Source organism: Chromobacterium sp. W521, from assembly GCF_052805975.1.
The window spans coordinates 57,199-113,994 of record NZ_JBRBAF010000013.1; the positions used below are offsets into that span (position 1 = coordinate 57,199).

Below are 56,796 nucleotides of genomic sequence, written 5' to 3' on the forward strand. Positions count from 1 at the left end.
CGAACTCCGGCAAGGTGATCGTGGCCACCCCGATCTGGAATTTGCGCATCAGATTGGGCAAGGCGATATTGGCGGAATAGCAACCCACGGTTTCCGATACCTGGCGATAAAGTATCTGGAAATCCAGGCCGGCGAAAATCTTGGCCATCGGCCCGGCCAGCGCCACGCGCAACGCGTACAGCGTGGGGTCGTTGAACACCATGGACAGGTGCAGCAGGTATTCGTCGGCCTCCTCGTCGGCCGCGGCCGCCTCGCGGGCGGTGATCAACTGCTGGCTGCCCTTGGCCGCCGGCGCTTCCTTGTCTTTCTGGGTTTTCAACACGCCGAAGTCGAAGGCGATGAACCAGGAGTTGTCGGGAGCGAACACCGGCTGCCCTTTGCCGCCCACCGGCACCTCCGGCGGGTTAGGCACTTCCAGGCTGCGCAGCTTGGCGATCACGCCCTGCACCGAGGTCTCCTCCACCAGGCCCGGCACGGTGACGTGCTGCCCCAGCGCCAGCAGGCGCAGGTCCAGATATTTGTTGCCGCCGCCCGGAGGCGCCGGCGTGGTTTCCGGCTTGGAGGGGTCCCAGCTGAGCGCGTCGCCGGACTGCCAGACGAAACTGCCCTGCACGGTGATTTCCACCTTGGCGTCCTTGACCTGCGGATCGTATTTCAACGCCACGCCCTTGAGCGTGAAGAAGCCGAAATCCACCGGACCGATGCCGATATTGAAGCCCACCTGTTTCTTGCTGAAGTTGTACACCAGCTCAAGGCCGCTCAGGCTGAAGGAGTTGAGCACGTTCCAGGGCGCGGCCAGGCCGAACTCGGCGCCGGTGGCCCAAGACACGAAGGTCTCCACCATTTCGCCGATGGACTTGTTGTCCAGTTTGAAGGTGGCGACGGTGTCGCCCTGTTTGTCGGTCGTCACGGTGGCGAGCAGGGTCAGCCAGCGCAAGCTCAATTCCTGTTTGCCGGGAGCGAAGTTATAACTGACCCCCAGCTTGATGTTCCACAGGGTCAGGTCGGCGCCGATCTCGCCATAGGTGCCCGGCACCTGCGGCGGATCGTCGCCCTCGGTGTTCAGCGGAGCCAGCCCCAGCCGCTCGGCGGCCTTCTTGCCCAGATAGCCCAGTTTCAGCCGGCCGGTGACGCTGACGTCGGGCAAGGCGGAAATCGGCACCCAGGCGCTTGCGGTGGCGGCGCTGAATTCAAAGGAAGTGGCTTTCTGCTTGCCCCAGTCCAGTTGCAGCGTCAGCTTGCTCACGTCCGGGAACGACAAAACGGTGCGCCAATCCCGGCCCAGATATTGTTCCAGCAATTCATTAATGCTGAAAACGGTGTCGTCCTGCTGCTGGATGGAAAATGCCCAATCTCCGCCGCCGGCGTAGCTCGCGCCTATGCCCACCACCAAGGGATGGGCCATGTCCGGCAGCAAGGTGGTGTTGGCGGTGATATTGCCCTGGTTTTCCAGCTTGGCGCGGCTGACCGAGAAGCCGACGTTGTCCAGCTTGAACAGCGGCTTGCCGAAAAACTCGAAAGTCCAGGCCGGCTGGAACACAAGGTTCAGCGACACTTGCAGATTGTCGGCGGCCTGGGCGTAGTTGAACACGAAGCTGTCTATCACCGGCAACGACGGCAAGGTCAGGTCAACGCCGGGCAGGAACAGCGACAGCAGGTCCTCCATGCGGATCACGCCGGACTCCAGCGTGCCGCGGAACTGCCAATCCGGATATTGCACGCCCACCGCCACCACGCCGGCCTGCTCGCCGCTGCCAATGATGAAATTGCCGTTGGCGCTGGCCCGTACCTGACGCGTTTTGACCGGGTCGATCAGCGCCACTTGGGCCTCCACGTTGCTCAAGGCCACTTTGCCGACCAGCGGCACCGGCTTGGCGCTGTTGGAGCGGATGATGAAGCCGAGCGCGGAGGCGTCCTCTTCTTTGCTGAGGTAGTACAGGTCCAGCTGGCTGAGGCCGAGGTCCGCCAGCACGTTCAGCGGCGGCGGCAGCACCGCCACCAGGTTGACCGCCGCCGCCATCTGGAAGGCGCGGTCAATGCCGGGATAGGGCGCGTCGAACTTGACGGTGAGCAAGGCCTGCTCGCCGGCCGACGGCGCCAGCAATTGCAGCTCCGCGCCCAGCGGCTGATAGCGGCCGCCCAACGCGGCGGTGACGGGTATTTGGCCATCGGAGCTGGACAGGCGCAGGAAGGGGCCGCTCATCTGTATCCAGGGAACGCCGGGCAGCGACCAAGTGCCCTCGGCGGATAGCTCCAGGTTCATCCGCAACTGCTGTTCCGGCGCATCGAAGATCACCGCGATGCGGTTGCTGATTTGCAGACTGGCGAAGATGCCGGTCATGCCCTCCAAGCGGATGGAGGCGATGTCGTCTTCCTCGCCCTCGTGCTTGAACTGGGACACCTCCAGCCACAGGCTGGCGCTGAAGCCCTGCAACAGGGCCAGCACCGCCTCGTTGATATTGCCGCCAGCCAGGATGCCCGGCACCAAGTCCAGCCGCTTGGGCGGCTGGATCTCGCCGTCCTCGCCCAGCTTTTCCTTAAGCTCCAGATAAAGCGCGTTCAGCGGATTCTCGGCCGGTTCGTCGCCGCCCTCCTCGCCATCGGCGCGACGCGCCCGCCGCGCGGCCGCGGCTTGCAAGGCGTGCTCGGCCTGGAAAACGTTCATCAGATAGGCGACGGCGACATTGAGCTTGTCTGCGCTGGACGTGGCGTAGAACGCCTTCAGCTCGCGGAAATAACGCGGAATCGGATCGTCCGTCGCGGTCTGGGCGCACAGACTTTGGATAAAGGCGCCGAGTTGCCGGCAGGGGTTGCCGCTCTGGTTGCCGGTGGGCCAGCTGTCCAGCGAGAAATTGAGCTGGTTGGCGGCGGCCGCCAGCTCATTGATCGGCGGCGAGGCGCTGAACAGGCCTCGGTTGACGCTGGGGTACAAGGCCGGCTGCACGCCCAGGCCCTTGCGCGGCAAGGCCAGGAACGGACGCCCCATATTGATCGCCGCCATCATGCTGTTGGCGCCCTCGAACAAGGACAGGGTATTGGTCTTGAACAGGGCGTAGTAGAACAAGGGCTGCGGCACCGGCCCCAACTGGATGAACAGAACCTGGTTGGGTTTGCCGACAATCGCGTTGACCGCGGCCTCCACCGCCGCCGTCGAAGTGGGATAGTTGAGCCAGCTGAAACGTTGCACCGCGTTCAGCGAAGCCATATAGCGGCGGCGCGCCTCATGCACCTGCCGCGCAGCCTGCCGCCGGCTGGCGTTTTTCGGGTCCGTGCCGGTCAGCACCACCACCTCGTCGCGGGTCATGTCCCCGCGCAGCAAGCCCGCCACCGCCTGCAACGGCGCCTCGCTCTCCATACTGCCGAAGCGATTGAGGTTCAACACCACCACCGGCGCGGCCAGCCTGTGGTCGCCGTTGTCCTGGTAATCAAGCAGGCCCCCGCACAGAACCGCCGCAGCGGCTTCCGGGCTGCTGTTCACCACGTTTTGAGCGCTGGGCATGATGGCGTAGGACACCACCAGCCGCACTTGCTTGAGCAAGGCGTCGCCGGTCAGATAACGCAGGATCGCCGCGCGCGGATTATCCGCGTAATCCGCCCAGTCCGGCGCCGCATAGCTGGATTCCGGCACATAGGACACCCGGCGGCGGAAACTGGGATTGTTCAGCTCCGGCACTTGCAGCAAATCAATGGCCGGCCGCCTGGCGCCGACGAAATCTATTTTTTCCGCGTAATTGTAGTTATAGGGCTGCAACTGCAGAAAATACTCGACGTTCAGCCCGGTGGCGTAGTTGCCTGCGCTGTCGTCCACCGCTCCGGTGAAACCGAACAGCGCCTTGTCCGCCGGCGGCGCTTGCGGATAAGCCTTCAGCTCCACCGTGGCCTGGTTCAGCTTGCCGCTGGGCTGATGCTCCAGTTCCGGCAGCAACTCGTACAGCTTGGCCAGCGTGTCCTCGCCGCCCTGGTAATAGACTTCGGCCTTGCCGGCGTAGGCGTAAGTCAGCCCCGCCGCGGTCAAGGGATCGGTCAAGCGTCGCAACAGATTGACCGTGGCGGACTGGTTGCCGAAGCTGCCCCCGGTGCCCACCAATAGACGGATCGCGGCCTGCTGTTCCAGCAGGCTCCGGAACGCGGCGATCTGTTCCTTGTTGATCCGGGCGGAAGTATTGCGGCTGGCCGAGTTGGCGTTGTCGAACAGGGAGAAAGGCCACGTCATGATCGCGCCGTCCTTCAAGATTGAGACTGGTGGGTAAGCGCCGTCGGGGCGGCGGCCGGAGGCGGCTGGTCCTGGTTGTAAATCGCGTACCATCCCAGACCGGTGGGCGTCTCCGCACCGGGGTTGCCGAAAAGAAAGAACGAGGTGGCCCCGTTGGGCGGAATGCGCAGCAAACCGAGGAACTTGAGCGCGATCTCGTTGAGCAGCAACAAATAGCCTTTCTGCTCGGCGTTGTACAACAGACGGATCGCGCCGATGGACAGCTTGATCACGGTTTGCAGGCTGAACAGTTCGCCGCCGGGCCCCGCGCCCGGCAAGGCCATCCCGACATGAGCCTGATAGCCGGAGCCGTCGTCCGCCGCGCCGCTGTCGTCGGCCCAGGCCAGCAACAAGGTGGTGTTGAGATTGACCTTGGACGCCAGCGCGCCCAAGGTGCCCAGGTTGACGCGCAGCGACAGGCCGTGCCAGGCGCGGTCGGCCACGCCTTGCAGGCCATAGCTGGTCGCCACCGCCAAAAACCCCTTGGCCGCCGGCGTGCTGTTTGCGGCGCCGGACAAGAGGCCATTTAATTCCAGTTGGAAATCGCGATACAGACCCTGCGCTCGCGAGCGGCTAGCCGCCGGATTGAAGGACAGCTCGTTTTCCAGCATGGAGATCACGGTGGGCCCGCTGTCCGGACCGCTCAGCGGGAAGGCGATGCGCAGGCCCAGGCCGCTGAAACGCAAGCCTTGGCCGGCCACGAGCTCATCACCGTCGGCGCCGAAGGAAAACAGATCGAAAGGCGGCAGTTCCCCCGCCTCGTCCTTGAGCACGGCGAACTGCATGAAACCGGACATGTCCAGCCAGGACACCGCGCTGCCGCCCGCGCCCTCATCGCGCGTGGACAAGGCCGCCGTGGCGATCTCCACGCTGGTGAGCACATTGTTCCGCAGCTTGAACAAGGCCGGCTGGGCGGAAGACAAGGAGTACATCGGCGCGCCGCCGTTGGTCTGGAAACCGCCTTGCAGCAACACGGCGTTGTAGATATTGGCCTGCCCCTGATCCTCGACCATGCTATCCACCCGGCTGCCGAACAATTGATTCAGCACCACCTGGGCCACGCTTTCAAAACGCTGCACCGCGGTGTTCTGGAACAAGGCCTTCAAGGTCAGCAGGCGGAATTCATAGGTGGCGTCGGCGTCCTGCGGCGGAATCGCATGCGCCTGCGGCTCGTCTTCGTAGTCCGGATCCAGGTAGTAGATCAACCCGAACAAGGAGCTGGAGTCGCTCTGGGTCACGGTCTTGCCGTCGATCTGGCTCAGTTCGACGCCGATATGATGTGCGGCGAAGGCCTCCGGCTGAGTCACCCCCGCCAACAAACCCAGCAACTCCGCCGGCACTTTCTCGATATCCACCCGCAGCAGCAAAACGCCCTGCCAGTTAGGATCCCGGATGATGCGGCAGAAGTTCTGGAAATAGGGATTGTCCTGCTGCTTCAGCGCGCTGGCGAAGTATGCGCTCAGCCAATCGGCCAGCGGGGTCAACTGCGACGCGTCCGGCAGTCCATCCGGCCCCAGCGGCGCGGCGAACAGATTCTTCTGCGTCCATTGCGTCGGCCGGGTCACCAATTCAAGCAGGCTGCCGGGCACGCCCTTGACCACCATTACATTGCGATAGTCGCCGTAGCGGTTGCCCTTGCCCACCGCCGCCTTGAAGCGCCAGCGATCGATCTCCAACTGGTTGTAGAAGCGGGACGGGCTGGCCGGCGGATCCTCAGGCATCACGCCACTGGCCTCAACGCCCAACTGGAGGGGATTGGCCACCGGCAGAAACAGGTTGTCGGTCTGGAACGCCGCCTGCAAGGCGCTGGACGGCGCGGTAAAGCCCAGCTGCCATTGCGGCTGCCCGCCCGCCATGATCTGCGCCAGCAGCAGACGGCTCCAGCCCCGCTCCGCGACGCGGGCGATGAAGCCTGCCGGCGTGGCCGCGTTGTAGCCGGCGACGTTGCGCGCCAAGTCCAGGCCCAGGCTGGCGCGCGCCGAGCGCGACGCCTGAGCGGAGGCGGCGTTGATGCGATTGCGCCGAGTGGGGCTGACGATCTGGCTCTCCAGCAACTCCATCTGGCCTGCCTGCAAATCTTGGTCCCCGGCGCCGGAGCGAAACGCCGCGAACGGCAACAGGGGGAAGCTCAGTTCGCCGCTGTTGGGCAAGGCCAAGCCGGGGTCTTTGGGTTCCAGCAGATCGCCGCCATCCGCTTTGGCGGCGTCCGGCAGGCCAAACAGATCCGCGCCCTTGGGCGCGGCCGCGTAGTGAGCGCTGGCGCCTTCGCCCTTGGCCGTCACCGTGCACCAAGAGGTGCGGAAGTCCCGATTCAGCAACAAGGCCAGCGGGTCCAAGGGCGGCCCCACCGGCGAGCTGGGCTCCAGGGGAAAAACCGGCGCATAGGCCGGCTGCCCGCCGCTGGCGCGCAAGTACGCAGCGCCGCTGACGAAGCCGATGTTTTCCGAACCGGACAAACCGGCCAGCAATTGCTGCGGCTGACCGTCCTCCGCTCCCATCACCCGCAGTTCGAAGTCCCCTACCAGCGCAAAGCTGTAACCCAGATACAGCGGCGTCCTGCCGGAGCCGGGATTGACCACCAGGCCCGCCGGCCGTCCCGCCGCCGCGTCCAGCACCGGACGCAGAGTCACTGTCATGCCGTAGACGGTGCGGTAGTAAGACACCAGATCCAGGCTGGCGCCGGCGGCAAACCAAAACACGGTGGGCGTCGCCGGCAAGATATTGTTGGGATTGACAGGGTTGAACTGGGCGGTGAAAGCGAACAGGTCGGTGGGGTTAGGCTCGCCGCCGTTCACCAGCGGCAGATAAGCGCTCAAGTTCTTCACCGGCTGGTCCGAGCCGGCGCTGTCCGCCGCCGTATTGGGCACCAGCAATTGGAAGCCGCAGGCGAAGTTGCGCGCCAAGGCCTGGCGCGCGGTCTTGAAGCCAAAGCGCCAGCTGCCCAGCTCCGTGCCGGCAAAAGCCAAGCTGGCGCTGTAATCATCCTGGTACAAAATGGGCGCCATGCCGCCGCTCAAGGTGGCCGCCGGCGCATTGCGACCGGTCAGCGTCAGCGCGTCGCCGGATTCCGCGACGCTCAGTACCGCGCCGGAGGCGATGGCGACGCCGATGCTGCCGTCGCCGGTCAGGCTCAGATCCAGCCCATTGCTGGTGCGCAAAACGCCGGCAACAGAGGCGAAGGACAAGACCCAACCCTGTTCCAGCGCTTGCTGCGCCCGCTCCGCCTGCCGCAGCCACAGCAGCGCGCGCCCGCCGATGACCGTGGCCAGAATCGCATCCAGCGCCGCGATGAAGACGGCGGCCTTGTCGCCGCTCAGATCCGGCGCGACGGCGCAGTAGACAAAGCTGCCGGCCCAATCCGCATTCTCCAGCGCTTCCGTCAAGGGCACCGGGCCGGCCGGCGCTTGAGCGCCGGCGGCCAGCAGCCAGCCCCACCAGCCGGCCCCCTCCTGGTTTGCCTGATCGATATACAGCCGGCTACCCGCCAGGCGCTCGAATGCGATCATGTTTTTTCTCCTTGATAAGCGCCTATCGTGAACGTCGTCGTCGCGGCCAGCGAGGTACGACCCTGCGGCAGCGCCTGCATGAAATAGCCGACCGCGTAGCTGGTGTTGATGGTCAGTTTCAGACCGTCGATCGCCAGGTAGCCTGAGTCGTCGTCGCGCGGCACTGGCAGGCTGCGGATAGGATCGCCGCTGTAAGGCACGGTGGAGCCCTGCCAGATGCCCACCCAGTTGCCGGCGGCTTTCGGCTGATACGCCGTCAGCACCTTGTACTTGAGCTGCAATACATTGCTGTCCACGTAGACCGTCTGCAGCGACACGCTGTCATAGGCCCAGGCTTGCGGATTGTCCTGCTCGCCGGCGGGCAGGTAGACGCTGGAACACACCGCCTGCGCCGCGCCCGCCACCGCGTAGGCGATGACATAGCCCTTGGGCTCGTAATCGAAATTCAGCACCCGAGTGGACGTGGAACTATCGCTCAGCAAAGCGGCCTGCCCGACCGGCACCTTGTCCCATGGCACCTGATTGGCGCTGCTCTCCCAGGCGTACAAGCGGTTGTCGAATGTTTGCGGCTGATTGGCGGTATTGGTGATGTAGTTGGCCAGCACGCCATCCGGCATCGGCACGCCCACCACAGTGATGAAGACCTGGCGACCGGCATCGTTGCTCAGCAGCAGCAAATTCGACATGAGGCCCTGGATGGTGGTTGACCGGAAAAGTCTTTATCGGCCGGCGCGCCCTGTACTCGACAGGCGCGCCGGCCGCTTCAAGCGCGGGCGGATCAGGCCTTGCCGACGGTGAAAGTGGAGGTGGCGGCCAATGAGGTGCGGCCGGATATCTGGTCCACCATGAAGTAGCCGATCGAATAGGTGGTGTTGATGGTCAGCTTGACGCCGGTGAAGTTCACTGTGCCGCTGTCACCGCCCTGGGTGACGCTGACTTTTTTCAGCGGATCGCCGCTATAAGGCACGGTGGAGCCCTGCCACAAGCCCAGCCAGTTTTTATTGGCCACCGCGTCATAGGACTGCAGCACCTGGTAGCGCGCCTGCACCAGGTTGGTGCCGACATACAGCGTTTTCACCGAGTTGTTGGCGTACTGCCAGGCCTGCGGGTTATCCAGCGAACCTTGCGGCACATAGATGGTGGAGCACACCGCATTGGGCGTGGCGGCCACGGCATATCCCAGGATGTAGCCTTTATCCTCGAAGGGAAAATCGACGGGTTGGGTGCTGGTGGAGCTGTCGGTGTCAATGGCGGTGTAGCCGTCCGGAGACTTGGCCCAAGGCACGATATTGCTGGTGGTCTGCCAAACATAGATGTGGTTGCCATATTTCTTCGGCTGATTGGCGGTATTGGTCACGTAATTGACAATCGCACCGATGGCCGACGGCTCGCCTACGAAATGGATGGTCACGGTGGAGCCATCGTTTGCGGTCAGCAGCAGTTTGGTTTCAGCGTCCTTGAGATCCTTGAGATCGCCCATGTTTTTCAACTCTCTATGGTGCAAGGCAGCCAATGCGGCGCTTGCGATTGATCGGAACCTTAGCTCGCGACCGGACCGCCGCGCGATTGGATCGCGGGCGGTCCGGCCTGCTTCTTTTGATAGCATCCGACTCAATCCGACTCAAAAAATAAATTATTTGTCATTCTTGGTGTTTTTGATCTAGAACTAAGCTGTTCTTGCCTTATCCACTGATGACATTAAATCTAAAAACGCATAAAAATCATTGCCTTAAAAAACAATAAGCAGGCACCTTCGCAACATCGGCCGCCCAAAACAAAACAGCCTCCCGTCAAAAATGACAGGAGGCTGTTTAAGTATCAAACCGCATCAAGAAATCCGGCCGCTCCACGGCGGACCCGCAGCGTCATTGCTGGATCAGCCAGTCCACATAACGGTCCACGCCCTGTTCGACGCTAAACAGTTCGGCGTCGTAGCCGGCGCTGCGCAGCTTGGCGATATCGGCCTGGGTGAAGCTCTGGTATTTGCCTTTGAGCGCATCGGGGAAATCGACGTATTCGACGATGCCCTGAGCCACCATCTCGTCCAGGCTCAGCCCCGGCTGGCCCTCATGGCGGCGGCAGGCGTTGACGGTGGCCACGGCCACGTCGTTGAACGGCTGCGAGCGGCCGGAGCCCAGGTTGAAGATGCCGCTCTTTTCCGGGTGATCCAGGAAATAAAGATTGATCTTGGCCACATCCTCCACCGACACGAAATCGCGGCTTTGCATGCCGTTGCCCCAACCGTCCCAGCCGCCAAACAGCTTGACCTTGCCATGCTCGCGGTACTGATTGAAATGGTGGAAGGCCACCGAGGCCATGCGGCCCTTGTGTTGTTCGCGCGGGCCGTAGACGTTGAAATAACGGAAACCCACCGCCTGCGCGCTCAGTCCTTCCTTCATACGTTGGCGCAGCACTTGGTCGAACAGGAATTTGGAGTAGCCGTAGACATTGAGCGGGCCTTCGTACTGGCGCTCTTCCTTGAACACGGTGCCCTTGCCGTAGGTGGCCGCGCTGGAGGCGTAGAGGAACTGGATTTCCTCGTGCTGGCAGTAGTCGAACAGGGCCAGCGTGTACTGATAGTTGTTGTCCATCATGTACTTGCCGTCGTGATTCATGGTGTCGGAACACGCGCCCTGGTGCAGGATGGCGGACAGTTCGCCTTCGAACTCGCCCTCCAGCAACAGGGCCAGGAAGTCGTGCTTGTCCATGTAATGGGCGATTTCGCAATCCACCAGATTGCGGAATTTGTCGCCGCTGGACAGATTATCCACGGCAATGATGTCGGTGACGCCGCGCTCGTTCAGCGCTTTGACCAGGTTGGAACCGATAAAACCGGCGGCGCCGGTAACGACGATAGTCATGTTTTCCTTTCCGCCGCCGGCCATCGCCCACGGCGCGAGAATAGGGGTGCGCGTTTAAAAACCGGCGCCGGGCTCTGCCAGATAGGTCCGCTCGTCCGGCGTATCCACCCGACCCAGCGCGGCGTTGCGATGCGGGAAGCGCCCGAAGCGGACGATCACGTCCCGGTGACGATGCGCGTAATCAATGAAACGGGCCATGGCGGCATCCTCCGCCATGGTTTCAAACAAACGCACGGCTTCGTCCTGATCCGCCAGCGACTCGCTGTGCTCGAACGGCAGATAAACAAAGGTGCGGGCGACATGGGGCAGTTGCCGGTCAAGGCCCAGCTCCACCATGCGGCGGGCCCAAGCCAGCGCCAAGCCATCGGTGGCGAAGGCCTCGGCGGAGCCGCGGAACAGGTTGCGCGGGAATTGATCGGTCAGAATCAGCCAGGCCAGGCCGCGCCGGGCGTCATGGGCGTCCGGCGGCAGTTCGCCTACGCGCGCCTGCCGCCATGTCTCCAGAAAGCGTTCACGGATGACGCCGTCGAACACGTCGTCCTTCTTGAACCAGGCGCTGCGCGGCACCGACAGGAAGCTGTCGTCGGCGCCGCCGAACCAAAACTCCAGAATCGCGTCGGTGTAATGCTGCATGCGGTCTCCTCAGGATTCAGTTCACACGGCGAAAAGTTCGCGCTGGCTGCACACCGCGGTGCCCAGCTTGCCCACCACCACGCCGGCGGCGGCGTTGGCCAGGCTCATCGCCACCGGCAGCGGCTGGCCGGCGGCCAACCCCAGCCCCAGCGTGCCGATCACGGTGTCGCCGGCGCCGGACACATCGTACACCTCGCGCGCGAAGGTGGGCTGATGCACCACGCCCTCATCGCGGAACAAGGTCATGCCCTCCTCGCTGCGCGTCACCAGCAAGGCGTCCAGCGACAAAGTCGCGCGCAAAGCCTGCGCCTTGGCGGTCAACTCGCTCTCGGAAGCCCAGCGGCCGGCCACTTGGCGGAATTCGCTGCGGTTCGGCGTCAGCAGCGTGGCGCCGGCGTATTTGCTGTAGTCGTCGCCCTTGGGGTCGATCAACACCGGCTTGCCGGCCTGGCGCGCCAGCTCGATCATCTTGCTGACGTGAGTCAGGCCGCCCTTGCCGTAGTCGGACAGAATCACCACATCATGACTGGCCAGGATCTGCTGATACTCTTCCAGCTTGCCCGCCAGAATCTCATGACTGGGCGAGTCCTCGAAATCAAGGCGGATCAGCTGCTGCTGCCTTGCCACTACGCGCAACTTGATGGTGGTGGCGATGCCGGGATCGCGTTTCAGCGAGGTGGCGATGCCGTCCGCCGCCAGCAGGCGCTCCAGCGCCGAGGCGGCTTCATCGTCGCCCACCACCGACAACAGGGTGGCCTGGCCGCCCAAGCCGGCGATATTGCGCGCCACGTTGGCGGCGCCGCCGGCGCGTTCTTCAATGCGCTCGATCTTAGCCACCGGCACCGGCGCTTCCGGCGAAATACGGGTGGCGTCGCCAAACCAGTAACGGTCCAGCATCACATCGCCCACCACCAGAACTCTCGCTTTCGCCAGTTCGGCGGCCAGTTTGGAGCTATCCAGCCCCAGGTCTTGCATCAGGCCCATGGCAATCCTCAGCGGCCGATCGCGAAGTAGTCGAAACCCTGCTCGCGCATCCAGGCCGGGTCGTACATATTGCGGCCGTCAAACACCAGCGGCAGCTTCAGCGCCCGCTTGACCGCGCCCAGGTCCGGCGCGCGGAACATTTTCCATTCGGTGACAATCAACAAGGCGTCCGCCTGCTGCAGCGCCGCCATCATGTCGTCGGCGAAACTCAGGCCGGCGATGTCGCCCATCACCCGCTGCGCTTCATGGGTCGCCACCGGATCGAAAGCCACCACTTCCGCGCCGCGGCGGCTCAGTTCCGCCGCGATCACGCGGCTGGGCGCTTCGCGCATATCGTCGGTATTGGGCTTGAAGGCCAGGCCCCACATCGCGAAACGGCGGCCGCTCAGATCCTGGCCGAAACGCGCCAGCACCTTGTCCACCAAACGCAGCTTCTGCAGATCGTTGGCCTCCTCCACCGCCGTCAGCACCCGCAGTTCATGGCCGTTTTCCTTGGCGGTCTGCACCAGAGCCTTGACGTCCTTGGGGAAGCAGGAGCCGCCGTAGCCCACGCCCGGATACAGGAAGTGGTAGCCGATGCGCGGATCGGAGCCCATGCCCAGGCGCACCTGCTCGATGTCCGCGCCCAGGCTCTCGGCCAGATTGGCCAGCTCGTTCATAAAGGAGATGCGCGTCGCCAGCATGGCGTTGGCCGCGTACTTGGTCAGCTCCGCGGAGCGCACGTCCATCAGCAACACGCGTTCGTGATTGCGCTGAAACGGCGCGTATAGCCGGCGCATCATCGCAGCCGCGCGCTCGTCGTCCACGCCGATCACCACGCGGTCCGGACGCATGAAGTCGTCTATGGCCGCGCCTTCCTTCAGGAACTCCGGGTTGGACACCACGCTGAATTCCAGGGCTTCGCCGCGCTCGGCCAGGGTGTCCGCCACCGCGGCCTTGACCAGGTCCGCGGTGCCCACCGGCACGGTGGACTTGTCGACAATGACTTTGTAGTCCGTCATGTGACGGCCGATATTGCGAGCGGCGGCCAGCACGTATTGCAGATCAGCCGAGCCGTCCTCGTCCGGCGGGGTGCCGACGGCGATGAACTGCACGTCGCCAAAGGCCACAGACTCGGCGATGTCGGTGGTGAAACTGAGCCGGCCGGCGGCCACATTGCGCCGCACCATGTCCTCAAGGCCGGGCTCGAAAATCGGAATGCCGCCCTGCTTCAGGATGGCGATCTTATTGGGATCCACATCTAGGCAGCACACATGATAGCCGGTTTCCGCCAGACAAGTGCCGGTCACCAAACCGACATACCCCGTACCGATAACTGTGATTTTCATATTTTATTGAGCCTGATAGTGCTGAATGTCTTGGTTGATGGCGCGCAACACGGCCAGCGGGTCGGCGGCGCGGGTGATGGGCCGGCCGATCACAAGATAGTCGGAGCCCGCCGCCAACGCGGTCGTCGGGGTCATCACCCGGCGCTGATCGTCGGCTTCGCTATCCGCCAGGCGAATGCCCGGCGTCACCAATTTGAAGTCGCGGCCCAGCGCGGCTTTCAGTTCGCCGGCCTCCTGAGCCGAGCACACCACGCCGTCCAGGCCGCAATCGCGGGTCAGCGCCGCCAGCCGCAGCACATGCTCTTGCGGCGAGACGGCGATGCCGATTTCGGCCAGATCGGCGGCTTCCATGCTGGTCAGCACCGTCACCGCGATCAGCAGCGGCCGTTGGCTGTACGGCGCCAGCGCCTCGCGCGCCGCTTCCATCATCCGGCGGCCGCCGGAGGCGTGCACATTGACCATCCAGACCCCGGCTTCCGCCGCCGCCTTACACGCATGGGCCACGGTGTTGGGAATATCATGGAACTTCAAGTCCAGGAACACCTGAAATCCCCTGGCCACCAGGCTTTCCACCAAACTGCGGCCGGAGGACGTGAACAACTCCTTGCCCACCTTGAGCCGGCACTCGCTTGGGTCCAGACGGCTGGCGAAGCGCAAGGCGCTATCCGCGTCGGCAAAGTCCAAGGCCACGACAACAGGCGAAGTCGGCCGAGCCGCGTCGGCTGCGATCAAAGGGTTCATGCTTGCTCCATTCTTGCCGCCGGAAGCTGCCGGCGGCCTGTATTCAAATCAGCGCAGCCGCTCAGGGCGGCTGCACAACTATCTCGATGTCCAAGCCGGCGACACAACCGCGCGGCGAACCTAAGAACCCGTTGACGATCTGTTGCGCGTCGGCGATACGGCGCTGAAAACACCGTCAAAATGCTCATGCACCACTTGACCATTCCGCTTTTCCGCTCGATTTCGCCTTGTCTCGCCTTAGCTCACGAGATCGTGAACAGGTCATCAGTTCTAACTAAAACAGAAGTTACTGCGATTCCGTGCGGTTAGCGGTGAACCCCTCCCACTCGCCGCAAGCCGGGCAATGCCAGAAGAAGGCGCGCGAGCGGAAATTGCAGCATTTGCAGCGATGCACGCTCAGGCGCTGCGCGTGCTTGAGCACCAGCGCGCGCGCCACTTCCGCGTCCATCCGCCCTTCCGGGCTCAACTCGTCCATCTGCGCCTCGATCAGCCGGTACACGCCGGAGAGGCTGGGACGAGCGTGCACGCCCTCTCGCGCCACTTCCAGCGCCTTCTCCTCGCCCTCGTAGGTGGCGATCTTCTGGTACAGCAGATCGGTCAGCTCCAATTGCGGGAAGGTCTTCTGATAGCCGCGCAGCAAGGCGATGCCTTCCAGCGGCTTGTCCATCCGTTCGTAAGCGTCGAACAAGCGCTCGGCGGCCATCGACAGGTATTCGTAGTTCTGTTTCTCGATGTTCTGCCAAGCCGCGATCGCCGCTTCCACATGGCCTCCGGCAAACTCGATGTCGCCCAGGATCAGGCTGGCGCGCACGCATTTGCGGTTGGCGGCGAACGCCTCCTCCACGTAGCGGCGCGCCTGCTCGCTATTGGATTTATACAGCTCGCCCTGAGCCAGCTCGCAGTAGAACTGCGCCACTTCATGCTGGAAGGAGTGCGCGTCGCTGCGCAACTCCTTGGCGGTGGCGATGGCCTTGTGCCAATCGCGGTCCTGCTGGTAGATATCCAGCAGTTGGCGGCGCGCCGCCAGGCCCATATTGCCGTCCTGCAGCTTGATCAATATTTCTTCCGCCCGGTCCACCAGGCCGGCTTTGCGAAAATCCTGGGCCAGCTCGAAACGCACCGCGTCGCGGTGCTCGGCCGGCAAATCCGGCGCGTCCAGCATGCGCTGATGCAGGCGGATGGCGCGGTCGTTCTCGCCGCGCTTGCGGTACAGTTTGCCCAAGGTGTGCTGCAACTCCAGCGCCGACCCTTGCTGGCGGGCCACTTCGGCCAGGGCCGAGGCCGCGATATCGGTCTTGTCCTCCACCAGCGCGTCCAGGCCGCGGAAAAAGCCGGTCGGCACCGCTTTCGCCTGTTTCAGCACCGTGCGCATGTCCACGCGCGCGGCAAACCAACCCAGGCCGAAAAAGGCCGGAAACAATAGCAACCACCACAAATCCAGTTCCAACAGCAATCCTTTCCGGACAAACAACAACAGCCGCTCCCGGGCGGCATCATCAAGAACGGCGAATGGAATCACAGCGGCGCCTAAACGCGGCGCCGGCTCGCTCCGCCGCTCGCGCCAGGCTTAATCGGCGATCGCGTCGCTGGGGTCGCTGATCACCTTGCTGGCGGGGGGACGGTTGCGTAATTCTTTTTTCAATTGAGACAGCTCTTTTCGGCTACGCAGATAATAGCCGAGCGTGGCGAGCAGCCCCACCAGGGCGCCAACCACGAAAAACAACAGCAGAAACACAATCAGCGGCGCGGACCAGGACTGGCCGAAGAACAATTTGAATTCAACCGCATGGCTGTTTTGCACGGTGACCGCGATCAGGAATACCAACAGGGCCAATTCAACGATACGAAGCAGGTAACGCATGATCTCGCTCGATTTGTTTGCCGGAGTGCAAGTTTAAACGATAGCCCGGCGCAACCCAAGCTGGAATTTCAGCCGCGCAAAGAAAAAGCGCCGCAAAAAGCGGCGCTTTGGATTCGCTAGACAGGGCTCATACGCCTAGGCTTCGCTCTGCTCCAACAGGGACAGGTCGACGCGTTCGCGCAATTCTTTGCCCGCCTTGAAATGCGGCACATATTTCTCAGGAACCGAGACGCTGGTGCCCGACTTGGGGTTGCGGCCAATCCGCGGCGGACGGTAGTTCAAATCGAAACTGCCGAAACCGCGGATTTCAATCCGGTTTCCCTGCGCCAGGTTATTGGCCATCGCATCCAAAATGGTTTTGACGGCCAACTCAGCGTCTTTGTAGACCAACTGAGAATTGCGCTCGGCGAGTCGTTCCGACAGCCTAGCGATCAGCTCAGATTTGGTCATGTCTCAATTACTCGTTGGAGCCGGACAGTTTTGCCTTCAGCAGGGCACCCAGATTGGTGGTGCCAGCGGAAGCGCTGTCAACGGACAGGCTCTTCAGAGCAACGTTGTCTTCCTGAGCGTCTTTAGCCTTGATGGACAGGCTGATATTGCGGGACTTGCGGTCCACGGCAATGATCACGGCTTCCACTTCCTCGCCGTCCTTCAGAACGGAGCGAGCGTCTTCCACGCGGTCGCGGGACAGTTCGGAAGCGCGCAGGTAGCCTTCAACATCGGTGTCCAGAGTCACGACGGCGCCTTTGGCGTCAACGGACTTCACGGTGCCCTTAACCAGAGCGCCCTTGTCGTTCATCGCAACGAAGTTGTTGAACGGATCACCTTCCATCTGCTTGATGCCCAGGGAGATGCGTTCTTTTTCAACGTCGATGGACAGAACAACGGCTTCAACCTCGTCGCCCTTCTTGAACTTGCGCACGGCTTCTTCGCCGGCTTCGTTCCAGGACAGGTCGGACAGGTGAACCAGGCCGTCGATGCCGCCCGGCAGGCCAACGAACACGCCGAAGTCGGTGATGGACTTGATCGCGCCCTTCAGCTTGTCGCCTTTGTGGAAGTTGTCGGCAAACTCGTTCCACGGGTTGGCCAGGCACTGCTTCATGCCCAGGGAGATACGACGACGGTCTTCGTCGATTTCCAGGATCATGACTTCCACTTCGTCGCCAACCTGAACAACCTTGGACGGGTGTACGTTCTTGTTGGTCCAGTCCATTTCGGACACGTGCACCAGGCCTTCGATGCCTTGTTCGATTTCCACGAACGCGCCGTAGTCGGTCAGGTTGGTCACCTTGCCGAACAGACGGGTGCCGGACGGGTAGCGGCGGGACAGGCCCACCCACGGATCTTCGCCCAGTTGCTTCAGACCCAGGGATACGCGGTTCTTCTCTTGGTCGAACTTCAGTACCTTGGCTTCCACTTCGTCGCCCACGGCCAGAACTTCGGACGGGTGCTTCACGCGGCGCCATGCCAGGTCGGTGATGTGCAGCAGGCCATCGATGCCACCCAGGTCAACGAACGCACCGTAGTCGGTGATGTTCTTGACGATACCCTTGATGATGGCGCCCTCTTTCAGGGTTTCCAGCAGAGCTTTGCGCTCTTCGCCCAGGGTTTCTTCCAGCACGGAGCGACGGGACACAACCACGTTGTTGCGCTTGCGATCCAGCTTGATGACCTTGAATTCGATCTGTTTGTTTTCGTACGGGGTGGTGTCTTTCACCGGACGCACGTCAACCAGGGAACCCGGCAGGAAGGCGCGGATGCCGTTGACCATAACGGTCAGGCCACCTTTGACCTTGCCGCTGATCAGACCGGACAGGATCTTGCCGGTTTCCAGAGCCTCTTCCAGCTCCACCCAAGCGGCCAGGCGCTTGGCTTTTTCGCGGGACAGCTTGGTTTCGCCAAAGCCGTTTTCCAGCGCATCAATGGCAACGGTAACGAAGTCGCCGATGGCTACTTCGACCACGCCTTGGTCGTTCTTGAATTCTTCAGCCGGGATCAGGGACTCGGACTTGAGGCCTGCGTTCACGGTTACAAAGTTGGAATCAACTGCCACCACTTCGGCAGTGATCACCTCGCCCACGCGCATGTCGTGAAGGGTCAGGCTTTCCTCAAACAGCTGAGCGAAGTTTTCCATGGAGAGGGTAGTCATCAAGCGTACTCTCGGTGCGCGCCTTGCGGCGTGCGGGTTAGGGTTGCACAACCGGGTTTATTGCCTTGCAGCATTTTCACCCGACAAAAAAATCATAGGCCGGAGACCTGTCTTTCCTCGAACCAACGCAGAACCTGTGCGACCGCCTGGTCGATGGTCAGCTCCGTGGTGTCGAGCAAAAAGGCGTCCGGCTCCTGGCGCAGCGGCGCTACCGGCCGGGCGGCATCGCGCGCGTCCCGATCGATAATGTCCTGCAGAATCCGTGGGAGATTAGCAGAATCTCCCTTGCCGATCAACTGCTTATAGCGGCGATCGGCCCGTTCCTCGGCGCTGGCCGTCAAAAACACCTTCAAGGTGGCGGCGGGAAACACCACCGAACCCATGTCGCGACCGTCCGTCACCAGGCCGGGCAATTGGCAGAAATCGCGCTGGCGCTGCAACAGCGCGGCGCGCACCGCCGGCAGCGCGCCCACCTTGGACGCGCCGATGCCAATTTCCTCGCTGCGGATCGCCGCGCTGGCGTCGTTGCTCTCCAGCCACACCGCCCCGTCTGCGAACTCCACCGGCAGCCCCGCGGCGGCGGCGGCCAGGCCAGGCTCGTCGTCCCAGGCTATGTTGTGGCGCTGCGCGAACAAGGCCAGCAGGCGGTAGAGCGAGCCCGAATCCAGATAATGAAAACCCAGCCGCGCGGCGACCAGGGCGGCGACGGTGCCCTTGCCCGAGGCGGACGGGCCGTCGATGGCGATGACAGGTGCGGTCATGTACAGACAATGTCCTTGCAGAAATTCTCGCAGGCCGCCGCGACGGGCAACCAGCCAAACTGGCGATTTTATCTCAAGCCGCGGGCCGGCACAGCAAGATTCTACGGCTTGCGCGCCGTAGCCGCGCGGCAACGCGGGGTTTGCGCAAAGGCCTTGCTGGCGGTTACATTGTCCGACGGGCGCCGCGGCGCCCTCCGCCAATCCCAAGAACACAAGATCCCGAACCGCCATGGAACAACTGCACCTCGCCCCCGTCCGACGCCTGTCCGGCGCCATCAAGCTGCCCGGCTCCAAAAGCATCTCCAACCGCACCCTACTGCTGGCCGCGCTGGGCAGCGGGAGCACCTTGGTGCGCGACCTGCTGGATTCGGACGATATCCGTCACATGCTGGCGGCGCTGAAACTGCTGGGGGTGGATATCGAGCAAATAGGCGACAGCCGCGATTTCCGCGTGCAGGGCGTGGGCGGCGAGTTTCCGGTCAAAAGCGCGGACCTGTTCCTCGGCAACGCCGGCACCGCTTTCCGCCCCCTGACCGCCGCGCTGGCGCTGATGCAGGGGAATTATCAACTCAGTGGCGTGCCGCGCATGCATGAGCGGCCGATCGGCGACTTGGTGGACGCGCTGCGCGTGGCCGGCGCCCAGATCCAATATCAGGGCCAGCCAGGCTATCCGCCGCTGGCCATCGCTCCGGCGCGGCTGGAAGCCGGCCGCCCGATTCCGGTCAAGGGCAATGTGTCCAGCCAGTTCCTCACCGCCCTGTTGATGGCGCTGCCGCTGACCGGGGAAACCGCGGTCATCGAAGTCAGCGGCGAGCTGATCTCCAAGCCTTATATCGAAATCACCCTCAACCTGATGGCGCGCTTCGGCGTGCGGGTTGAGCGCGACGGCTGGCGGCGCTTCACCATCCCCGGCGGACAGACTTACATCTCCCCAGGCGAAGTTCACGTGGAAGGCGACGCTTCCAGCGCGTCCTACTTCCTCGCCGCCGGCGCGCTGGCGGGCGGCCCGGTACGAGTGGAGGGCGTGGGCGCGGACAGCATTCAGGGCGACGTCAAGTTCGCCGACGCGCTGCGTCTGATGGGTGCAGAAGTCAACATGGGCCCCAACTGGATAGAGGCCAGCGCCAGTCTCCCGCTCAAGGCGATAGACGCCGACTTCAACCACATTCCGGACGCGGCGATGACCTTGGCGGTGGCCGCGCTGGCCGCCGACGGCACCAGCACGCTGCGCAATATCGAGAGCTGGCGCGTCAAGGAAACCGACCGTCTGAGCGCGATGGCCGCCGAGCTGCGCAAAGTGGGCGCCGTGGTGGAGGAAGGCCAGGACTACATCCGCATCACCCCGCCTGCTTCCTTGACGCCGAACGCCGAAATCGACACTTACGACGATCACCGGATGGCGATGTGCTTCTCGCTGATTTCGCTGTTGGGCGCCCCCGTGACCATCAACGACCCCAAGTGCGTGGCCAAGACCTTCCCTGATTATTTTGACGCGCTGGCCGCGTTGCGCGGCCAGGAATAAACGCCGCAGTGCCCTGACCCAGCCCCGCCCCGGCGGGGCTTTGTTTTGTTCGTCGCTTGCGTCACGCCCACCGATAAAACACAATATATAGTTCAAAAACACACAAAGCATCTACATAATGGAAAACTTCTTCGCTCTTCGCCGCCACTTCATGAGCCAGTTCGACATTCCCAGCCCGCAGCGACCGCAATGGCAGCCGCAACAATTGGCAATGTGGGAAACCATGCTGGACGAAGAGCTGGCGGAGTTCCAACAGGCGCTGGCCGATTACAAACGCCAGGACGGCGACGAAGCGGAGCGCGCTCGGCGAATGGCGGAGTTGCTGGCCGAAGGCGTGGACGTGCTCAATGTGCTCAGCGGCCTATTGATGTCGCAAGGCCTGCCGCTGGAGGACATGGCACGGGAAATCCACGCCGCCAATATGCGCAAATGCGTGGACGGCAAGATTGTGCGCCGCGAGGACGGCAAGGTGCTGAAGCCGGACGGCTGGCGGCCGGCCGACAAGGAGGGGGTGATACGCCGGGCGCTGGAGTCCTGAGAACTGGCTCAAAGTCTCGCGAGCAAGAGCGAGACCAGGCGACAACGGCTGAGAAAACGGAATGGCCGAGTGGTACATCAGTATTTCGAAGGGGTTTTCAACGTGGCATCGCCGACGCGCAGCAGACAATGAACAGGTTCTGAGAACCTGCTTACGATCCGCTGCGCCTCAGCGCTACCACGTTCAGCAATCGCGGCGCGCGAACAGCCTGGCGATGCCGTGGTAATGCGGCTGGCCATGACCGACGTCCAGCGCATACTCCTCCTGATAAGCCAACAGGCTCAGCGCGGAAAACTGACGGCGCAGCTCTCCCGATTGGTAGTAATGCTTGACGTAGGAAGCCGTCTCGCTGGCCACCCGGCCCTGGGCGTCACAGCCCGGATCGTCCACCATGAACACCGACACGAACAGATAGCCGCCCGGCTCCAACGCGGCGGTCATCTGGCGCGCCAACGCCTCGCCCTCATCCGCGCTCAGGTGATCCAGCGAGGTATTGGCCACGATCAGCCGGTAACGCCCCGGCTCCAATTCCAGCCCGGCCAGATCCGCCACTCGCCCCCCCACGTTCAGCCTGCGCCCGTCCGCCGCCTCGCCCAGGCTCGCTATAGCTTCCGCGGAACCATCCACCGCCGTCATCGCGAAGCCTCGCTGGGCCAGATACAAGGCGTTGCGGCCCTGACCGCAGCCTAGGTCCAAGCCCTCGCCGCCGCCCGTCACATGATATTTTTCCAGATACTGGACCAAGGACGGAGACGGCTTGTCCCCGTAAAAAGACGTGCTCGAACGATACACGCCGTCGAATCCCGCTGCTGTCATGATGCTGCCCCCGCTCTCGGCTGCCCGCCTGATCAGCCCATCGCGGCCGAATCTGTCGTTCGGACTGCCTGTACGATAGGCCACCTATCCTTTTGGACAGCATAGACAATGTCCGCAGCAAGAACATCACTATCGATTTAGTTATTCATCAGATCATTTGCGGCAGCGCATGCAACGATTGCGCCGGCAGCATTTCCAGCAGCAGCCAGATCGCCGTCACCGCCAGCATCGCCGCCATGCTGCAATTGAAAGCCCGCAAGCGACGGGGCGAAGCCAGGAAGCGGCGGGCAGCCACGCCGGAGCCCGCCCACAAGGCAATGCACGGCAGGCCGATGATGAAAGTCAGAGCCGCAAACAGCAGGCCGGCATGCCAGGCGTTCATCTTGGCCGGCAAAAACACCATCGCGATATTGAAGCCCATCAGCCACACCTTGGGATTCAACCAGTTGAACAGCACCCCACCCCAAAAGCCCATCGGCGCGCCGCCAGCCTCCCCGCTGGCTGGCGCCGAGCGCGCCATGCCCCAAGACAGCCACAACAGGTAGAGACAACCGGCCATCGCCAGGTAAAGCTGCACCGAAGCGATGACGGCGATCAAGCTGCCCAGGAACACCGTCAACAAGCCCACCTGCACCGACAAGCCCAACGACATGCCCAGCAATGCCGGCACCGTGCGGGAAAAGCCATGATTGACCCCGGACGAGGCCAACACCAGATTGTTTGGCCCCGGCGTGATCGACATCACCAACAGATAAGTCACCAACGCAACAAAGTTCATTACGGCTCCAAGCCATAACCAGCAGCCGGACAATCCGGACGCGGTTTGTTTTCAATGGTGGCCATGATAACGCCGGGCCGGCGCGGAATACAGATTCAGAAAAATTGAATTGGAACCATAACAGTTTTACAATTTTAAAACTGTTATGGTCGTTTTTACGGAAAATTGTACCGATGGCGATCTTCACATCTGTCAGCGAGGCCTCTGCATGAGCGACGAACCCCTATATCAGCAGCTAGTCAACGAGTGGATCACCCTGATCCAGACCGGCGTGGTGCAGCCCGGCGAACGGCTGCCCTCGGTACGCAAGGCCTGCGAAATGCACAAGGTCAGCCCGTCCACCATCCTGCTGACTTACCGCACCCTGGAGGACCGAGGTCTGATTGAGGCGCGGCCGCAATCCGGCTTCTACGTCAAATCCGCCGCCACCCTGCCCTTGCCGCGCATGCGCCGGCAAAGCGCCGCCCATCACGCCGGCGAAGTGGTGGATCAAATCGAAGCGGTGATGACGGCGCAAACCCGGGAAGACTTCATCGACCTGTCGCTGGCCAGCCCGCGCGGCAGCGATTTCTACCCCACCACCCGCTTCAAGCACATCATGGGACGGCTGCTGCGTCAGCATCCGGAACTGACCACCGATTACCCCTTCCCGCCCGGCTCGGAACGCTTGCGCCGCCAGATCGCCCAGCGCGCGGTCAGTTGGGGCTGCGTGCTGGCGGCCGAGGACCTGGTGATCACCAATGGCTGCACCGAGGCGCTGCAACTGGCGCTACGCGCCTGCTGCAAGTCGGGCGATACCGTGGGGCTGGAATCGCCCACCTATTTCGCGCTGCTTCCCACGCTGAAAAACCTGGGCTTGAGCGTGATCGAGATTCCCACCCATCCGGCCACCGGCCTGTCGCTGGACGCGCTGGAATTGCTGTTATCGGAGAAACGGCTGAACGCCGTCGTGGCCATGCCCACCGTGCACAACCCGCTGGGCTGCACCATGCCGGCCGAGGCCAAACAAAGGCTGGCGGCGCTGGTCAACGAACATCAGGTGCCCTTGATCGAGGACGTGCCGCACGCCGACCTGCACTACGACGGCGCCACCCCGGACGCGGTCAAGGCCTACGACCGCGACGGCTGGGTGTTGCTGTGCTCCAGCTACAGCAAGACGCTGGCGCCGGGCTTTCGCATCGGCTGGATCGCCCCCGGGCGCTTTTTGCGCGAAGTGACGCGGCTGAAGTTCGCCAGTTCGCTGGCCCAGCCGCGGCTATTGGAGGAAACGCTGGCGGAATACCTGGAAACCGGCGGCTACGACCACCACCTGCGGCTGATCCGTCGCCATTTCATGAGCCAGATGGAGCGGCTGCGCGGCACCGTCGCCAGCTGTTTTCCTGCCCAGACAAGAGCCACCTCACCGTCCGGCGGCTGCCTGCTGTGGGTGGAGTTGCCCAGCGGGGTGGACACCATGGAGCTGTTCCAGACGGCGCTGGCCGAACGCATCACCGTCGCGCCCGGCACGCTGTACTCGGCCAAGGGCCGTTACCGCAACTGCGTGCGCCTGTCCTGCTGCTATCCGTGGAACCCGGCATACGAACGCGCCTTGCGGCGCGTGGGGGAATTGGCGGGAGAGATGGCCGATTAATCAAGCTGGACGGCCGCTCCGCGGCGGCTGGCCCCGCACGGCGGCGCGCGAGGAGGACGGCGCCGAGGACGGAGCGACCGCCGGCGCATGCAGCGGCGCGGACGCCGGCGGCGCGGCCTGCGTCGGCAGCGGGCCGCCCGGCTCGCGGCCGGCCGGTTCACGCGCAAACTGGGTGTCGTCGGTCTTGCCCGGCGATAACCAGCGCACCGCGGTCAAGTCTCCGTCCACCTTGGCCTTGGCCTGATCCTTGCAAGTCAGGCACACCGGCACGCCCTTGCGCGCCTTCAAGGCTTGATCCACCCGCGCGCCGTACACCACCGAGGATTTCTGCTTCTGCCAGGCCAGCAGCGTTTCGGCCAGCATCGGGAAAGAAGGATCGTCCTGCTTGTAGTGGTTGCGGTAAGCGGTCAGCCACAGTTCGCCGGCGGCGTCCTGATTCAGCAATACGGTTTGATAAGCCACCGTGACCGCGTCGCCTCGGGTAACGGTTTTGGACAAGGACAAGGCGTCGTCGTTTTTCATCCGCACGCAGCCATGGCTGCGAAAACCCGGCACCGAACCGGGCGCGTTGGTGCCGTGAAATCCCAGCCCCAGCTTGGCCTCGCCAAAACGGATGAAAACCGGCCCCAGCGGGTTATTGGGCCCCGGCGGCACCACGGTCTGCACTTCCTTGCCGTTGCGGCGCATTTCTTCCTGAATGGAACGCGGCACATGCCAGGCCGGCGCCTTGTAAATGCCGGTAATGTCGAAGCTGCCGGTGGGGGTCTGGGTCAGCATCTTGCCCACCGCCACCGGATAGATTTTGGACAGCCTGCCGTCCTGATACTGGAACAACCTGGCTTGCGGCAAATTGAGCACCAAATGCAGACCGGTGGGGCTGACTTGCACATCAGGCTCGGGAATCACCGCCGCGCCGACACCCGTCGCCGCGCTCAATCCCAACACACCCAACAGCCCAAAACATCGCTTCAACATACCGCACCATATTTGAAATCACTATTGTTCGATTCTAACAGAAAGCGGGGAAAAGCAAGATTCTGACTATTACCAAGCGCCTAGCGCCACCCGGGCCGTCGCTGATATTGCCAACGTTACGCCAGCATAGTCGGCTTTGGCTCAAAGTTCCGGCCAATACGCCAAGATCCAGACCGCCGCGTACAGACCAAAACCAAAACTCGCATGCGCCACAAGACTGCGACGCTCCCCGCCCTAGGCGATGGCCGCCTTGCGAGCTCGCGGCCTGGGAACCTGTTTACGATCTGCTGCGCGCCGGTTGAGGCATTGTGTGGTGGTGCCGTCTTCGACATGCTCATGCCACATGGACATTCCGCTTTCCCAGCCGCTTTCCGCAATGGAAGGCCGCCGGGCTGGAGGTGGAAACCGGCGCGACGGCCGGCGCCGACAAAAAACCCCTGCGCGCGGCCGGATAATTTGAGAAAATCGCCGCTTTCCGTTTGATTTTCCAAGCAACACCATGACGCACAAACAGACTATCGCTCAGGTCGAATCGCTGGACCACGAAGGCCGGGGAGTCGCCCACGTCGACGGCAAGACCATCTTCATCGATGGCGCGCTGCCGTATGAAACCGTGGTCTACAGCGCCTATCGCAAGAAGTCGTCCTACGAAAACGCCAACACCAGCCAAGTGCTGAAGGAAAGCTTCCTGCGCACGCAGCCGCGCTGTCCGCATTACGGCACCTGCGGCGGCTGTTCGATGCAACATGTGGAGTTCTCCGCTCAAGTGGCGGTCAAGCAAAGGGTGCTGGAAGACAATCTGGCCCGCATCGGCCGGGTCAAGCCGCAACAGGTGCTGACGCCCATCGCCGGCCCCGCCTGGCATTACCGCCACCGCGCGCGGATGTCGGCGCGGCTGGTGGAGAAAAAGGGCGGCGTGCTGGTGGGCTTCCACGAGAAGCGCTCCACCTACATCACCGACATGAGCGAATGCCATATTCTGCCGCGTCATATCTCGGACCTGATCGTGCCGCTGCGCGAGATGATCTACAAGCTGTCGATCAACAACCGCATGCCTCAGGTGGAGCTGGCGGTGGGCGACAGGGTGGATATCCTGGTGTTCCGCAATATGGAAGCCATCAACGACGCCGATCACGCCCTGCTGCGCGCCTTCTCCGACACCCACGGCAGCAAGGAGCGTCCGCTGCAGATGTGGCTGCAACCCAAGGGCCCGGATACCTGCTACCCGGTCTACCCGCTGGACGCGCCCAAGCTGACTTACAGCCTGCCGGAATACCGCGTGGAGATGCCCTACTATCCCACCGAGTTCACCCAGGTGAACCCGGATATCAACGCGGTGATGGTGGCGCGCGCGCTGAAATTCCTGGACCCGCAGCCGGACGAACGCATCGCCGACATGTTCTGCGGCATCGGCAACTTCACCCTGCCCATCGCCCGCTCCGGCGCCCAGGTGCACGGCATGGAAGGCAGCCAGGCCCTGGTCAAGCGCGCGGTGGAAAACGCCACCCACAACGGCCTGCAGGACAAGGTCAGCTATGAAATGGCCAATTTGTTCGAAGTCACCGAGGAATCCTTCGCCGCGCTCGGCAAGTTCGACAAGATGCTGGTGGACCCGCCGCGCGACGGCGCGGTGCAGTTGCTGAAAGCCATCACAGAGGACACCGCGCCCAAGCGCATCGTCTACGTGTCCTGTAACCCGGCCACGCTGGCGCGCGACGCCAATGTGCTGGTGCACACCAAGGGCTACACGCTGAAAGCCGCCGGCATCATCAATATGTTCCCGCACACCGCCCATGTGGAATCCGTGGCCTGGTTCGAAAAAACCGGTCCGTGCAAGAGCCGCAGCGAAATCGCCGTGATCGAGGCCGCCGAGGAAGCCGAGCGCGAAGCGGTGAAGGCCGCACAGCGCGCGGAGGCGGCGGCGGAAGCCGCCAAGAAAGAGCGCGAACTGGCGGAAAAGGCGGCGGCCAAGCAAGCTCGCCGCGATTATTATTTTGCCGAGCAAGCTCGTCGCGAAGCGGAACAACAAGCGCAGTAGCGTGGCATGAAACAAGCCTCCGGCCATGGCCGGGGGCTTTATTTTTGCCGTCGCCGCGCAGCTTGTTTGATCAAACCGGCTGGTTTGCGACGACGGATAAGCGCACAGTGGCGGACGAATGCTTTTTACATGGAAGCGAAAATGGCTTCATGTCAAAATTCATCGTTCGCCTAGTCGTTAACACCAAGCACACACAGCGGGCGCGCCCGCCAAACGTCGCCGTTCCTGCCTGAAGGACGGCCCATCAAGGCAATAAATATGCACATACTTCAATTCGTCTTCGGACTGCTGGTTGTCTTCCTGCTGACCCAAGTGGTGGCGCGCGATCGCAAAAACATCAAGATCCGCTACGTGCTGCAACTGATCGTGGTGGAGCTGGCGCTGGCCTACTTCCTGTTGCACTCCAGCTATGGGCTGAGCCTGGTAGGCGGCGTGGCCGGCGTGTTCGACAAGCTGATGAGCTACGCCGGCGAAGGTACCAACTTCGTGTTTGGCGGCCTGCTCAATCAGGGCGAATTCAGCTTCTTCCTCAAGGTGCTGATGCCCATCGTCTACATCTCGGTGCTGATCGGCATCCTGCAGCACATCCGCGTGCTGCCCTGGGTGATACGCGGCATCGGCTGGGTGCTGGCCAAGATCAGCGGCATGGGCAAGATCGAATCCTTCAACGCCGTGGGTTCCATGATCGTGGGGCAATCCGAGAACTTCATCGCCTACAAGAACATCATCGGCAGCTTCTCGGAAAAGCGCATGTACACGCTGGCCGCCACCGCGATGTCCACGGTGTCGATGTCCATCGTCGGCTCCTATATGCAGATCATCCAACCGCGCTTCGTGGTTACCGCGCTGATCCTCAACCTGTTCAGCACCTTCGTCATCCTGTCGCTGATCAACCCCTACGACGCCAGCCGCGACGACGACGAGCTGATCAGCGCGGAAGCCGCCCACCGCATGTCCTTCTTCGAAATGCTGGGCGACTACATCATGGCCGGCTTCAAGATCGCCGTGATCGTCGGCGCGATGCTGATCGGCTTCATCGCGCTGATCACCACCGTCAACCACATCTTCGACGCAGTGTTCGGCGTGAACTTCCAATACGTGCTGGGCTATGTGTTCTACCCCTTCGCCTGGCTGATGGGCATCCCGGCCGCCGACATCATGCCGGCCAGCAGCATCATGGCCACCAAATTGGTGACCAATGAATTCGTGGCGATGATGGAATTGAAAAAGCTCACCGCCCAACTGTCGGAATACACCATCGGCGTGATTTCCATCTTCCTGGTGTCCTTCGCCAACTTCAGCTCCATCGGCATCATCGCCGGCGCGGTCAAGGGCCTGGACGAGGAGCGCGGCAATATGGTGTCCCGCTTTGGCCTGAAACTGGTGTACGGCTCCACCCTGGTCAGCATTCTGTCCGCGCTGATCGGCGGCCTGGTACTGTAAACCCCTCCCCCGCCAACAGGCCCGGCCAATGCCGGGCCTTTTTTCCTTCCCCAGCCGCCGTTTGCGCCGAGGCATGAACCCGCCCGCGCAGGCGATAAAAAACCCGGCTTGCGCCGGGTTTTTCCATCGCGTATCTATCGCACTCACACCTTGGGCCAGGCGATGGGCCGGTAGTCCGGCAATCCGTCCTTGAACGGCGGAATCCGCTCTCCCTCCATCAAGGGGCGCACATAATCGAGAAAGGCGGGCGTCACGCTGAAGCCGTCGGCGCCGATGAACTCCGGCGGCAACCGCTTCTCCTGATCCCCCACCACCGCCAGCGGCACCTCCTCCACATCCCAGCAATAGGGATGGTTCTGGATGCGCTTGATGCCGGCCATCACCCCGCTTTTGCCGGCCAACAGCCACTCCACCGCCCGCTCGCCCATGATGTAGGCCTGGCGCACATCCATGCTGGACCCCAAGTGGCCGCCGGCTCGCTGCAGATAATCCACCTGCGCCACATGCGCGGAAATGCCGCGTTCGCGCAACAGCAGCTGGGCAATCCAGTGACCGGCGCCACCTAATTGCTCATGGCCGTAGACCTCTGATTTCTTGGCTTCGGCGACAAAGCGGCCGTCGGCGTCGGTGATGCCCTCCGCCACAGCGATCGCGCATTGACCGAAGCGCGCCAACCTGTCGTCCACCGCAGCGAGGAAACGCTCGGCATCGAAAGCCACTTCCGGCAGCAGCAGCAAATGCGGCGCTTCGCGTTCGTTGCGCGCCGCCGCCGCGCAGGCCGCCGCCAGCCAGCCGGTGTGACGGCCCATGGTTTCCATGATGAACACCCGGCCCCAGCCCATGCTGGTCATATCCAGGCCCACCTCACGCATCGCGCTGGCCAGGAATTTGGCGGAGGAGCCGTAGCCGGGACTGTTGTCTGTGCCCACCAGGTCGTTGTCTATGGTTTTGGGAATGCCCACCACCTTGAGCGGGTAGCCCATGTGGCGTTCAAATTCCGCCAGCCGTTCGGCGCAGCCCAACGAGCCGTTGCCGCCGTTGACCAGCAGATAATGGATGCCATGCCGGGCCAGAACCTCGCGCAGCCGTCTCCAGTCGTCGCCGGCCTCGGCGAAGCTCCCTATCATCCGCCGGCTGACGCCGAAGCTGCCGCCAGGCATGAAGGCCAGTTGGGCGATGGCCTCGTCCGATACCGCGTCGGTATCGCACAAACGGTCCTCCAGCAAGCCGGCCAGACCGTCGAAAGCGCCGTACATCGACAGGCCGCGCTTGCGCGCGGTTTCTATCGCGCCCTGCGCGGAAGCGTTCAACACCGCAGTCGGACCGCCCGACTGCAAATATACGGCACGGGGTTTGGACATCATCGCCACCTGGAGAAATGGAGAATCAAACGGCGCGGCGCGCGGCCGGGCCGGGAATACCACAAACATACCACTGGCCGGAAAGCCGCCTCAAGCGGGACGGCGCCGCCATTCTCCATTTCCTTGACCAACGGCAAATCCGCGCGCAAGTTGCCGCCGCGCTACAGACGGCGGGCAGGCCCCGCTTCCTTTGGCGCTGGAAAATTCGATTCCACAATGACTTTCAGGAACTGAATTAATTTTTCACTTACAAAAACAATTGGATAGACTATTTTTCGGCGACCGCCGCCGGCTTGCGCCATGACCACCCTGCCCCCAAAGCTCATCGCCGCCATCGACGGCGTCGCCATGGAGTACATCGCCGTCGGCGACTCGACGCCGCCCATCGTGTTGATCAACGATGCCGGCGCGCCGATGGAAAGCTGGTACAAAGTGCTGCCGGGGCTGGAAGCGCTCAGCGGCGTGTTCGCCTACAACCGCTGCGGCATCGGCAACAGCGGCAACACTCGCGAAGCTCAGACCAGCGCCGCGATGATGGAAACCTTGCGCGCGCTGCTGTTCAAGGCCGGCCTGACCCCACCCTATGTGCTGGTGGCCCATGCGCTGGGCAGCCTGATCGCCAATCTGTTCGCCCGCAGCTACGCCGGCGAAGTGGCCGCCGCCGTATTGCTGGACGCCGCGACGCCGGAAGACATCAGCGCGCTGGACGCGCACCGGGGGCGGCTGGGCCAGTTGATGCGCCGGGCCTTGGACTTGGCTCAGGACCGCGATACCCTGAACGAAACCGGGCACCTCAGACGCAGCGCGGAGCAGATCGCCGAAGCGCCGCCCTTCCCCGACATCCCCCTGTGCGTGATCAGCGGCGGCGCGCCAAGCTTGTCCTGGCTAACCCCCAGAGCGGTGCTGGACGCGCGCGCCGAAGGCCAGCGCCGGCTGGCGGCATTGTCGCCGCGCGGCCGCCACGTCATCGCCGCCCGCAGCAGCCATTTTCCACAGCTCTCCGAGCCAGAGCGGGTTGTCTCCGCGGTGCGCGACGCGCTGGCCGCCATCGCCGCAAGCTGAAAAACCGCACCGTGGCCGCCTCTGCGAGCGGTTCGTCAACGCGTCACAAGCACTTGAAGTAATAAGCGGTGGGATGCAGACGCCCGTCCGGGCTGGCGGCGTAATCCGGGATCTCCCCGCTCTTGCTCCAGCCCAGTTTGCGGTAGACCTCTTCCGCGCCGGAGCCGGCCTCGGTATCCAATACCAACAGGCGGATGCCCTGTTTGTGTGCATGATCTTCCAGCGTCGCCATCAATTGGCGCGCCACGCCGCGGCCGCGGCAAGCGGAATGCACCAGCAGTTTCTGCACCTCGGCGCGGTGACGGCCGTTGCCGCGCTGACAAGGCGCCAGCTGCACACAGCCCAACAACGCCTCGTCCTCCTCCGCCAGCCATAATTGCAAGCCCGCGCCCAGCAGCGCGTCCACCTGCGCCCAATAGGCGGCGGCCTCCGATACCCGCAAGGGCGCGAGAAAACCCACTGAAGCGCCGCCGGCCACGCTGTCCGCCAACAAAGCGCTTAAGCGCGAGTAATCGCCGGCCGCCAGCGCCGGTGCGAGTCTGATACGCATCATTTCTGTCTCCCATTGGATCATGGGCATGGACAAGCAGCTTTCATGCCGGCTGCGGCGGACCGTTCACATACGCTGGAATAGATGGGCGTAGCTGCGGCTGACTTCCAGCGGCTCCGCATAGCCACGCAATTGCAGCAACAAGCCGCGCTGGCCGTCGTCGCGCTTGATCTGTTCGATGGCGTCCACCCGCACCAGGGTGGAACGGTGAATCTGCCAGAATTCGTCCGGGTCCAGCGCCTGCAACAGCTCCTTGATCGGCATGCGAATCAAGGCCTCGCAGCCGGCGGTCTGCACCCGGGTATATTTTTCGTCGGACTGAAAGAACAAGACCTCGCTGGTGCTGATCATGCGCAGGCTGTTGCCCACCGAGGCTTTGATCCAGCGGAGGTAGTCCGGCCGCGCCAACTGGCGGCTCAGTTGCTGCAAGGAGGCCTGCCAGTGCGACGGCAGCGCCAATTGCCGCTGCTCCCAGCGCTGACGCGTGCGTAGCAGCCGCTCGTCCTCCACCGGCTTGAGCAGATAGTCCACCGCGCCTTCCTCGAAGGCCTTGATCGCGTACTGATCGTAGGCGGTGACAAACACCACCGGACACAGTCCGTCGATCTCCATCGCGGCGGCGATGCCGTTCTGCACCGGCATGGTGATATCCAGGAAGGCGAGGTCGGGCCGGTGCTCGCGCACCCGTTCCACCGCCTCGGCGCCGTCATGGGCCTCCGCCACTATCCTCAACTCCGGCCACACTCTCTGCAAGGCCATGCGCAGTTGCTCTCGCATCAGGCGCTCGTCGTCGGCGATCACCGCGCTTAGTTTCGTCATCAATCGCTGTCCTCCGCCAGGCTAGCCGCTCACACCAGCGCGAACGGCAGGGCTATGGTGGCGCGGGTGCCGCCCTCCGGCAACACTTCCAGCTGCAATTGCGCGCGCTCGCCGTGCAGCATGGCCAGCCGTTCACGGATATTGCTCAAACCCATGCCCTGCCCAGGCTGCTCCGGAAAACCGACGCCGCTGTCGCTCACCGTCACTAATAATTCGCCGGTCAGCACCTTGGCCCCAATGACGATGTCGCCGCCCTCGGCCTTGGGCTCCAGGCCGTGCTTGATGGCGTTTTCCACCAAAGTTTGCAGCATCATCACCGGAAAGCGCGCATCCAGCAGCGACTCCGGCACCTCCAGCCTCACCCGCAGCCGGTCCTCCATGCGCAACTGCATGATGTCCAGGTAAGCGCGCGAAAGCTCCAGTTGCTGGCCAAGACTGGTTTCCGCTGGAGAATCCCGCCATTCCGGCAGCGAGGAGCGCAGGTAGCGGATCAGCGCCTTCTGCATCAGCAAGGCGCGCTCCGGCGCGGTTTCCATCAATTGGCACACCGAGGACAAAGTATTGAACAGGAAGTGCGGCTCGATCTGCGCCTGCAGCGCCCCCATTCGCGCTTCCGCCAACTGGCGTTGCAGCGCCTCCACCTCGGCCAGTTCCTCCGCCTGCTGGCTGCGAACCACCGCCTCGTCCGCGCGCAGCTCCGCCCGACGCTTGCCGCCGGCCACGATCTTGACGACGCAGACAGCCACGCCCAGGAAAAAGGCCAGCACCGGCACTCCGATGATGCCGCCCATGATCAGCCCCAGGAAGCAGATCAGCAGCAGCCGCCACCAGCCGACGATGGCCAGCCAATCGAAAAACAACCACCAGTAGATGGAGGCCTTGTGGCTGACGAGGTCAATGCCCGCCAGCGCCTCCGCATGTCTTTGCCTATCCATGATACGCCCCCCGGTCTTGCTTCATTTCTTCCTCGGTCCTCTCCGTCAGCGCCGCCGGTTTCGACGGTTTCGGCGCAACGCAGGCCTTGACCAGGAAGGACATCAGTATCAAAAAAACCACGGCACCGCTCAGCGCCAGCACGCCGCTCAAAATCAAGGCCAGCAGCGAGATCAGCGCCAGCCGCCCCCAGCCGAGCCCGGCCAGCCAGTCTACATAAAGCCGCCAGTAAATGGCGATCTTGTGCTTGACGCCGCTCAGTCCGTCCAAAGCTTCCGCGTGTTTTTCCCGGTCCATGTCTAGCTCCTAGTGATGCGTTGTGGTTAACGCTGCTCACTGTAGCCAGCGCCAAACGCGGCCGATAGCGGCTTGCGACGAAACGCCCGGGGCGATGGACGAAACGGCCGAACGGGCGACGAACGGGCGGCGTTTTTAACGCCGCCCTTCGCGTTACAAGCCTAGCTCCCGTTCCAAGGCGCCCATCTCCCGCCGCCATTGCTGCTGCAATTGCGGCTTCTGATGCTTGGGCTTGCGCGCCAGGTCCGCGCTCAACAGCGCCTCCAGCTGATACAAGCGCTCCAACTGCCGCTCCGCTCCGCTTGGGGCGGGCGCTTCTCCCGCTGTCGGCGGCGGCTCGGTCGCGGCCGCGACAGCCGGCGGGCTGAACAGCTGAGCGTAGGCGCCGGCGGCGTCCGGCCACTCTCGCAGCCGGCCGTCGCTGACCACCCAGAAGCGGTTGCACGATTGCTCGATCAGCTCGCGGTCGTGCGACACCAAGAGGAAACCGCCGGCAAAACCAGCCAGCTCCTCGGCCAGCTCGCGCTTGCCGTCCAGATCAAGATGGTTGGTCGGCTCGTCCAGCCACAACAGGTGGTAGCTGGCCAGCGACAGCGCCAGGAACAACAGCCGCGCGCGCTCCCCGCCGCTGAGGGTGGCCACGGTCTGGCCGTGGCGCGCATAGGCGAAACCGGCAGAAATCAGCGCCTGCCTCCGCTCCGCGTCGCTCAGCGGCGCGAACGAATACAGCGCGTCCGGCAGCGTAGCCGCGTCGTCCAGCCGGCGCAGCGACTGGTCGTAATAAGCGATGCGCGCCGCCGGATGCGGCCGCCAACCAGCGCCGGCCTCGCCTTGCAGCCAGTCCCGCCAACACTGGCTCAGCAAAGACGACTTGCCCGCGCCGTTGGCGCCGAGCAGGGCGACTTTGTCGCCGCTGCGCAAACTCAACTCGTCGGCCTCGAACAGCGTTGGAAGGCCCGGCGCGGCGCGCACCTGCAGGCCTTCGAAGACCTGCAAGCGGTCCGCAGCCAAGGGCAGGCCTTGCAGCCGCAAGCGCCATGGGCTGCCGCGGCTGACGAAGGCTTGCTCCTCCTTCAGCCTCTCCACCCGCTTCTGCATGGACTTGGCCTTGCGCACCAGTTTTTCATTGTCGTGCTCGCGGCCCCAAACCGCCAGGCGCTTACTGCTGACGGTCAGGCGGTCGATTTCTTTTTGCTCGCCGGCGCGCCGCGCGCGAGCAGCGTCGTCGGCCTCCGCCAGCGCGGCCCGCGCCTGGCTGCACGGCAGTTCAAAGCGGTACAAGCGCTGGTCGCGCAGAATCCAGCTGTGCGAAGTCACGGCGTCCAGCAGCCGCGCGTCGTGGGACACCAGGATGAAGCCGCCCTGCCAGCGGCGCAGAAAGTCTTCCAGCCACAGCAGCGACGGCAGGTCCAGGTGGTTGCTGGGCTCGTCCAGCAGCAATAGATTGGGCTGGCGCAGCACCGCGCGCCCCAGCAGCAGCCGGGTGTGCTGGCCGCCGCTGAGGCTGGCCGCCGGGGTATCGGCCGCGGCCGACAACTCCAGCTCGTCCAGCAGGCTGTCCACCCGCCAATGCTGCTCCGGCTGGCGATCCACCGCCTCCAGCAGCGCCGCGCGCGCGCTTAAGGCCGCCAGCCGCGCCGGCAGGTGTTGCTCCACATATTGCAGCCGGCACAGGCCGGCGTATTGCACCATGCCGGCATTGGCTTCTCGCTGGCCGGCCAACACGCCGAGCAAGCTGCTCTTGCCGCAGCCGTTATGGCCCAGCAGGCCGATGCGGTCGCCCAGTTTTACGGTAAAGGAAAGGTCCTGGAACAGCGGGCCGTGGCCGGCGTCCAGTTGCAAGGATTGCGCGGAAATCAGGGTTGTCATGCTCTTGCTCTCGTTTCTTTGGGACGTGAAAGTCCCTGTCAACAGGAGCGCTGGCGACAACATGAGAGTCGGAAAAGACTCGGCGAGTAAAACTCGAAATGAAGAGTGGCTTTGCTCCGACCCGGTTATCGCAGCGCGATGGAACTCGGGCAAGAGCCGGCAAATGTGCCATACAAGCGAGCCAACATTTCTGGGCGCGCAAACTGAACCATATTTACCTCCTTTCTTTAATGATGGCGCGGAACCGTTCCATAGTCGGCGCGTTCCGCGTCGTCGCCGCCTCGCCTAGAGGGAACGGCTTCTCTTTCATCCATAGCGGATACAGGCCGGCAGTGTAAACCATGGCCGCCGGTCCGCGCCAGCCGTCCCCGCCCTCCGTCCAAAGCCGCATTTCCCGCAATACGGGAATGAAAAACAAAAATCTCCATGCAATTACCGCCACATGAGAAACCAGGCTTCTTCGCGACAGTCGCAATAGATAAGGTTAGAAAATCCTAATAAGGACCAGACATGCCCACCCTCAGTTCTTCCTCCGATCGTCTGCTGCAAACCCTGCAACTGGTGGCGGCCTCGCCCCAGCCGCTGAGCGCCAAGGAAATGGCGCGGAGACTGGCCTTGCCGCCGTCCACGCTATACCGCCAGCTAACCCATTTGAGCCAGTGGGGACTGCTGCAGCCCGGCGAGGACGGCGCCTACCACGCCGGCCCGCTGGGCCTGCAGTTGGCGATGGGGTTTCAGCAGCACAACACGCTGGCGGCGCAAGCGCGTCCGGAAATGCAGCGTCTGGCGCGGCTAAGCAATGAAACAGTGGCCTTGATGGTGGCCACCCGCCAGCAGGTGATTTGCATCGAGATGATGGAAAGCCAGCAGACGCTGCGTTGCGCCTTCGCCGCCGGCAAGGGGCAGCCGCTGGCGCGCGGGGCGTCGGCGCTGGCCTTGTTGGCCTTCATGCCGGCAGCGCAAAGCCAGGCCTCCCTGGACAGCATGCTGCCGCCGGAGGAACACGAAACCTTGCGCCAGACGCTGGCCGAGGTGCGCCGCCAAGGCTACGCCACCAGCGACAGCGCCATCGACCCCGGCATCTGGGGCGTCAGCGCCCCCTTGCTGCAGGGCCGCCGCAAGCTGCTGGGCGCCTTGACGCTGATGGCGCCCTCCGGACGCGCCCAACGCCGCGCCCAATTGGTGGAGCAAACCCGGCAGGCCGCGCGCAACATCAGCGCTTATCTGGGCTGCGACTGAGCGGCCCCAAACCGAAAGACCGAGCATGACGCAATACACTCCTCCCACGGCCTGGAGCGGCCGCATCGACGCCGAAGGCGAACTGGCTCGCCGCTGGCATCAACGCGTGCGCCCATGGCAGCCCGGCGCCGCCGCCGGCTTCGCCCTGCTGGGCTTTGCCTGCGATGCCGGCGTGCGCCGCAACCAGGGCCGTCCGGGCGCGGCCGCCGCGCCGCGCGCCATCCGCCGGGCGCTGGCCAACCTGGCCTGGCATCAGCAGCAAACCGCCTACGACGCCGGCGACGTCCATTGCTTGGACGACGAACTGGAAGCCGCTCAGGCCGAATTGGGCCGACAGGTGGCCGGCCTCTTGGACGCCGGCCAGTTCCCCATCGTGCTCGGCGGCGGCCACGAGGTGGCTTACGGCAGCTTTCTTGGGCTGGCCCGTCACCTGGAAACCGCCGGGCGCGCGCCGCGCATTGGCATCGTCAACATCGACGCTCACTTGGACCTGCGCCAAAGCCCGCGCGCCTCCTCCGGCACCCCCTTCGCCCAGATCGCCGCCGACTGCGAGCAACGCGGCTGGTCCTTCCATTACTTGTGCGCCGGCGTGGCGGAAACCGCCAATACCGCCGCTCTGTTCGCCACCGCCCAACAATTGGACGCCCAACTGCTGTTCGACGAAGAGTTGCAACCGTGGCGGCTGGAACAGCCGCTGCAAGCGCTGCGGGACTTCATCGCGCCCTGCGACGACCTGTACCTAACCATAGACCTGGACGCGCTGCCGGCGTCGCAAGCGCCCGGCGTCAGCGCGCCGGCGGCGCTGGGCGTGCCCTTGGCCACGCTGGAAACGCTGATCGACGTCCTCCGCGCCAGCGGCAAATTGCGGCTGGCCGATATCGCCGAACTCAACCCAGAGCTGGACCAGGACCAACTGACCGCGCGGACCGCCGCGCGGCTTATACACCGGCTGACGAGGCCCCTCTAAGAACCTGTTCACGATCTGCTGCGCTTCGTGAAGCGTTGCACGGTGAGTACAAGCTCAAATTGCTCATGTACCACTCTACCATTCCGCTTTTTCGCTCGTTTTCGTCTTGTCTCGCTCTTGCTCGCGAGATCGTGAACAGGCTCTAAAAGACCCGCCAGGCCCAAGGCTTGGCGCAACAAGCCGCGGCACAGCGGCAAACCGCACCTTTGCAAAGGAGAAACCATGCAGCAATGGAAACTGGATTTGATCGCCACCACCGCGCTAGCGGTGACGGCCCTGCTGGCCGGCTACTGGCTCAAGCGCCATGTGCGCTTTTTCGAACGCTTCTGCATCCCGGCTCCGGTGATAGGCGGATTCGCCGTCTCCATCGCCGTCTTGCTGCTGCGCGAGAGCGGCATCGCCGCCGTCAGCTTTGACACCACCTTGCAAACGCCCTTCATGGTGGCCTTCTTCACCACGGTGGGCATAGGCGGCAGCCTGGCGCTGCTGCGCACCGGCGGCAGCGCCCTGCTGATCTATCTGGGCATCTGTTGGGCGCTGGCGGTGTTTCAGAACGTGTTCGGCGCCGGAGCGGCGGCCATGTTCGGCCTGGACCCCACGCTGGGCGTGATGGCGGGCGGGGTGTCGCTGGAAGGCGGCCACGGCGCGGCGGCGGCCTTCGGCCCGATGGCGGAACAACTCGGCACCCAGGGCGCCACCGCGGTGGCGCTGGCCTCCGCCACCTTCGGCCTGATCGCCGGCGGCGTGTTGGGCGGACCGCTGGCCAGTTGGCTGATCCGCCGTCACCAATTGCCAATACAGGCCGAGGCCAGCGCCATGCAAGCGCCGGCTTATCACGATCACGAAGCCAACATTACCGTCAACAGTGACTCCCTGATCTCCTCCATGGGCCTGATATTGGTTTTGATGACCGCCGGCACGCTGATCGCCAGCCAGGTGCAGCAGCGCTGGGACTTCGTGCTACCCGCCTATGTAGGCGCCATGTTCGCCGCCATCGTGTTTCGCAATCTGAACGACCGCGCGCGGCTGGTCCGGCTCAATGCCGCCGCCATTGACGCCATCGCGGACATTTCTCTGGGCGTCTTCCTGACCATGGCGATGATGAGTTTGAAGATCTGGGAGCTGTACGACCTGGCCCTGCCGCTCCTGGGCGTGCTGTCCTTGCAGGTGGTCGCGCTGACGGCGATCAGCGTCTTCATCGCCTTCCGCCTGCTGGGCAAGAACTACGACGCGGCGGTGATGTGCGCCGGCCTGATGGGGCACGGCCTGGGCGCCACGCCCAACGCGGTGGCCAATATGAGCGCGGTGTGCCAAAAGCACGGCGCCACCTCGTACAAGGCTTTCCTGATCATCCCGCTGTGCGGCGCGGTGCTGATAGACTTGGTGGCGATTCCCTTCCACGCCTGGATCATCAACTACCTGCATTGAGGCCCGCCATGACGCTCATCCGCCTGCAAGACTGCCCGCCCAGCCCGTGGAAAAACGGCGGCGGCAGCACTCGGCAATTATTGATCTCCCCCGCCGGGGCCGGTCTGGACGATTTCGACTACCGCGTCAGCCTGGCCAGCGTGGCCAGCGACGGGCCGTTCTCGCGCTTCGACGGGGTGGACCGCCAGCTGTTGATCCTGCAAGGCGCGGGGCTGGAACTGAAACTGGACGGGCGAGACAGCCTGCGGCTGACGCCCGGCGACGCGCCGCTGGCCTTCGCAGGGGAAACTCCGGCGCAAAGCCGGCTGCTGGAGGGCCCGCTGACTGATTTCAACGTGATGACGCGGCGCGCCCGCTACCAATCGCGACTGGACTATCTGACAGTGGACGACGCGTTGGAGCTGCGCGCCGATGCCGAGCTGATTTTGCTGCTGGCGCTTGAGGACGGCGCGCAAATCCTGCAAAACGGCCATCTGATGCCGCTGGCGGCCTGGGACGCCGCCGTCGCCCGCCGCGGCGAAACGCTGCGGCTGCACACCGCGCGGCCGCTCGCGCTATTGCAAGTGGAGTTGGAAGCCATCGCCCCAAGCTGATGCGATCTATAATCATTTAGGTTGTTGAAATAGGCCGATAGGCTTTTTAACTCCTAAGGAGATTCTTATGGCATCACCTGTTTCCTACATTGAGATCGGCGCCGCAGACGCCAGCTCTGTCGGGGTCTTCTTCGCCGAACTCTTCGGCTGGAGCTTCCACCCCATGGGCACGGAAGGCGATGGCTGGTTTCAAGCCGGCTCGATCAAAGCCGGCCTGCACGGAGGCGAAGCCGCGCCACGGATCGATCTCTTTTTTCAGGTGCCGGACCTGGCTGCGGCCGTTGAGCGGGTGCGGGCCTTGGGCGGCCAAGTCGACGGGGGCATAGCGGAAGAGCCGGGCTTCGGCAAGTTCGCACAATGCCATGCGCCGGGCGGCCTGAGCTTTGGCCTGCATCAGCCCGAGGCCTCCTCCACGGCGTCCAGTTCAAGCTAAGAACCTGTTTACGATCTGCTGCGCTTCGTGAAACTTGCCACGGTGAGTACCACTTCGAAATGCTCATGTACCACGCGTACATTCCGCTTTCTCAGCCGTTCTCGCCTTGTCTCGCTCTTGCTCGCGAGATCGTACACAGGTTCTGAAGCGGGGCCGTTCCCCGCAGCCTTCAATCCCGTTGGCACACCCGGATCTGATGCCCGTCCGGGTCCAGCGCCACAAAGGTGCGGCCAAAGACTTCGGTGCTCGGCGGCTGCGCGATGCGCAAATCGGGATCGTCGCGCCAGGCTTGATAGAGCTGGTCCACCTCCGCGCCGGATGCCAGCATGATACCGGTTTCAACAAATCTCGGGACATCGGCATCCGGCTCGCCTGCGCCGCTCCACAGCGCGAACAAGGCCTCGCCGCCGGCATCAAAGGCGACGTAACGCGGACTAACAAATACCGGCTCGGCAGCGAACAGGCGTCGGTACAGCGCGGTGGAGCGCAGGATGTCGGCAACATAGATCAATTGCAGATTGGGCTTGGGGGCCAGGCTCATGTCTTTCTCCTAAAATGGGTGCCGGCCGCGGTCCTCGCCGCCGGACCACGCCAGTCTAAAACCCCCCTGCTGACAACGTGCCGTCAGCAGGGCGCGGTCTTTCCGCGCCCGCGCGCCGACGCCAACAACGCGGCCAGCATCAGTGCCGCCGCCAGGCCGAAGGCGGCGCGCGTGCCGGCGGTCACTTGCGGCGGCGCGGTGGCGGCGATGTCCGCAGCTCCGCAAGCCGCGGCAAACACCGCCCCCATCAAGGACGCGCCGGTAATCAGACCCAAATTGCGCGACAGATTGAGCAAGCCGGACACCAGGCCGCGCTGCCGCGCCGCCGCGCCGGTCAACGCCTGGGTGTTGTTGGCGGCCTGGAATACGGCGTAGGCCACGGTCATCAGCATCAGCGGCAATAAATAACCGGCCAGGCCCAGGCCGGACGGTTGCAGGGCCAGCGCCAACGCGCCGGCGCCTATGCCCGCCAAACCGCAGCGCGTCGCGGTGCCCGAGCCATATCGATCCACCATCCGTCCGGCCGGCACGCCGCTCAAGGCCGCCACCATCGGCCCCACCGACATCGCCAAACCGACGCCGGCGGTGTCCAGCCCCAAACCGCGCGTCAAATAGAAGGGGCCCACCACCAGAGTGGCCATCATCACCGTGGACACCAAGGCGTTGCTAAACAAGCCGGCGGCCAACGCCGGATCGCGCAGCAGGGCCAGGTTCAGCAAGGGCGCGGCGGCCTTGGACTCGGCCCGGACAAAGCCCCCGCAACCGACGGCGGCAGCCAGTAACAAGGCGATGTTGAACGCGCCGAAATGCCCGAGCCCCTGGCCGAACTTCAGAGTCATGGCCAGCGCGTAAGCGGTCAGGGTCAGCGCCAGCCAGCCGCTGCCGACAATGTCGAAACCGGCGCGCTCGGCAACGGAGCCGCGCGCCGACGGCAGCGCGCGCCAGGCCAGCGCGAAAGCCAGCACTCCCAGCGGAAGCATGAGCCAGAACATCGCGCGCCAGCCGAAACCCGCGATCAGCGCGCCGCCCAGCGACGGCCCCAGCGCGGTGCCGACGGCGGACATGGCGCCCAATAGCCCCATCGCCCGCCCCACTTTGTCGCCAGGCGCGATGTCCGCGACAAAAGCCATGCCTAGAGCCAACATCAACGCCGCGCCGACGCCCTGCAAGGCCCGCCCGGCGATCAGCGCCCAAAACGCCGTGGCCGCGCCGCAGCCGGCCGAAGCCGCGACGAACAGGCAGATGCCCGCCAACAACGCGCGTCGACGACCGAATTGATCACCCAGCCGGCCGGCGTTGACGCTGGCCAGCGTGATCAGCAACAGATACGCCAGCACCACCCATTGCGCCTGCTGGAAACTGACCCGGAAAGCAGCGGCCAGCGCCGGCAGGCCGACATTGGCGACGCTGCCGCCCAGAGACGCCAGCAGAATCGCCAGCGCCAGGCCGGCCAGCGCGGCGGAAGATGTGGAAGATGTGGAAACAGGCATGACGACGACTCCCCGCCGCGTCCGGCCCCGAAACGCCGGGGCCGTCAACACGGACTCGACACAGGCTACGCCGCCGCCATAGCGGGCGGAAGACGCATGGTTTGCACTGAATAGTTGCGTTTGACGCCATGTATCCTTGTGCTAAGGTGAGGCCATGTCCATGCCCGACCTCAATCTGCTGATCACCCTGGACGCGCTGCTGAGCGAAGGCAGCGTGGCCCGCGCCGCGCAACGCCTGCGGCTCAGCCCCTCCGCGATGAGCCGGGCGCTGGCGCGGCTGCGCGACGTCACCGGCGACCCGCTGCTGGTGCGCGCCGGGCGGGGCCTGACGCCGACGCCGCGCGCGCTGGAGCTGCGCGAGCGGGTGCATGCCTTGGTGCTGGACGCCGAAAGCGCGCTGCGTCCGGCCGGGACGCTGCGGCTGGACAGTTTGCAACGCAGCTTCACGCTGCGTTGCAGCGACGGTTTCGCCGAGAACTTCGGACCGCGGCTATTGGAGCGGCTGCAAGGCGGGGCGCCGGGCGTGCGGCTGCACTTTCTGCCCAAGCGCGACAAGGACAACGCGCCGCTGCGCGACGGCGCGGTGGATCTGGACACTGGAGTGGTGGGCCACGAAGCCGGGCCGGAGTTGCGGGTACGCATGCTGTTCCGCGACCGCTTCGTCGGCGCGGTGCGCGCCGGCCACCCGCTGGCGACCGGCTCCATCGACGCCGCCCGCTACGCCGCCGGCCGCCATGTAATGGTGGCCCGCCGCGGCGGACTGCTTGGGCCGGTGGACGAAGCGCTGAGCGCGCAAGGTCTGAGCCGCGATGTCGCGGTTACCGTGGGCAGCTTCGCCACCGCGCTGGCGCTGGCCGGCGCCAGCGACCTGATCGCCACCGTGCCGGAACGTCATACCGGCCGTCTGCGCGCCGGCCTGCACAGTTTCGCGTTGCCGCTCACGGTGGCGGAGATCACCATCTCCATGATCTGGCATCCTCGGCTGGACGCGGACCCTGCGCAGCAATGGCTGCGCGCCTGCGTCAAGGCAGTGTGCGATGAGCAGTTGGCGGCGGAAGCCGCCGTTTGAAGCCCGCCGCTCTAAGAACCTGTTTACGATCTGCTGCGCGTCGTGGAGCGTTACACGGTGAGTACGGCTTCAAAATGCTCATGTACCGTGTGTACACTCTGCTTTCTCAGCCGCACCGCCTTGTCTCGCCTTAGCTCGCGAGATCGTCAACACGTTCTGAGGGCACAATTATTGACAAGGCTTTACGGGTGATGTCATTGCTTGACTCGACAAATACAATGCTTCTAACGTTGGCTAGCACTTTGATTGTTCAGGATGGTTTTTTGTAGGAATTGGGCCAATTCTGTCGCTCTATACGGGGGAGTCAGCTCGTTTGATCAAACCGCGGCTTGTCTAAAGTGCTTAAGCAAGCTGGCTACTCCATTTCTCGCTTCAACGCTGACTCGCTTACGAATCTAGTTGGCAGCCAATCAATTTCTGATAACTCATATTCAGTGAGGTAAAGCATGCGTGGTTTTTATAAGACACTGATTGTCACATCTTTTTGCTTAATTCCGGCAACTTGCTTTTCTTCTGAGAAAGTGGCTCCAATGAAATCAGAGTCATTCGGTTATTATGATTTAAATATTGGCGACTATTCAGCGCCAGAACAACATCACGACCTGCCTAAAGAAGGAAACGGTCATATCGAAGTCAACTTGGATCGTAATTTTTCGATTACCTTTCCTGACAACCCCTCGACAGGAGCCTCTTGGGGCTTAAGGATACTTCCTGCGGAATTGATGTTTCTGAGTTCCAGTCACAAACCATCTGATAAATGTGGCGTCGCCAACAATGAGGGAGTACCGCTAGTTGGATGTGGCGGGTTTACAACCTATATATTTAAAGCATTAGAAAAAGGAACCGGGACAATAAAATTTGAGTATGGCCAACAGTGGCGCAAGGATTCCAAAACAGTCATAACTGTAAAAGTTACTGTTAAATAACGGAATAACCCCGAGCGATCATCTCGGCGCCATTCCCTCAGAGCCTGTTGACGATCTCCTGAGCCATGGAGCCAGACACGCCAAGTGGATGAACTGCAAGCTAGTATTCAGTTTCCGCTCGCAGTTCTTCCACAGCCTTCGACTCTTTCCCAGCCAGGCGAAGCTAGCCTCAACAATCCAACGTTTGGGCATCACTTTGAACGTAAATCTCGCCCTTCAGATACAGCCTCGCCTGCCCCAGCAAAGCCACTTCCTCGCCTTCCACCCGACACTCCAGGCTGCCGCGGCGCGCGCCGCCCTGGCGCGCCAGCAGCCGGGTCTTGCCCAGTACCCCGGCCCAATACGGGGCTAGCCAGCAGTGCGCCGAGCCTGTAACCGGATCTTCGTCGACCCCCACGCCGGGCCCAAACCAGCGGCTGACAAAATCGCAGTCCTCGCCGCGCGCGGTCACCGCCACCCCGCGCTTGGGAAAACCACGCAGCCGCTGAAAATCCGGGCACAACTCCGCCAGCCTCGCCGCGTCGTCCAACACCACGATGTAGTCGTCGGCGGCCAGCACCTGGCCAGTGTCCAGGCCCAACGCCGCCAACAAGCCGGGCGGTTCCGCGCAGGGCCTCGGCGTCACAGCGGGGAAGCGCAGTTCGATGCCATCACCGTCGCGCCGCGCCGTCAGTTCTCCGCTGCGGGTATGGAAAACGATGCGCTCCTCTCGCCAACCCAGTTCATGGAACAAGACCCAGGCGCTGGCCAGCGTGGCGTGGCCGCACAGATCTACCTCGGTGGTGGGCGTGAACCAGCGCAGCGACATCCGCTCGCCGTCCGCCATTAGGAAAGCGGTTTCGGACAGATTGTTTTCCATGGCGATGGCTTGCAGCGTGACATCCGGCAACCCCGCCGGCAACGGGCACACCGCCGCCGGGTTGCCGTGGAACACCGCATCGCAGAACGCGTCCACCTGATAGATTGGAAGCTTCATGTCTCGTCCCCCTCCGCCGCGCCGCGAATTTCGTCCAGATAGTTGTAGATGGTGTAACGGCTGACGCCCAAGGCCTCGGCCGCGCGCTCCACCCCGCCTTTGACGATGAACAGGCCCTGCTCCAGCATCTGCGCCACCGCCTGCTTCTTGTCCGCCTTCTTCATCCGCGCCAGCGGCTTGCCGCCGCGCTCCAGCGCCTGAACAATGATGTCCTGCATCGCCTCATCCATCGCCGGCGGCTCCGGCGCCGCCCGTTGCGGCGGCGGCGCGCGGCCCACCAGCGCCTGCAGGCAGGCCAGCGCCGCTTCCAGCTGGCTGCGGTCGCTGTTCAAGCACAGCGCGGCGAAGGGTTCGCCGGCGGCGGTCTTGAAAACGGCGCTGGCCGACAGCAGCCGCCGGCCGTCGCGGCTCAGCGTGTGGTAGCCGGACACCAGCGCCGGCTCGGCACCACCCTGACGCATGGCCTGCTCGATGGCGGCGAAGCCCCGGTCCCCGGCCGGGCCGCCCAGAATGGCGTCGCCTAGCCGGCGGCCGGACACATGGCCGTTCTCGATGGAAACGATGGAACATTCCGGCCGGCTCAGATCGTGCAGCACCACCTCGGTATGCGCGTCCACCATGGCGCCCGCCAGCTTGACCACGGCGCTCAGCGCGCGCAGCACCGCCTGTTTTTCCGCCTGGGCCGGATCGGTCGCCTGCTTCGGGTTTTCCATGCAAGCTCCCGTCAACGATAAAGGCTGAACTTGCGCGTCAGCGCGCCCAGCTCAGCCTCGGAGCCGCACAAGGCCACGCCCCAATATTCCAGCGCGGCGGCCGGGGTGGCCGCGGTGCGGCGCAACTGTTCTGCGCTGCCGCCCGCTCCCATGGTGTCGGTGAAATCCACGCAGGCCACGCCCGCCTCGGCCGCGGCCTGACGCAGCTGGACCAATTTGGAGGAGTTGTCGGCGCGCAGCACAATGAAGGGATCGGCCGAAATAGCCGGGTGCACGCCACCGTCGGCGTCCACGTAGTCCACGTGGTTTGTCGCCGCGTCCGCGCGCCACAGCCGGCAGGCCAGGGCCAGCGCCAGATGGCCCAGCACATTCATCGCCCGGCCCGGCTCCAGCCGCTTGTGGATCACCGCCACGTATTTGCGCGCGGCGGCGTCGGTGCCGCCGGCAAGGTGTTGTTCGCTCATCTGTGCTTCCTTCCAAAAACCGACGGCCGAATCACGGTTGTCACACCGCGGCCCGGCCGCAATATTTCAACATTAAGTTGAAATTTACATTTTTAGTTGAATTATTGCAAGAGCGGCTCCACACCGTACACCGCGTCGCGCAGATCGGCGACGAAACGCCCGGACATGCCTTCGTACAAGGTATTGGTGAAGGCCAGCACGCTTAGGCCGCGCGCGCGGTCCACAAACCAGGAGTGGCCGTAAGCGCCTCCCCAGCGCCAGGTGCCTGGGGATTCCGGCGACGCGGCGGCGGCCGGATCCCTCAGCACTGAGAAGCCCAGGCCGAAACCAAAGCCGGGCATCTCCGGCAACTCCAGCGACCCGGTGTGATTGCGCGCCATCTCCTCCACCCACTTCGGCGGCAGCAGCGGCGCGCCGCCTTGGCGCAGCGCCTCCAGCAGGCGCAGGAAATCGTCCGCGCTGCCCACCATGCCGGCGCCGCCGGACGGGTAGGCTCCTGCGTCCAGCGCCCGTTCCGGCGCGAAGCGTATGCCCACCGTGCCGTCAAACGGCGCCACCGTCGCCGGTTGTTCCATCCGCCAAGGCTCGGCTTCGCCGTTGACGTAGACCGCCGCCAGACGCTGCGGCTCCAGCGCGTAAAAATCGGTGTCGTTCATGCCCAACGGCACGGTGACCCAGCGGCGCACCGCCTGCGGCAGCGGCTCGTCCGCCACCCGCTCCACCAGCGCGCCCAGTACATCGGTGGCCAGTGAATACGCCCAGGACTGGCCGGGCGGATACATTAGCGGCACGCTGGCGATGTGGCGCAGATTCTCCGTCAGCGAAAGACCGTCGGCGTCCATGCCGTCGGATACCCCGGCGCGGGCATAGGGTCCGTCCTCGTCCGCTTCGAAAAAACGATAGCCCAGGCCGGCGGTATGGCTGAGCAATTGCCTAGGCGTGATCCGCGCCGGCGAGCCGTCCGCCAACCGCGGCCGGAATGCCGGCAGCCAGCGGGCGATATCCTCGTCCAGGTCCAGCCGCTGTCGAGCCGCCAGCACCATCGCGGCCGTGGAAACAATGGGTTTGCTGACGGAAGCCAGCCGGAACAGCGCATCCTCGCGCATCGGCAAGCCGGCCTCCCGGTCCGCCCAGCCGGCGGCTCGGCGGTAGACTGGCGCGCCGTCCTTGACCGCCAGCACCACGGCCCCCACCAGCCGCCGTTCGCTCAAGGCCTGTTCCAGCACCGCGTCCATTCGCGCTTCCAAGCCCACCTCCACGCGGCTTGGCCGCGCTCCGCATTCCACATTCGACATATCGCATCCTTTGGCTGCAAAACAGCGGTCAACAATAAGCGATCGTCGCGCCGGGAAAAAGCGGACAACGCTCCGCTCTGTCGTGACGAATTGTCCGGAATGGGAAGCCGCCGGTCAGAACCTGTCCAAAGTCTCGCGAGCCAGAGCGAGACAAGGCGAAAACAAGCGAGAGAGTAAAATGCGCGAGGGGTACATGAGCATTGCGAACGCGGTACTCACCGTGCCACATCTCACAAAGCGCAGCGGATGTTGAACCGGCTCTCACAGGCTGGCGCGTATGATGTCAGCCGCTCGCCCCAGCTCCCACCGCGTCACCAGGCTGCTGCAAGTGAAGCGCAGCAGGTCCGGTTTCCAGGCCAGCGCCAGCACGCCCCGCGCGGCCAACCGCGCCGCAACGCCCTTGGCGTCCGTCGCCTCGATGAACACCATATTGGTCTCCACCGGGTATTTCAGCCGCGCCGCCTCGCCCAGCCTGCGCCCTAGCCATTCGGCATTGTCGTTGTCCTGCTGCGTCACTCGCTGCCAGTGCCCCATCTTGTCCAGCGCCACGCCGGCCATCAAGCCAGACTGATGCAGACAGCCGCCATGCCATTTTCGGAATACCCTGGCGGCCTCTATTTTTTCCGCCGGGCCGGCCAGGATGGAGCCGAACGGCGCGCCCACGCCCTTGGAGAAGCAAAAGTTCAGCATGTCCGCCGGCCGCACGTAGTGCGCCGGCGGCATGTCCAGCCGGGTGCAGGCGTTGAGCACCCGCGCGCCGTCCAGGTACAGGCTCAGGCCCATTTCGTCGCACAGCGCGCGCATGCGCCTCATCTCTTCCACCGGATAAACAATGCCGCCGTAGCTGTTAATGCTGCTTTCTATCGCCACCACCTTGGGCGCAGCATAGAGCTTGGACCAGCGCGCCTTGGCCTGGATGGCGATGCGCGCATCGGCGGCGGTGAGAATGCCGTCCGCGCTATGGTAGGGGTTCAGCACCAGACCGCTGTTGACGCTGACCGCAGAGGATTCGAAGAAGTTGATGTGATAGCCCACCTCGGTGACGACTTCGTCTCCCGGCGCGGCCAGACAGCGCAGCCCTACCTGGTTGCTCATGGTGCCGGAGGGCATGAACAGCGCCGCCTCCTTGCCGAACAGCTCGGCGCAGTACGCCTCGAGCTCGCGCACATAGCGGTCTTCGCCGTAGCAGTCGTCGCCGATCTTGGCGAAGTCCAACATCTCCACATCGCTTTTGCAGATCCGCGTCAAGGTGTCGCTTCTCAAATCGATGATGTCCGGCATGTCTGGTCCCGTTTCTGAAAGTCGGTTGGAGGATGCGGCGAGGGCAAGCCTGCGCCTTGGCATGCCGATGAAATGCGAGGCAGATGCTAGGGGGCGTCCAGCAATGATTCAACTCTACTTTCGATAAGGTCGGCGGCGACCTGCCGGCTAGTTATTCGTACGGAGTGCGATTTTACGCTGGGGAACTACCATGGTAGCCACAGCGCCAGCCAACGAGGCCGCCATGAAAAACCTGAAATATCACAGCTTGTGGATAGGCCTGCTATTGCTGGACATCGCCGCGCTGTACTGGCTGCCGCGGCTGATAAAACCGCCGTTCTCCCTTTCCCAGCATGCCAGCCATTTCGTGCTGGGCCTGTTGGCCACGGCTCTGGCGGCCGCGCCCTTGATACGCTTTCTGGTCATAGGCTGGGGCGCCCGCTACGAGGAGTTCCGCAACCGCCTCAACAACGGCGCGCTGATCTATTACCTGCGCCAATTCTGGCAGCCGCGCACCGACAAGCACCCGCAGTTGAACACCTGGCCGCTACCGGAAAACGAAGAAGTGGAAGCCGCCGCCGAGCAACTGTTCGAGCAGATCTACCGCGAGCACTACGGCCGCGCCGCCTTTCTCACACCGATGGCGCTGATGCTGATCGCCATCCTGTGCATGAGCATGCTTTACCTGCTCGCCGCCAACGAACAGCTGGTCACGCCCTTCAGCACGCAGATCGTCTGCGCCGCCATCGCCGGCGCCTATCTGTTCGTGGTCAGCGATATGGTGCTGAGCGTGCGCAAGCGCAGCCTCAACGTGGCGGACGTGTACTGGTACGCGCTGCGCATGATGCTGGCCATTCCCATCGGCGCGGCCGTCAGCGCCGCAGGGTCCGCCGAGGCCGCTTCCGCCGCGCAGACCGTGTCCGCCTTCGCCGTCGGCGCCTTTCCGATGGACACCCTGTTCAAGCTGTTGCGCCGGCTGGTGACGCTAAACCTGAACGCCAAGGAACAAGCTCAGGAAAACGACCAGTTGATCCAGCTGGAAGGTGTGACCGCCAATATCTCCGCCACGCTGGCGGCCGAGGGCGTCAACTCCATAGAACAATTGGTGTGCATAGACCCGGTGCTGCTCTCCATCCGCACCGGCTTTCCGTTCAAATTCGTACTGAGGCTGGGCTCGCAGGCCATCGTCTGGCGGCACTTTGGCCAGCACGCCGCCGCCCTGTCCGCCATGGGGCTGGCGGACGCGCCCGCCATCGTCACCCTGAACGAGATGCTGAAAAAAGAACCTGGTTCGGTCTTGCGCCAGCAAGCGGACAATGTGATTGCCGACATCGTCGCCCGGCTGCAAGCCAAAGACGGCGTCGCGCTCTCTGCCGACACCGTCAAATTCAACTTCCGCCAGATAGGCAAGGAAAACTACACCCGCTTCCTGATGGCGGCGCAAAAACAAGGGGGCCACGCCCGGCCGCCGCTACGGCCGGTGCACGGTTTCCCGCATGCGGCCTGAGAACCTGTTCATCGTCTGCTGGGCGTTGGCGATACGGCGTTGAAACTCGCTCTGTGAATCCGTTGGCGGTCAACAGCGTTTCAGTCCTGGGCCTCCAGCACGCACTTGGCGATCTGCGCGTCCTGCACCGCCAGCCCGGTCAGGTCCGCCAAGGTAATCTCATCCTCGCTTTGCCGGCCCGGCCGCTCGCCGGCCAGCACCTGCCCCAGCTCCGCCAGGCTTTCCCGGACCAGCAAGCCGGCGGCCAGCGCGTGCGATACCTCGCCGTAAGCCGCGCACTGTGCGATGGAGTCCACCACCACGCGGTCCGCCCCGGCCACCAATTCCGCCGCCAGCTCCTGCTTGCCGGCGGCGTCCGCGCCCACCGCGGTGACGTGGGTGCCGGGCGTCAACCAGCCGGCTTGCAGAATGGGACGGGTGGACGGCGTGCAGGTGACGATCAGTTGACAGGCGCGCGCCAGCGGCTCCGCGTCCAGCGTGGTCCGCAGCCGGTAGCCCAGCGGCTCGAACTCGGCGGCGAACACCGCCAACTCCGTCTCGGAACGTCCCCACACCCACACATCGCGGCACGGCGTGGCCGCCTGCAACGCCCGCAATTGCAAGCGCGCCTGCAAACCGGTGCCGACAACCCCTATCGCCTCCACCCGGCTTGGGGCCAACACCCGCGCCGCCAGCCTCCCGGCCAGCGCGGTGCGCCAGGCGGTGAGCCAGCCCTCGTCCCGCAGCAATGCCAGCGGCGCGCCGGTGCGGGCGCAGAAGCACAGCACCAGGCCCTGATTGCTGGGCAGGCCGCGCTTGGAATTATCGTAAAAGCCGGACGACACCTTGACCGCGAACAGGCTCTCGCCCTCCACATAGCCGGACTTCACGCAGCAATCGCCGTTGGCCTCGGCAAAAGCGAAATGCTGTACCGGCGGCAACTGCGCGCGCCCGGCGGAATAGGCGATGAAGCCCTGGCGCAGCAGCGCCTCCGCCCTCTCCAGATCCAGCCGCGCCAGAATCTCGTCCTTGTCCAGCGTCCTCATACCGCCACCGCGCTCAGGAACTTGTCCAGCACAATATTGCGGCCGCACAGCACCACCGCCACCTTCTTGCCCTGATAACGTGGCGCCAATTGCAGCAAACCCGCCAGCGCCACCCCGGCCGCGCCCTCCACCATCCAGCGCTCGGTTTGCGCCAGCAGCCGCAGCGCCGCGCGGATGTCCGCCTCGCTAAGCAGCGCGCAGCGGCGGATCAAGGCCTGGCACAGCTCGAAAGTCACCGCGCCCGGCTCCACCCCGCCGGCGGTGCCGTCGGACAAAGTCTCGCCCTCATCCACCTCGACGATGCGGCCGGCTTGCAGGCTGGCGTGCATGGTGGCAGCCGTCTCCGGCCAGCAGCCCACCATTTCCGCATCCGGCGCCAAACGACGCATGGCCGCGCCGATGCCTGAAATCAGCCCGCCGCCGCCCACGGAGACGAAAACCGCGTCCAGTTCCGGGCATTGCTCCGCCAGCTCCATGCCCACCGTACCCTGACCCGCCACCACTTCCAGATCGTTGTAGGGCGACACAAACGGCAGGCCCGCCCGCCGCGCCGCGTCCCCGGCGGCCAGCTCCGCCGCCAGCGCGTCGCCGTCCACCAGCTCCAGGTCCGCGCCCAAAGCGCGGATGGCGTCCAGCTTCACCGCGGCGGCGGACGCCGGCGCGTATACCGTCACCGGCACACCCAACAAGCGGCCGGCCAGCGCCACCGCCTGGCCGTGATTGCCGGTGGACGCGGCGAGCACCCCGTCCCGCCGCGCCGCCGGGTCCAACAGCCGCAGCTTGTTGCTGGCGCCACGGAACTTGAACGAGCCGGTGCGCTGCAGATGCTCGCACTTCAGATACACCTCGCAGCCGGTCAAGGCGGACAGGGCCGGGCTGTGCTCCAACGGCGTGACCGGCGCCTGCGGGCGGATGGCCTGGTGGGCGGCGGCGATGTCGTCAAACAGGGAATCCAGTTTCATGCTTGCTCCTTTAGCTCTTTCAAATGCTTGAAAACCGTGGCGCGGCCCATGCCCAGCACGTTGGCCACATAGTTTGCGGCGTTCTTGCCGCGAAAAGCGCCCTCGTGCAGCAACGCCTCCACCAGTTCGCGCTTGTGCTCGCGGTTGAGAATGGACAGGCTGAGCTGGCGCTGTTGCAGCCAGCCGTGGATAAAGCGGTTGATGCGTTCCTGCCAGTCGTCCTCGAACAACACCGCCGGCTGCGCCACCAGCTTGCTGCCGGACAGGAATAGATCCAGCGCCGCCCGCGCGCCCTCGAACACCGAGATATCCAGGTTCACGCACATCATTCCAATCGCGGCCCCGGCGTCGTCGCGCAGCACCACGCTGATGGATCGCAGTTTGCGGCCGTCCCAGTTCAGTTTTTCGTAAGGGCCGATCACCGTTGCGGCCGGCGTGTTTTCCAGTTCGTCCAGGCCGGAATCGTCGCCCAGCTCGCGCTTGGAAAAATTATTGGCGATATAGGCCACGGACTGGGTGGCCAGGTCGTGCAACACCACCTCGGCGTAGGGATAGAACAAGGTGGCGATGGCGTCGGCGATGGACTGGTAGCGGGACAGCATGGCGGCACTCACATTGGATCAATGAATCCATCGTAGACTTTATAATCCACAATGTAAACAAAAAAGTCCACTTTGGACTAAAAAATACAAAACAAGAGCAAAATAAAAGCCGGCTCAGCCGGCTTAGGGATCAGGCGCAGGCGGTCAAGCCGCCCGACCAAGCGCCTTCAGCGCCCCAATTGCAAACGCGGCGCGCCAAACGGCACCGGCTCGCCGTTGGGATAGGCGTGCGGCCACACCAGCGGCGGCGTGCTCCAAGCGAAATCCTGCCCCTCGAACTCAATGAAGTAAGCCTGCCAGCCCGGCAACGAAGCGTCCGGCTTGAACTCGAAGCGACAACTGCCGCGGCGGCACTGGCCCTCAATCGGCTTGGGCTGATAACGGATGCCGGAATTGAAACGGAAATCCCGGCTCTTGGGATTATGCGCCAGCCACAACGTGGCCTTGCCCGCTTCCCGCCCCGTCACGCTGACGCGCAAGCGGCCGCTGGCCGGGTCCGCGTCCACCTGGGCCTGCGGCATGGGCTTGCCGGCCAGCCAGCGGCGCATGAACTGCCGCAAGGCCTTGCCGATCTGATCACCCTTCACATAGTGCGACTGATTGGGCAGATAGCGCAGCTGCGTGGGGCCGGTAAAAGCCGGTAGATAGCTCCAGGCGGAATCCGGCACCGCGAAGTCGTCGCCGGAGGCGGAAATCATGTACTTGCTCAAGCGCGCCATGCTAGCGCGGTAATTGACCACGTCCTCGAAACGCAGCAAGGCGTCCAGGCCGGCGCCGCCCTGCAACACATCCTCGGTGATGCCGTTGCGCTGATAATCGCGCAGCGCCACCGGCCACTGCTGACCGTAGCTGTTGTAAACATGGGTAAAGTTGTCGCGCACATTCCAGAAATCCGCCACCACGGGCACGATGGCGCTCACCCGCTTATCGTTCAAGCCGGCCAGCCAGGTGGCCCAGCCGCGCTTGGACGCGCCGGCCACCACAAAACGCTCGCTGCCCGGCAGGCTGCGCTGCAAGGCGTCCATCGTCGCGCTCACCGCCTGCGTCATCGGCAGGTGCAGGGAGCTGAAGCGTTCCGCCTGGGGCTGATCCACCGTCTTGCGCCAGGTGTAGGCCACCAGCGCGTCCTCACGGCCAGTGGGCTGCTCGTCCAGTTGCAGCTCCTGATTCGGCACGAAATACAGCTCGGCCACCGGCACGCCCAGATCACGCGCCAGCGCCTCCGCCGGCAAACGGTCCGGCAGCTTGGGCGGCTGCGCGTGATTGCTGCCGCCGTTGACGTACAGCAACACCGGCGTGCCAGGCTTTCGGTTCATGGGCAAGGCTAGTTTGTACTGCTGCTCCCACAGCGGCGCATTGCTGGTCATGCCGCTGCCGGCCCCCGGCCACTGCTGCGACACCATACGGTACATCCGCACCTCCACCCCGTCCTCCACCACCGAGCTGAGCAGCTCTGCCGGCTGCTGGCTGGCCTTGGCCCGTTGCAGATATTGGGAAACCACCGGCGACTCATCGGTTGGCAGGAGCTTGGCCGGCGCGACGGCGGGCCATGACAAGCACAGCGCGGCGCAGGCGCGCAGCGCGAGGGGGAGGAAACGGTTCATCGGCGGAATGTATTAATTGTTAGAGAGTGGATGCTAGATTTTGCAACAAATTAGTACAAAAACTCAAGAAAAACCACGTTCGTCCCCTTCCTTGTGGCTTGGCGAGTCGGCCGGGTCGAACTCATTGATAAATAAACCATCGCAATGCACGCACTCCTCCCATTTAATTGCGGCTAACCATTCAGCCTTACATTCAAAACAAAACACATCACCACAAACCATGCAAAGGCTGAGTGTCACAACCAAGTTTCTAGGCAACTAAAGCCAAGCTTATGCGCAGCTCCGGATACGCAATAAGTCAGCCGAAGCAACTCCACATTGAGATTTTCACCAGGCCCGCCAAACTGGCATTTAGGATGGTTTTTTTGAAGCTCCCTTGTAAAAATAAACTTACACTTCTAAAAACAAACAGCTGTGTTAAGCCCTCCTCTACGCAACAACTCATCCACTTTCCTTTTGGCAAGTTTTGCCATTTTAAGGAGCAGCGATATGGAACAACTTTTTTCTTCTTCCGGCTTTATATATATCAATATGATTGTTGATACCGAAGCCATTATTGAGCGGTACAAAAACCCCAGCACGGTGGAACAAAGCCCCACCATGGTTAACGACACCTCTTTATTTTATTTTGTTGCCACCAAGGGCAACACCATAACCGGCTCCGGCACTGGAAATTTGAAAATCAGCGCCACGGTAGGAGATGGAGTACGCTGGGCCGGCGTTTCCGAATCGAACAACTTCGAAAACAGCGTGATGGTGTACAAAATTCAACACCAAAGCGGTCAAGAAGTTATGAGCGACGCAAAATTCATGGTTTACACCAAGGAAGCAGCCGTCCCAGCCAGCAATAAAGAGCCATTCCCGCCCAAAAGCAAAGACCAAGCGTATTGGTTCATGAGTGCGGAAATCATAGGTAAAGGCACGGAAAACTATACAGTGCATTTCGCCGTATTCAATCGCCCTAAAAATGGACCGCAAACACTTTACGGCTACTTCAAATGGGATCCCGCCATTGAAGTTAAAGGCTAAGCTCGGCAGCCACTAAAACCAATCCGGGGGCCAACATGGCCACCCGGATTGCCGAAATCAAACCAACCGCCTCCTCTGCCCCTAAATCATTTATTTCCCGCCCTCAAACCAACAACGGCCGCGGAGCCCGGCGCGCCGTCCGCAGCACGGCCACGACCATGGCCAGGGTGACGGCGGCCAAGGCGGCGGCCAGCAGCGTGATGGCGTTGAAGGCCCAGCCAGTTTCTATCACCCGCCCCCCCAGCCAGGCGCCGATGGCGTTGCCCAGATTGAAAGCGCCGATGTTCAGCGTGGACGCATAGCCGGCCGCATTGCCGGCCACCCGGATGATCAGCGCCTGCAACATCATGCCCACCGCAAAAGAGAGTCCGCCCCACAGCGCCATGCACGCCAGCGCCGGATACAGGCTGGCGCTTGCCCAATAGAACGCGATCAACACCGCGATCAGGCACGGCAGCGTCCTCGTCAGCGCCTTGGCCAAGTTCCAGTCGGCCAGGCGTCCGCCCAGCAAGCCCCCAATGGTGATGCCGATGCCGCATACGAAGAGCGCCGCCGTGGCCACCTTGGCTTCCACATGGGTCACTTGCAGCAGCACCGGCACGATATAGGTGAAGAAGGCGAACATGCTGGCCGACGCCATCACGCTGGTGGCCAGGCCCAGCCAGACCACCGGTCGGCGCATGTCCGAGCCGACACCGGCCACCGCTGACGGGCTGCCGCGCCCGGCCGGCACGAAACCGGCGATCAAAGCCGCGGCGAGCAGGCCCAGCAGCATTACCCCCAGGAAAGTGGCGCGCCAGCCATGCAGCTGCCCCAGCAAGGAGCCCAAGGGCACGCCCAGCACATTAGCCAGGGTCATGCCGCTCAGCATCAATACCATTGCCTGAGCCTCCTTGCCCGGCGGGGCCAGCCGCGAGGCCAGCACCGCCGCGGTGCCGATGAAGGAGGCGTGGCTGAGCGCGGTGA

The 56,796-nt window shown here is 63.5% G+C and carries 51 protein-coding genes and 1 pseudogene (2 of these 52 cut by a window edge); 16 read left to right on the forward strand and 36 right to left on the reverse strand.

The genetic code is table 11. The features are described 5' to 3' along the window. The 14 genes from ACUXV1_RS19365 to cmk form a co-directional block, all read right to left on the reverse strand. A protein-coding gene (locus tag ACUXV1_RS19365) for a LysM peptidoglycan-binding domain-containing protein (protein ID WP_446016236.1) crosses the window boundary here: on the reverse strand, positions 1–4,213 show its 5' end (the start). It extends 7,481 nt beyond the left edge of the window; only the first 4,213 of its 11,694 coding nucleotides appear in the window; it begins with the start codon at positions 4,211–4,213; its stop codon lies beyond the left edge, outside the window. 14 nt (positions 4,214–4,227) lie between these two features. Continuing rightward, positions 4,228–7,758: a hypothetical protein gene (locus ACUXV1_RS19370; RefSeq protein ID WP_446016235.1), complete on the reverse strand. Its 3,531-nt coding sequence runs from the start codon at positions 7,756–7,758 to the stop codon at positions 4,228–4,230. Then, a complete protein-coding gene (locus tag ACUXV1_RS19375) occupies positions 7,755–8,444 on the reverse strand; it encodes a hypothetical protein (RefSeq protein ID WP_446016234.1) in 690 nt (229 codons plus the stop codon). The genes ACUXV1_RS19370 and ACUXV1_RS19375 overlap by 4 nt, the downstream gene beginning before the upstream one ends. A 92-nt stretch (positions 8,445–8,536) precedes the next feature. Beyond that, positions 8,537–9,238, reverse strand: coding sequence for a hypothetical protein (locus ACUXV1_RS19380; protein WP_043637358.1), 702 nt, complete (start codon positions 9,236–9,238; stop codon positions 8,537–8,539). Between the two features lie 385 nt (positions 9,239–9,623). After that, entirely contained in the window at positions 9,624–10,619 is a 996-nt protein-coding gene (gene rfaD, locus ACUXV1_RS19385; protein WP_043637361.1) for an ADP-glyceromanno-heptose 6-epimerase, read from the reverse strand. A 54-nt stretch (positions 10,620–10,673) separates the two neighbouring features. Further along, the gene (locus ACUXV1_RS19390) at positions 10,674–11,252 is read right to left on the reverse strand and encodes a DUF924 family protein (protein WP_446016233.1); all 579 of its coding nucleotides are present in this window, start codon (positions 11,250–11,252) and stop codon (positions 10,674–10,676) included. Between the two features lie 21 nt (positions 11,253–11,273). Next, positions 11,274–12,236, reverse strand: a complete 963-nt coding sequence (gene rfaE1, locus ACUXV1_RS19395; RefSeq protein ID WP_446016232.1) for a D-glycero-beta-D-manno-heptose-7-phosphate kinase — start codon at positions 12,234–12,236, stop codon at positions 11,274–11,276. A gap of 8 nt (positions 12,237–12,244) precedes the next feature. After that, positions 12,245–13,564 carry a UDP-glucose dehydrogenase family protein gene (locus tag ACUXV1_RS19400; protein WP_043637364.1) on the reverse strand — a complete coding sequence of 440 codons (1,320 nt, stop codon included), beginning with the start codon at positions 13,562–13,564 and terminating at the stop codon, positions 12,245–12,247. Positions 13,565–13,567: 3 nt separating this feature from the next. Then, entirely contained in the window at positions 13,568–14,305 is a 738-nt protein-coding gene (gene pyrF / locus ACUXV1_RS19405; RefSeq protein WP_043637366.1) for an orotidine-5'-phosphate decarboxylase, read from the reverse strand. A gap of 286 nt (positions 14,306–14,591) precedes the next feature. Then, a complete protein-coding gene (gene lapB / locus ACUXV1_RS19410) occupies positions 14,592–15,752 on the reverse strand; it encodes a lipopolysaccharide assembly protein LapB (protein WP_179140755.1) in 1,161 nt (386 codons plus the stop codon). Positions 15,753–15,872: 120 nt separating this feature from the next. Then, the gene (locus tag ACUXV1_RS19415; RefSeq protein ID WP_019104285.1) at positions 15,873–16,166 is read right to left on the reverse strand and encodes a LapA family protein; all 294 of its coding nucleotides are present in this window, start codon (positions 16,164–16,166) and stop codon (positions 15,873–15,875) included. A gap of 135 nt (positions 16,167–16,301) precedes the next feature. After that, a complete protein-coding gene (locus ACUXV1_RS19420; protein WP_019104286.1) occupies positions 16,302–16,616 on the reverse strand; it encodes an integration host factor subunit beta in 315 nt (104 codons plus the stop codon). Positions 16,617–16,623: 7 nt separating this feature from the next. After that, entirely contained in the window at positions 16,624–18,315 is a 1,692-nt protein-coding gene (gene rpsA / locus ACUXV1_RS19425; RefSeq protein WP_085951937.1) for a 30S ribosomal protein S1, read from the reverse strand. 92 nt (positions 18,316–18,407) lie between these two features. Beyond that, complete coding sequence (cmk, locus tag ACUXV1_RS19430) at positions 18,408–19,076, reverse strand: (d)CMP kinase (RefSeq protein WP_081555687.1); 669 nt, start codon at positions 19,074–19,076, stop codon at positions 18,408–18,410. A gap of 229 nt (positions 19,077–19,305) precedes the next feature. Here cmk and aroA point away from each other — a divergent pair, with 229 nt between their 5' ends. Together aroA and ACUXV1_RS19440 are read left to right on the forward strand one after the other, a co-directional pair. Beyond that, a complete protein-coding gene (gene aroA / locus ACUXV1_RS19435; RefSeq protein WP_446016231.1) occupies positions 19,306–20,598 on the forward strand; it encodes a 3-phosphoshikimate 1-carboxyvinyltransferase in 1,293 nt (430 codons plus the stop codon). 118 nt (positions 20,599–20,716) lie between these two features. After that, positions 20,717–21,136: a nucleoside triphosphate pyrophosphohydrolase family protein gene (locus tag ACUXV1_RS19440; protein ID WP_039756701.1), complete on the forward strand. Its 420-nt coding sequence runs from the start codon at positions 20,717–20,719 to the stop codon at positions 21,134–21,136. Positions 21,137–21,319: 183 nt separating this feature from the next. Here the strand turns inward: ACUXV1_RS19440 and ACUXV1_RS19445 are convergent, their stop codons facing one another. Further along, positions 21,320–21,952, reverse strand: coding sequence for a class I SAM-dependent methyltransferase (locus ACUXV1_RS19445; protein WP_081555649.1), 633 nt, complete (start codon positions 21,950–21,952; stop codon positions 21,320–21,322). Positions 21,953–22,100: 148 nt separating this feature from the next. Continuing rightward, on the reverse strand, positions 22,101–22,730 hold the full coding sequence (locus tag ACUXV1_RS19450; RefSeq protein WP_203390169.1) for a LysE family translocator: 630 nt from the start codon (positions 22,728–22,730) through the stop codon (positions 22,101–22,103). Positions 22,731–22,938: 208 nt separating this feature from the next. Here ACUXV1_RS19450 and ACUXV1_RS19455 point away from each other — a divergent pair, with 208 nt between their 5' ends. Further along, entirely contained in the window at positions 22,939–24,360 is a 1,422-nt protein-coding gene (locus ACUXV1_RS19455) for an aminotransferase-like domain-containing protein (protein ID WP_043637378.1), read from the forward strand. Here the strand turns inward: ACUXV1_RS19455 and ACUXV1_RS19460 are convergent, their stop codons facing one another. Beyond that, entirely contained in the window at positions 24,361–25,335 is a 975-nt protein-coding gene (locus ACUXV1_RS19460; RefSeq protein ID WP_194427974.1) for a L,D-transpeptidase, read from the reverse strand. A gap of 499 nt (positions 25,336–25,834) precedes the next feature. Between ACUXV1_RS19460 and rlmD the strand changes: the two genes are divergently transcribed. Both rlmD and ACUXV1_RS19470 read left to right on the forward strand, forming a co-directional pair. Next, on the forward strand, positions 25,835–27,373 hold the full coding sequence (rlmD, locus tag ACUXV1_RS19465) for a 23S rRNA (uracil(1939)-C(5))-methyltransferase RlmD (RefSeq protein WP_446016230.1): 1,539 nt from the start codon (positions 25,835–25,837) through the stop codon (positions 27,371–27,373). Between the two features lie 258 nt (positions 27,374–27,631). Further along, positions 27,632–28,816, forward strand: a complete 1,185-nt coding sequence (locus tag ACUXV1_RS19470) for a NupC/NupG family nucleoside CNT transporter (RefSeq protein WP_043637385.1) — start codon at positions 27,632–27,634, stop codon at positions 28,814–28,816. A gap of 143 nt (positions 28,817–28,959) precedes the next feature. Here the strand turns inward: ACUXV1_RS19470 and ACUXV1_RS19475 are convergent, their stop codons facing one another. Next, on the reverse strand, positions 28,960–30,177 hold the full coding sequence (locus tag ACUXV1_RS19475) for a 6-phosphofructokinase (RefSeq protein ID WP_446016229.1): 1,218 nt from the start codon (positions 30,175–30,177) through the stop codon (positions 28,960–28,962). Between the two features lie 17 nt (positions 30,178–30,194). On the opposite strand from ACUXV1_RS19475, the gene ACUXV1_RS19480 reads away from it, so the two are divergent. Continuing rightward, positions 30,195–30,416 carry a hypothetical protein gene (locus ACUXV1_RS19480; RefSeq protein WP_143330262.1) on the forward strand — a complete coding sequence of 74 codons (222 nt, stop codon included), beginning with the start codon at positions 30,195–30,197 and terminating at the stop codon, positions 30,414–30,416. 61 nt (positions 30,417–30,477) lie between these two features. After that, entirely contained in the window at positions 30,478–31,239 is a 762-nt protein-coding gene (locus tag ACUXV1_RS19485) for an alpha/beta fold hydrolase (protein WP_446016228.1), read from the forward strand. A gap of 43 nt (positions 31,240–31,282) precedes the next feature. Here the strand turns inward: ACUXV1_RS19485 and ACUXV1_RS19490 are convergent, their stop codons facing one another. From ACUXV1_RS19490 to ACUXV1_RS19510, 5 genes are all read right to left on the reverse strand, one after another. After that, positions 31,283–31,792, reverse strand: a complete 510-nt coding sequence (locus ACUXV1_RS19490; protein WP_194427972.1) for a GNAT family N-acetyltransferase — start codon at positions 31,790–31,792, stop codon at positions 31,283–31,285. A 63-nt stretch (positions 31,793–31,855) separates the two neighbouring features. After that, complete coding sequence (locus ACUXV1_RS19495; RefSeq protein ID WP_043637408.1) at positions 31,856–32,608, reverse strand: LytR/AlgR family response regulator transcription factor; 753 nt, start codon at positions 32,606–32,608, stop codon at positions 31,856–31,858. A gap of 29 nt (positions 32,609–32,637) precedes the next feature. After that, positions 32,638–33,543 carry a sensor histidine kinase gene (locus ACUXV1_RS19500; RefSeq protein WP_114152179.1) on the reverse strand — a complete coding sequence of 302 codons (906 nt, stop codon included), beginning with the start codon at positions 33,541–33,543 and terminating at the stop codon, positions 32,638–32,640. Then, complete coding sequence (locus tag ACUXV1_RS19505) at positions 33,536–33,838, reverse strand: hypothetical protein (protein ID WP_019103694.1); 303 nt, start codon at positions 33,836–33,838, stop codon at positions 33,536–33,538. The genes ACUXV1_RS19500 and ACUXV1_RS19505 overlap by 8 nt, the downstream gene beginning before the upstream one ends. Positions 33,839–33,991: 153 nt before the next feature. Continuing rightward, positions 33,992–35,707, reverse strand: coding sequence for an ABC-F family ATP-binding cassette domain-containing protein (locus tag ACUXV1_RS19510; protein WP_446016227.1), 1,716 nt, complete (start codon positions 35,705–35,707; stop codon positions 33,992–33,994). Between the two features lie 510 nt (positions 35,708–36,217). Between ACUXV1_RS19510 and ACUXV1_RS19515 the strand changes: the two genes are divergently transcribed. The 5 genes from ACUXV1_RS19515 to ACUXV1_RS19535 all read left to right on the forward strand — a co-directional run bounded on the left by ACUXV1_RS19515 (position 36,218) and on the right by ACUXV1_RS19535 (position 40,367). Then, positions 36,218–36,946, forward strand: coding sequence for an IclR family transcriptional regulator (locus tag ACUXV1_RS19515; protein ID WP_337883520.1), 729 nt, complete (start codon positions 36,218–36,220; stop codon positions 36,944–36,946). A 25-nt stretch (positions 36,947–36,971) separates the two neighbouring features. Beyond that, positions 36,972–37,913: a formimidoylglutamase gene (hutG, locus tag ACUXV1_RS19520; RefSeq protein ID WP_446016226.1), complete on the forward strand. Its 942-nt coding sequence runs from the start codon at positions 36,972–36,974 to the stop codon at positions 37,911–37,913. 222 nt (positions 37,914–38,135) lie between these two features. Continuing rightward, complete coding sequence (gltS, locus tag ACUXV1_RS19525; RefSeq protein ID WP_194427968.1) at positions 38,136–39,341, forward strand: sodium/glutamate symporter; 1,206 nt, start codon at positions 38,136–38,138, stop codon at positions 39,339–39,341. An 8-nt stretch (positions 39,342–39,349) separates the two neighbouring features. Continuing rightward, positions 39,350–39,934, forward strand: coding sequence for a HutD/Ves family protein (locus ACUXV1_RS19530; protein ID WP_446016225.1), 585 nt, complete (start codon positions 39,350–39,352; stop codon positions 39,932–39,934). A gap of 67 nt (positions 39,935–40,001) precedes the next feature. Next, positions 40,002–40,367 (forward strand): VOC family protein, encoded by a 366-nt coding sequence (locus ACUXV1_RS19535; RefSeq protein WP_043637422.1) that lies wholly within the window; start codon positions 40,002–40,004, stop codon positions 40,365–40,367. A 169-nt stretch (positions 40,368–40,536) separates the two neighbouring features. On the opposite strand, the gene ACUXV1_RS19540 is transcribed toward ACUXV1_RS19535, so the two are convergent. Both ACUXV1_RS19540 and ACUXV1_RS19545 read right to left on the reverse strand, forming a co-directional pair. Beyond that, positions 40,537–40,908, reverse strand: coding sequence for a VOC family protein (locus tag ACUXV1_RS19540; protein ID WP_043637437.1), 372 nt, complete (start codon positions 40,906–40,908; stop codon positions 40,537–40,539). An 83-nt stretch (positions 40,909–40,991) separates the two neighbouring features. Then, positions 40,992–42,398 carry an MFS transporter gene (locus ACUXV1_RS19545; RefSeq protein ID WP_446016224.1) on the reverse strand — a complete coding sequence of 469 codons (1,407 nt, stop codon included), beginning with the start codon at positions 42,396–42,398 and terminating at the stop codon, positions 40,992–40,994. Between the two features lie 154 nt (positions 42,399–42,552). Here ACUXV1_RS19545 and ACUXV1_RS19550 point away from each other — a divergent pair, with 154 nt between their 5' ends. Both ACUXV1_RS19550 and ACUXV1_RS19555 read left to right on the forward strand, forming a co-directional pair. After that, a complete protein-coding gene (locus tag ACUXV1_RS19550; RefSeq protein WP_446016223.1) occupies positions 42,553–43,467 on the forward strand; it encodes a LysR family transcriptional regulator in 915 nt (304 codons plus the stop codon). Between the two features lie 446 nt (positions 43,468–43,913). Beyond that, positions 43,914–44,393 carry a protease inhibitor I42 family protein gene (locus ACUXV1_RS19555; RefSeq protein WP_446016222.1) on the forward strand — a complete coding sequence of 160 codons (480 nt, stop codon included), beginning with the start codon at positions 43,914–43,916 and terminating at the stop codon, positions 44,391–44,393. Positions 44,394–44,411: 18 nt separating this feature from the next. Here ACUXV1_RS19555 and ACUXV1_RS19560 read toward each other — a convergent pair. The 6 genes and pseudogenes from ACUXV1_RS19560 to ACUXV1_RS19585 all read right to left on the reverse strand — a co-directional run. Further along, positions 44,412–44,597, reverse strand: a pseudogene (locus tag ACUXV1_RS19560) (transposase); the annotation flags it as partial. Beyond that, the gene (locus ACUXV1_RS19565; protein WP_114151971.1) at positions 44,563–45,369 is read right to left on the reverse strand and encodes a PhzF family phenazine biosynthesis protein; all 807 of its coding nucleotides are present in this window, start codon (positions 45,367–45,369) and stop codon (positions 44,563–44,565) included. The pseudogene ACUXV1_RS19560 and the gene ACUXV1_RS19565, both read right to left, overlap by 35 nt. After that, complete coding sequence (locus tag ACUXV1_RS19570) at positions 45,366–46,082, reverse strand: helix-turn-helix transcriptional regulator (RefSeq protein ID WP_446016221.1); 717 nt, start codon at positions 46,080–46,082, stop codon at positions 45,366–45,368. The genes ACUXV1_RS19565 and ACUXV1_RS19570 overlap by 4 nt, the downstream gene beginning before the upstream one ends. Positions 46,083–46,093: 11 nt before the next feature. Further along, positions 46,094–46,546: a DUF2000 domain-containing protein gene (locus tag ACUXV1_RS19575; protein ID WP_446016220.1), complete on the reverse strand. Its 453-nt coding sequence runs from the start codon at positions 46,544–46,546 to the stop codon at positions 46,094–46,096. A gap of 101 nt (positions 46,547–46,647) precedes the next feature. Continuing rightward, positions 46,648–47,841, reverse strand: coding sequence for a serine hydrolase domain-containing protein (locus ACUXV1_RS19580; RefSeq protein WP_446016219.1), 1,194 nt, complete (start codon positions 47,839–47,841; stop codon positions 46,648–46,650). Between the two features lie 261 nt (positions 47,842–48,102). Beyond that, the gene (locus tag ACUXV1_RS19585) at positions 48,103–49,122 is read right to left on the reverse strand and encodes a threonine aldolase family protein (protein ID WP_446016218.1); all 1,020 of its coding nucleotides are present in this window, start codon (positions 49,120–49,122) and stop codon (positions 48,103–48,105) included. A gap of 223 nt (positions 49,123–49,345) precedes the next feature. On the opposite strand from ACUXV1_RS19585, the gene ACUXV1_RS19590 reads away from it, so the two are divergent. Continuing rightward, positions 49,346–50,608 carry a hypothetical protein gene (locus tag ACUXV1_RS19590; protein ID WP_162787825.1) on the forward strand — a complete coding sequence of 421 codons (1,263 nt, stop codon included), beginning with the start codon at positions 49,346–49,348 and terminating at the stop codon, positions 50,606–50,608. An 80-nt stretch (positions 50,609–50,688) separates the two neighbouring features. On the opposite strand, the gene ACUXV1_RS19595 is transcribed toward ACUXV1_RS19590, so the two are convergent. The 4 genes from ACUXV1_RS19595 to ACUXV1_RS19610 all read right to left on the reverse strand — a co-directional run bounded on the left by ACUXV1_RS19595 (position 50,689) and on the right by ACUXV1_RS19610 (position 54,801). Next, positions 50,689–51,633 carry an ornithine cyclodeaminase family protein gene (locus tag ACUXV1_RS19595; protein ID WP_446016217.1) on the reverse strand — a complete coding sequence of 315 codons (945 nt, stop codon included), beginning with the start codon at positions 51,631–51,633 and terminating at the stop codon, positions 50,689–50,691. Next, the gene (locus ACUXV1_RS19600) at positions 51,630–52,595 is read right to left on the reverse strand and encodes a threonine/serine dehydratase (RefSeq protein WP_446016216.1); all 966 of its coding nucleotides are present in this window, start codon (positions 52,593–52,595) and stop codon (positions 51,630–51,632) included. Before ACUXV1_RS19600 ends, ACUXV1_RS19595 begins: the two co-directional genes overlap by 4 nt. Beyond that, positions 52,592–53,209: a helix-turn-helix transcriptional regulator gene (locus tag ACUXV1_RS19605; protein ID WP_446016215.1), complete on the reverse strand. Its 618-nt coding sequence runs from the start codon at positions 53,207–53,209 to the stop codon at positions 52,592–52,594. The genes ACUXV1_RS19600 and ACUXV1_RS19605 overlap by 4 nt, the downstream gene beginning before the upstream one ends. 155 nt (positions 53,210–53,364) lie before the next feature. After that, the gene (locus ACUXV1_RS19610; RefSeq protein WP_203390153.1) at positions 53,365–54,801 is read right to left on the reverse strand and encodes a PhoPQ-activated protein PqaA family protein; all 1,437 of its coding nucleotides are present in this window, start codon (positions 54,799–54,801) and stop codon (positions 53,365–53,367) included. 489 nt (positions 54,802–55,290) lie between these two features. Between ACUXV1_RS19610 and ACUXV1_RS19615 the strand changes: the two genes are divergently transcribed. Beyond that, a complete protein-coding gene (locus tag ACUXV1_RS19615) occupies positions 55,291–55,830 on the forward strand; it encodes an inclusion body family protein (protein ID WP_194427957.1) in 540 nt (179 codons plus the stop codon). A gap of 103 nt (positions 55,831–55,933) precedes the next feature. On the opposite strand, the gene ACUXV1_RS19620 is transcribed toward ACUXV1_RS19615, so the two are convergent. Continuing rightward, positions 55,934–56,796 carry the 3' portion of an MFS transporter gene (locus ACUXV1_RS19620; RefSeq protein WP_203390152.1) on the reverse strand. The gene runs 316 nt beyond the window's last position, so 863 of the gene's 1,179 nt are visible here — the last part of the coding sequence; its start codon lies beyond the right edge, outside the window; its stop codon occupies positions 55,934–55,936.

Coding starts and splice junctions, on each gene's coding strand:
- ACUXV1_RS19370 (WP_446016235.1), bottom strand. CDS start 7,758: ATGATCGCATTCGAGCGCCTGGCGGGTAGCCGGCTGTATATCGATCAG.
- ACUXV1_RS19375 (WP_446016234.1), bottom strand. CDS start 8,444: ATGTCGAATTTGCTGCTGCTGAGCAACGATGCCGGTCGCCAGGTCTTC.
- ACUXV1_RS19380 (WP_043637358.1), bottom strand. CDS start 9,238: ATGGGCGATCTCAAGGATCTCAAGGACGCTGAAACCAAACTGCTGCTG.
- rfaD (WP_043637361.1), bottom strand. CDS start 10,619: ATGACTATCGTCGTTACCGGCGCCGCCGGTTTTATCGGTTCCAACCTG.
- ACUXV1_RS19390 (WP_446016233.1), bottom strand. CDS start 11,252: ATGCAGCATTACACCGACGCGATTCTGGAGTTTTGGTTCGGCGGCGCC.
- rfaE1 (WP_446016232.1), bottom strand. CDS start 12,236: ATGGGCCTGATGCAAGACCTGGGGCTGGATAGCTCCAAACTGGCCGCC.
- ACUXV1_RS19400 (WP_043637364.1), bottom strand. CDS start 13,564: ATGAAAATCACAGTTATCGGTACGGGGTATGTCGGTTTGGTGACCGGC.
- pyrF (WP_043637366.1), bottom strand. CDS start 14,305: ATGAACCCTTTGATCGCAGCCGACGCGGCTCGGCCGACTTCGCCTGTT.
- ACUXV1_RS19415 (WP_019104285.1), bottom strand. CDS start 16,166: ATGCGTTACCTGCTTCGTATCGTTGAATTGGCCCTGTTGGTATTCCTG.
- ACUXV1_RS19420 (WP_019104286.1), bottom strand. CDS start 16,616: ATGACCAAATCTGAGCTGATCGCTAGGCTGTCGGAACGACTCGCCGAG.
- rpsA (WP_085951937.1), bottom strand. CDS start 18,315: ATGACTACCCTCTCCATGGAAAACTTCGCTCAGCTGTTTGAGGAAAGC.
- cmk (WP_081555687.1), bottom strand. CDS start 19,076: ATGACCGCACCTGTCATCGCCATCGACGGCCCGTCCGCCTCGGGCAAG.
- aroA (WP_446016231.1), top strand. CDS start 19,306: ATGGAACAACTGCACCTCGCCCCCGTCCGACGCCTGTCCGGCGCCATC.
- ACUXV1_RS19440 (WP_039756701.1), top strand. CDS start 20,717: ATGGAAAACTTCTTCGCTCTTCGCCGCCACTTCATGAGCCAGTTCGAC.
- ACUXV1_RS19445 (WP_081555649.1), bottom strand. CDS start 21,952: ATGACAGCAGCGGGATTCGACGGCGTGTATCGTTCGAGCACGTCTTTT.
- ACUXV1_RS19450 (WP_203390169.1), bottom strand. CDS start 22,730: ATGAACTTTGTTGCGTTGGTGACTTATCTGTTGGTGATGTCGATCACG.
- ACUXV1_RS19455 (WP_043637378.1), top strand. CDS start 22,939: ATGAGCGACGAACCCCTATATCAGCAGCTAGTCAACGAGTGGATCACC.
- ACUXV1_RS19460 (WP_194427974.1), bottom strand. CDS start 25,335: ATGTTGAAGCGATGTTTTGGGCTGTTGGGTGTGTTGGGATTGAGCGCG.
- rlmD (WP_446016230.1), top strand. CDS start 25,835: ATGACGCACAAACAGACTATCGCTCAGGTCGAATCGCTGGACCACGAA.
- ACUXV1_RS19470 (WP_043637385.1), top strand. CDS start 27,632: ATGCACATACTTCAATTCGTCTTCGGACTGCTGGTTGTCTTCCTGCTG.
- ACUXV1_RS19475 (WP_446016229.1), bottom strand. CDS start 30,177: ATGTCCAAACCCCGTGCCGTATATTTGCAGTCGGGCGGTCCGACTGCG.
- ACUXV1_RS19480 (WP_143330262.1), top strand. CDS start 30,195: ATGGAGAATCAAACGGCGCGGCGCGCGGCCGGGCCGGGAATACCACAA.
- ACUXV1_RS19485 (WP_446016228.1), top strand. CDS start 30,478: ATGACCACCCTGCCCCCAAAGCTCATCGCCGCCATCGACGGCGTCGCC.
- ACUXV1_RS19490 (WP_194427972.1), bottom strand. CDS start 31,792: ATGATGCGTATCAGACTCGCACCGGCGCTGGCGGCCGGCGATTACTCG.
- ACUXV1_RS19495 (WP_043637408.1), bottom strand. CDS start 32,608: ATGACGAAACTAAGCGCGGTGATCGCCGACGACGAGCGCCTGATGCGA.
- ACUXV1_RS19500 (WP_114152179.1), bottom strand. CDS start 33,543: ATGGATAGGCAAAGACATGCGGAGGCGCTGGCGGGCATTGACCTCGTC.
- ACUXV1_RS19505 (WP_019103694.1), bottom strand. CDS start 33,838: ATGGACCGGGAAAAACACGCGGAAGCTTTGGACGGACTGAGCGGCGTC.
- ACUXV1_RS19510 (WP_446016227.1), bottom strand. CDS start 35,707: ATGACAACCCTGATTTCCGCGCAATCCTTGCAACTGGACGCCGGCCAC.
- ACUXV1_RS19515 (WP_337883520.1), top strand. CDS start 36,218: ATGCCCACCCTCAGTTCTTCCTCCGATCGTCTGCTGCAAACCCTGCAA.
- hutG (WP_446016226.1), top strand. CDS start 36,972: ATGACGCAATACACTCCTCCCACGGCCTGGAGCGGCCGCATCGACGCC.
- gltS (WP_194427968.1), top strand. CDS start 38,136: ATGCAGCAATGGAAACTGGATTTGATCGCCACCACCGCGCTAGCGGTG.
- ACUXV1_RS19530 (WP_446016225.1), top strand. CDS start 39,350: ATGACGCTCATCCGCCTGCAAGACTGCCCGCCCAGCCCGTGGAAAAAC.
- ACUXV1_RS19535 (WP_043637422.1), top strand. CDS start 40,002: ATGGCATCACCTGTTTCCTACATTGAGATCGGCGCCGCAGACGCCAGC.
- ACUXV1_RS19540 (WP_043637437.1), bottom strand. CDS start 40,908: ATGAGCCTGGCCCCCAAGCCCAATCTGCAATTGATCTATGTTGCCGAC.
- ACUXV1_RS19545 (WP_446016224.1), bottom strand. CDS start 42,398: ATGCCTGTTTCCACATCTTCCACATCTTCCGCCGCGCTGGCCGGCCTG.
- ACUXV1_RS19550 (WP_446016223.1), top strand. CDS start 42,553: ATGTCCATGCCCGACCTCAATCTGCTGATCACCCTGGACGCGCTGCTG.
- ACUXV1_RS19555 (WP_446016222.1), top strand. CDS start 43,914: ATGCGTGGTTTTTATAAGACACTGATTGTCACATCTTTTTGCTTAATT.
- ACUXV1_RS19565 (WP_114151971.1), bottom strand. CDS start 45,369: ATGAAGCTTCCAATCTATCAGGTGGACGCGTTCTGCGATGCGGTGTTC.
- ACUXV1_RS19570 (WP_446016221.1), bottom strand. CDS start 46,082: ATGGAAAACCCGAAGCAGGCGACCGATCCGGCCCAGGCGGAAAAACAG.
- ACUXV1_RS19575 (WP_446016220.1), bottom strand. CDS start 46,546: ATGAGCGAACAACACCTTGCCGGCGGCACCGACGCCGCCGCGCGCAAA.
- ACUXV1_RS19580 (WP_446016219.1), bottom strand. CDS start 47,841: ATGTCGAATGTGGAATGCGGAGCGCGGCCAAGCCGCGTGGAGGTGGGC.
- ACUXV1_RS19585 (WP_446016218.1), bottom strand. CDS start 49,122: ATGCCGGACATCATCGATTTGAGAAGCGACACCTTGACGCGGATCTGC.
- ACUXV1_RS19590 (WP_162787825.1), top strand. CDS start 49,346: ATGAAAAACCTGAAATATCACAGCTTGTGGATAGGCCTGCTATTGCTG.
- ACUXV1_RS19595 (WP_446016217.1), bottom strand. CDS start 51,633: ATGAGGACGCTGGACAAGGACGAGATTCTGGCGCGGCTGGATCTGGAG.
- ACUXV1_RS19600 (WP_446016216.1), bottom strand. CDS start 52,595: ATGAAACTGGATTCCCTGTTTGACGACATCGCCGCCGCCCACCAGGCC.
- ACUXV1_RS19610 (WP_203390153.1), bottom strand. CDS start 54,801: ATGAACCGTTTCCTCCCCCTCGCGCTGCGCGCCTGCGCCGCGCTGTGC.
- ACUXV1_RS19615 (WP_194427957.1), top strand. CDS start 55,291: ATGGAACAACTTTTTTCTTCTTCCGGCTTTATATATATCAATATGATT.